A 54,730-nucleotide genomic window follows, 5' to 3' on the forward strand; every position below is an offset into this window, starting at 1 on the left:
CGAAGCTTCGGCCCGTCACCAGCACCGCCGCGATATGCGCGCCGAGCAGCGCCACCGAGCCCGCGAACAATACCACCAACGGCCACAGCCACGCTATCGCACGCGGCACGCCAGACCTGTCGCCGTCGACTTCATTCGGGTTCGTCATCGTGCCCGCTTGCCACCCGGCGCCAGGTTCGGCCAGCCCTCACCGTAAAAACTGCCGACCATACGGGGAAGGATGAACTCACGCCCCTGGCACGCGCTCTGAACCCTGCCCTGCTGCGCCGGAGACAAGCCCGTGATACCGCTCGATCCGTCGCCGCGATCACGGCAGTGTCTGCAATCTGAAGAGATCGGAACTGCATCTACCCTGCAGCGCGCACCGGACGGGAAGGCATACGTCGCTACGCGCTCCGGTCTTCCGCGCGGACGTCAGATCGGCGCGCTAGTCTTCGGGGCAAACCGCAAACTTGGGGTATCAGCCCAGCTCGACCGTCATCAGTACGGAGTCGCCGTATTTCGGGTCGCTCGGCGAAAACAGCGGGTTCGCCTTGAAAGCGCGTGGCGTCAGTCTCAGCGCGGTCAGCCCGGCAAGTTTGAAGGTCCCGAGCTTCAGCTCCTTTGGCGGCCGACCGTCACGCTCCAGCACGACCCCGTCGATAAACAGGTCACCATGACGGGTGTAGATCACGTGCGGCGCGAGTGTCACCTCAGTGCGGTTATAGGTCGCGGAGAGACAGCGCTGGCGCACGATGCCTTCAAAAACAATGGGGACGTCGCCTGCGGGAGAGTTGTTCACGGCATTTTCTTCGATGTAGGATTGGCCGCGCCCTTAGCGCGAAGTTCCGCGATGCAGCAAGTGTCGATGGCGCACGAGTCAGCCATCGGCGTGCGCCTGACGCAATCGCAAAGCGCGTATCGCAAGACGTTGGACAATGTGTCTGCCGGCCCATATCGCCGGTTTCTCGCCTCACGTTCCTTAAGCAACGGACCGTCCATGCCGCACCCGCTCGTCGCCAAACTCGGTCTCGCGCCCCACCCGGAGGGCGGCTGGTATCGTGAAACGATGCGCCTGCCCGCACCGGCCGGCGGCCGAGCGTTGACGACGGCCATATTGTTCCTGCTCGACACCGGCGAGCGGTCGCACTGGCACCGGATCGACGCTGCCGAGCTGTGGCTCTGGCATAGCGGATCACCGCTCGCGCTGCTGATCGATGACCGTGAAATACTTCTCGACGGTGAAACCCCGCAGGGGCTGGTGCCACCCCAGGCATGGCAATCCGCGGAGGCGCGACATGGCTGGGCGTTGGTGAGTTGCGTGGTAACGCCAGGTTTCGACTTCGCCGGCTTCGAATTGGCCGCGCCCGGCTGGTCACCGCGATGAGAGCCATGGCAACCCTGTTCGGCCTGATCGCCTTGGCCGGATGCGGACCGCGTGTCGAACATGACCCGCGTCTCGCCAACGCCCCATTGCCCGAACGGTTGGCGGCGGCGGACCCCCGCGCTGGCAGCGCGATCTTCGCGCAATGCGCTGCTTGCCACAGCATCGCACAGGGCGCGGGCGATCGGGCCGGACCTAACCTGTATGCCGTCCCCGGTCGCGCGATCGCGCAGGGTAGCCCGAACTTCAACTACAGCGCTGCGCTGCGTTCGGTCGGTGGCGTCTGGACGTTCGATCGGCTCGACGCATGGCTGACCAGTCCAGCCCATTTCGCGCCCGGCACCAACATGATGTTCGTAGGCCTGCATGACGGAATGGACCGTGCCGACGTGATCCGCTTCCTCAACGACAACGGGTCGAAGCTACCACTGCCGCCGGTGGTCAGCCAGCGCACCCGACCAGACCGGTGACGGGAAGCACTAGGCCGTCTTTGCCGTCGCGGTCGAGGCGTAGCGATCCATCGGAGACGACCCCGCCCTTTACCAGATCGCCGCGCGTTTCGATGGTGAGGTCGAGCGTGGCGCGCGTACCGGCGACCGCATACTGCGCAGACTGGCTCAGCCCGAAGGCGCTGGCGCCGCTTTGACTGACGCGCGGCAAGTCGACGATCGCGCCGTCCAGCGCGATCCGCAGCCGGCGATCGTCGGCCGAAACCATCGCCACCAATGTGCGGGTCTGCGTCGCACTCCATAGATAGGCCGCGCACCCGGTCGCGGGCAGTGACTGGCGCGGCAGTGCGCCGATCGGCAGGCCGTCGATCTGCGCAGGCGGTGGCGGGGGTGGCGCGGGCTTGATCACGTCGCGCGGCATGGCGACGGCCAACAGAAGCAGGAGCATCATAGCGTCGAGCCTAGCAGGAACAGCCACGCGGGGTAAGCCGCCACCGCGAGCAACGCCCCGAATGGCGCCCGGTCGTCTAGCCGTGCGGATCGCCCGCGCACCATGCCGACGAGCACGAGTGCAAGGCCGGTCAGCGCCGCAAGGAACAGCACCACCGGCAGCATCCGCCAGCCAAGCCACAACCCGATCGCGCCAAACAGTTTGGGGTCGCCCCCGCCAAGCCCCGCGCGCCCCCGAACCAGCCGGTAGCCGAGCGCGATCGCCCACAAAGCCGCAAATCCGGCCGCGCCGCCAATCAACCTGTCGGCAAGCGGCGGGTCAACGCCGATCGCGCCGCTCACCAAACCAGAGAGCGCCAGCGCCAGCGTCAAGGCATTAGGAAGCCAGAACTCCGTCACGTCCAAGGCGGCGAGCGCGAGCAGCAGCCAGCCAAACACCGCGCCCGCCAGCCCGGCCGGCCCGGGCACCACCAGCCCGGCGACCAGACCGATCATGAGCGCGAGCGCCTCGATCCGCCAGTGCAGCGGGTCAATCGCGGCACCACAGCGCCGGCACCGGCCGCGCGACAATGCCGCGCTCAGCAAAGGCACGAGATCACCCGGACCCAACACCCGCGCGCACCCATCGCAATGTGAGCGCCCGTGCAAAACCGATCGCCCCTGCGGCCAGCGGATCACCAGGGTTGCAACAAAACTGCCGATCACCGCGCCGAGCAGCCCGAGCAGCAGCGACCATATGACCGCTTCAGCCATTCGGCTTTTTTCGGATCAGGTAGCGATAGGCGCCGAACACGTCGATCACCAGCAACACCACGTTCTGCGTGCCAAGCGCGAAATCCTTGGTCAACGCCGCACCGCCGATCCAGCACAATGCCGACACCGCGAACAGCACCTGACCCCATCCGGTCAATCGCCGTCCGAGGTCCAGCGACACCATTCCCGCCGCGATGATCCCGCCGCCCGAAGCGGTCCACTTCAGTACGTTGGTGAGTGTGTCCATGCCAGCGGCCTACAGGCGCGCGCCATCATGCACCAGCTTGATACAGGGCAAGTCGGAGGGTCGTCGCGCCCGCTCCCGCGCGATCGGCGCACGTGTCAGGGCACCGCCTCGTTGGGTTCGACACCCCATAGGTGGATCGCCTCGACGTAACCGCCCTGCCCGTGCACGTCGAAATAGCACCAGCCGTTCGCGCATTTGCTGAGTTTCCCGACCACGCCTGCCGCAGCGCGCCAACGCACCCGGCTGCCCGCCTCGGGCTGGTCGAGCATGTCGACCGGGGTTCCCATCACGAAGCCGGTGCGCGTTTCCTTCACCAGCGCACCCATCATCCACCCCTGCGTGCCGGCTGGATCTTCCACCTTCACCCAGGTGCCGTGATCGTAGGTGTCGAGCACCTTCACCGGCAGGTTGGCGCGCTGATACAGCCAGATCGCCGGATAGGTGCGCCCGGGACCGCTCCGCATCCGCGCCTTCGCCGCCGCGATCGACCCGTAATAAGGCGTCTGCTTGCCCGCCGCGAAGCCGGGGGCGGCCATCACCGCCGCCGCCATCACCGCCAAAACCGTTCGATCTCGCCAACGCATACACATTCCTCACTGGTCACGTCCGCTTAGCGCGTGCGGCACGGTGGCTTCAACAGCGTTGACGCGGGCACCGCGCTTCGCCAAGCCGCGACTATGCCCGAAACGAGACGCGTCGCTCACCCGAAGGTCACCGTCACGCGCAAGCTCACCGATGCGGTGATGCAGCGGATGGAGCAGTTGTTCGACGCGACGATCAATCACGAAGACCGCCCGCTGACCCGCGAAGACCTCGCCGCCGCAATGGCGACGTGCGAGGTTCTGGTCCCCTCCGTCACCGATGCGATCGATGCGGAGTTGATCGCTGGCGCGGGCGACGACCTCAAGCTCATCGCCAACTTCGGCGCGGGCGTGAACCATATCGACCTCAAGGCCGCACGCGCGCGCCGCATCATCGTCACCAACACGCCGGGCGTGCTGACCGAGGATACCGCCGATCTGACGATGGCGCTGATCGTCTCCGTCCCGCGTCGCCTCGCCGAAGGGGAGAAGCTGGTCCGCTCCGGCCAGTGGACCGGGTGGAGCCCGGGCGGGATGCTTGGCCACCGGATCGGCGGCAAGGCGCTCGGCATCATCGGCATGGGGCGGATCGGGCAAGCGGTGGCGCGGCGCGCACGCTGCTTCGGGCTCGCCATCCACTACCACAACCGCTCGCGCCTGCCGAAGGTGTTGGAGGGCGAGCTCGGTGCCGAGTGGCACAGCAGCCTCGACGCGATGCTTGAGGCGGTCGACATCCTCACCATCCACACGCCGCTCAACGCCGACAGCAAGGGGATGCTCGACGCGCACCGCCTGTCGCTGCTGCGCCCCCACGTCTACCTCATCAACGCCTCGCGCGGCGGCATCGTCGATGAGGACGCGCTGGTGAGCGCGCTCGAAGCCGGGCGGTTGGCGGGCGCGGGCCTCGACGTGTGGCAACACGAACCCGAAATTGACCCGCGCCTGCTCGCGCTGCCGAACGTGGTGATGACGCCGCACATGGGCTCCGCCACGTTCGAGAGCCGCAGCGCGACCGGTGAGAAGGTGATCCGCAACATCCGCGCCTGGGCGGACGGCCACCGCCCGCCCGATCAGGTGCTGGAGGGCTGGGCTTAAGCCCCGCTCGCCCGATAGCCACCGGCGGGCGCGGGTGCGGCAGGACCGGGTACCGGCGTCGGCATAGGCTTGCCGTTCACCACCACATCCTCGAAACGGAGGTCGTGCATGCCGGACACGGCAAGCTGCGGGTCCTTCAGATCGACATGAACGCGCTGGACGAGGATACCGCCGATATCGGTCTGACCAGGGTTCGGCCGAATGATCCCGAACGCGCCGAACCGTCCAGTCACGTCGCTTAACGACACGTTGCGCACAAGCGACTTGGGCGGGGTCATGCCTTGCAAGTTGGCATATTGCGCCCACGGCTCGATCAACAGCAGCCGCCCGCCATCCGCATCAAGCGTGATGTTGCGCAGATGAATGTCCTCGTAATGCTGTGGTGTGTCGGCGCGTAGCTTGAGCATCAGCAGGTTGATCGCACTGGTCAGGCGGCAATTCTCCACCACCACGTCGCGCACCAAGGTGGCCTCGCTGCCGCAGGTGAACGCCTGATGCCCGCGCCGGAAATGGCAGCCCTGCACGCGGATATGCTCGACCGGCGGGCTGTCCTTGTCCTCCAGCGCGTGCGGCCCCTTCGACCCCTTGGCGGCGATACAATCGTCCGTAACGGAGAAGGTGCAGCCGTCGACCAGCACGTTGCGGCACGAATCGAGATCGATCCCGTCGGTGCTTGGCGCCTGCTTGTAATCGTCGGGCACGTGGAAGTGCGCCTGCCGCACCTCCACGCCGTCACAGCGGTAGAGATGCAGGTTCCAGAATTGCGAGTCCTTGAACGTCACGCCCTCGATCGTCACGTCCTTGCTGTTCTCGATCAGCACGAGCCGGGCGCGCGGCAGGCCGACGTTCTTGAAGGCGCTTGGGTCGGGCGCGGCAGCGCGCATCTTCCAGAACAGGTCCCACACCGGCCGCCCCGATCCGTCGAGCGTCCCCTCGCCGGTGATCTTCAACCCGTGGCAACCATCGGCGTTGATGAGCGCAGGCGTGAAGCTCGGCTCGAAATGCCCCTCGATGCGGGTACGGCGCGGCGGGAAGTTTTCCATCGCATTGGTGCATTTCAGCACCGCGCCCGCTTCCAGATGCAGATCGACGCGCGGTTTGAGGAACAGCGCGCCGCTGACAAACACCCCGCGCGGCACCACCACCGTGCCGCCGCCGCGACCGGCGAGATGATCGATCGCCGCCTGGATCGCCGTGGTGTTGATCGTCGCGCCATCCGCTTTCGCGCCGAATGCCGTAATCAACGCCTGCTTTCCGCCGACCGACTGCGCCCACACGGTGGTGGTCAGGAATGGTGTCGAGAGCGCCGACAGCGTGAAGCTGCGGCGGGTGAGGATCGGGACCGGCATACACTCTCCTGCACGTCTTGTTGCAACCGGTGTCATGCCAGATCGCCCGCGCAGTTCAACCCGCCTCAGCCCAGCATCAAAGCCTCAAGTGCGGTGACCGAAACCGCCTCCGAACACAGGAAGCCCTGATACACTTGGCACCCCTCCTTCGCGAGCAGTTCGAGCTGTTCCTGCGTTTCCACCCCTTCCGCGATCACCGTCAGCCCAAGGGAGCGCGCCATGTCGATCACGCCGCGCACCACGATGCGATCACGCGCCGTGCCGGTAATGTCCTGCGCCAGTTTCTTGTCGATCTTGAGGTAATCGAGCGGCAACGCCTTCAGGTATGCGAGGCTCGAATAGCCCGTCCCGAAATCGTCGATCGCGATCCTGCACCCGGCGTTTCGCAGTGCCGACAACAGCCCGGCGGCGATGCCGAGATCCTCGATCAGCCCGCTCTCGGTGATCTCCAGCGTCAGCCGCCCGCGTGGGAAACCGCTGCTGTCCACGCGGTCGAGGAACAGGTCTGCAAACCCCGGTCGCGCGATATCGCCGGCAGTTAGGTTGAGCGACAGCCGCAGCCCACGCAATGCCGCCGGCCACGTCGCGGCGCGCTCCAGCGTGATGCGCTGGATATGGTCGGACAGCGCGATCTCCAGATCGGCACGAGCGGCGGCGGCGAACAGCGTGTCCGCGCCGATCGTGCCGAGGGTGCCATGCTCCCACCGCGCCAGCGCCTCTACACCAATGATCGCGCCGCTCGACACCGAAACCTGCGGTTGGAACAGGATGTCGATCTCACCGCGTTCGATCGCATGGTGCAGCGCGACCGCTAGCGATTCGATCGGCGCCTCCGCCCCGCTCGGCTCGGCGACACGCACGGTCGCGCTGTCCGAATCGCGCGCGTCCGCCAGCGCTTCGCTGGCGCGGCGCAGCAGCACCGCCGCCTCGTCCCCTGCCTGATCCAGCGCCACGCCGATCCGACAGCCCAGTACCGCGATCGTCTCCCCCGCCACGAACGGCCGCGCCAGTTCCCCCGCGATCCGCTCAGCCGCCAGTTCGATCCGGGTGCGCGGCGCGCGCGCGGCGACCAGGAACGACGATCCACTCAGGCGCGAGATCAACGCCTCACGCCCCAGCACGTCGCGCACCGCATCCTCGATCCGCTTGAGCGCGCCACGGAGCAGCGTATCTCCAGCACTGCGACCATATGCCGTGTTGATCATGTCGAACCGGTTGAGCGCCACCAGCATCGCGTACAGCGGCACCTCGCCACCCTCACGCAGCCGCCGCCCGATCCACCGCCGCGCGCTGCCCGCATCCCGCGCGCCGGCCAAAGCCTCGCGCAGCTCCGCGGTCGGCTCTGGCGTGCTGCCGAGCGGTTCGATCAGCGCGTCGATCCGCCGCGTCACCGCATTGTAATGAAGGTGCTGCACCACCCGCCCGATCCCCGCCACGTCATGCGCGAACGCCGTCGTAGGCCGCGCCGGTGATAAGCGCCGCAGCGCCGCAAGCGCCGATCCGCGTTCGGCCGGCTCGACGTGTCGCAGCAACGCGTTTCGGCCTGGCTGCTCCTCAATATCCAGCAAACGGGCAAACGCCGGGGTCAGCAGCACGCTGCGTTCGGCTAGATCGAACCGCCAACCGAGCGGCTCGACGACGCCGGTCGCGCGCCACTCGCCCGCCATGCGGGCGGCGTGGCGCGCCGCATACCGCAGCGCCTGGATGAACTCGGTCTCGCCAAAGGGGCTGGACAGGAAATGCGTCGCCCCCGCCTCGTACAGCGTCCCGATCGCATCATGGTCACCACGCGACACCAGCACCAGCATCGCGCCACCATTCGCTTCGATCGCACCACCAAGCATCCGCGCGCCCGCGAGGCCATCGGTCAGCGCGCCGCGCGCATCGATCACCGCCACCGCCGCTCCGCTGGCGAGGAACCGTCGCTCGACCCCAGCCGCGCGCCGCGCCGCAACCACCTGCCAGCCGGCGCCACCCGCCAGCGCCGCCAACTCATCACGCTGTCTGAACGACAGGATGAACAATGGCGTAGCTCCGCTGCCAGCGCGCACCCCTTCTTCGCCCACGCAAACTCCCCGTTCGGGCCGCCCCAATCGGCCGCGCGCTCCTTACTGCCTTGTCGATCGTTAAAGAAGAAGTGCAATCGCGACGATTGCCGTTCGCAGCGAACGTTCCGTGTTCATTTGCCGCGCATCCAATATGGAGAGCCGCGCGTTCGCCCCTTGTTCGTTACGGGTGGAAGGCTTAGTTCAGCATTATGGAAGTTGCCCCGCCCCTGATCGATCGGCACGGACGGACAATCAGCTACCTGCGCATTTCCGTGACCGACCGCTGCGACTTGCGCTGCCGATATTGCATGTCGGAGACGATGACGTTCCTCCCCAAGGCGGCTTTGCTAAGTCTCGAGGAAATCGCGGTCATCGCCGAACATTGCATTGCGCGCGGCATCCGCAAAATTCGCCTGAGTGGTGGGGAGCCGCTGGTACGCCGGGATGTCGGCCAGCTGGTACAGCGCCTCGGCCGGCATGTCGGCACCGGTCTCGACGAACTCACCATGACGACCAACGGCACCCGCCTCGCCGAACATGCGTCCGCGCTGATGGATGCCGGTGTCCGTCGCCTCAATGTCAGCCTCGACAGTCGCGATCCCGAGGTGTTCCGTTACATCACGCGGCATGGCGACGTTGCGCAGGTGATCGGCGGCATCATGGCCGCGCGCGACGCTGGGCTCGCGATCAAGATTAACATGGTCGCGCTCAAGGGGTTGAATGAGCACGAAATCGCGCCGATGCTGGCGTGGTGTGTCGCCGAAGGGCTAGACCTCACGCTGATCGAAACGATGCCGCTCGGCGCCATTGACGAGGATCGTACCGACCGTTTTCTTCCTCTTACCGTAGTCTTGGACGATCTTGCCGCTCGCTTCGGGCTCGCTCGGGATTCACATCGCAGCGGTGGTCCGGCCCGCTACTGGCGCGTGGGGGACAGCACCACCAAATTGGGGCTGATCTCGCCGTTGACCGGCAATTTCTGCGATACGTGTAATCGCGTGCGGCTTACGACGGAGGGGCTGCTCTACACGTGCCTAGGCCACGATGACTGCGTCGACCTCAAGCAGGTGCTGCGTAGCGAGGGGATCGCCGGCCTCGATGCAGCATTGGACAGCGCGATGGCGAGCAAGCCCGCGCGGCACGATTTCGATATCACAGCCACAACCCCCGCAGTGAGCCGCCACATGAGTGTGACAGGCGGCTGACATGACCTACGCCGCAGCACCGCAGAAGCGCGCGCTCGTCGCCTCGCCTGCTGCCGCTGCGCAGGCTGCGGCCGAGACGCTCGCCGATGCTTACGATTGGGTTGCGCCGGAGGAGGCCGATTTGATCGTCGCGTTGGGCGGTGATGGCTTCATGCTCCAGACGCTGCATGCGATTCTGGAGCGCCGAAAGCCGCCGATTCCGGTGTTTGGCATGAACCTCGGCACGGTAGGGTTCCTGATGAACGAGTGGCGTCACTTCGATCTTGAAGGCAGACTCGCGCGCACCAAGCCGTTCAAGGTCACCGCCCTGTCCATGAGCGCGACCACGATCGACGGTGCTGTTCACACACTGCCCGCGATCAACGAGGTGTCGATGCTCCGCGAGACGCGGCAGACCGCCAACCTGGAGGTGACCGTCAACGATCGTGTCGTCCTGCCCGAATTGGCCTGTGACGGCATATTGGTCGCGACGCCCGCCGGGTCCACCGCCTACAATCTGTCCGCGCAGGGTCCGATCCTGCCGCTCGGCTCAGCTTTGCTGGCCCTCACGCCGATCAGCCCGTTTCGCCCCCGCCGCTGGCGCGGTGCGATCCTGCCGGACAAGGCGCGTATCGTGGTCCGCGTGCTTGACCCCGGTAAACGCCCGGTCAGCGCCGTCGCCGACCAGCGCGAGGTGCGCGACGTCGCGAGTGTAGAGATCGCGGTCGATCGTTCGCGCGAGTTGATCCTGCTGTTCGATCCCGAGCACGCTCTCGATGATCGCATCACCATGGAGCAATTTATCGCGTGACCAAGAAGAGGGGTTGCATCGTCGTTTCAGGCGGTTATAGACGCCCTCCACGATGTTCCCTGATAGCTCAGCGGTAGAGCTCTCGACTGTTAATCGAGCGGCCGTAGGTTCGAATCCTACTCAGGGAGCCACACCTATAGATCAGAGCCGATCACGGCTGCGCACAGTCCTTGCTTCGGCAAGGAAAGTCTGCAGTTTAGTCGATCATGGCAGACCACCAAAGCGTAGGAATTTGTAGGAACCGCGGGCCACCGCAGGGTCTCTCTATGCTGTCCGATCTGTCCTAAAGCAGGTGCTCAAGTGATTCGAGAACAGCGTTTTCCGGTGCTCGGCACGCTGCCAATTCCGCAGACCTCAGTACCGCTGATGCTATTGATCCGGCGGCGGCGTGCGGCAGTCGCTCGAGAAGGTTGTGGAGGGTCTGCGCCCGACCGCGCTCAAGAGTTTGGCCGCGCGGATCGTGTTGCGCCGCCTAGAAAACGAACAATCGTCTCGGTCGACAAAAAGGCCTCGCGACTGCTGGCATTGCCTTTGGCACAGACGGGGATCGTGCAGCTGGCCGAGCCGCACGAGTTTCAACGTCTTGACGGGCCACAAGCGCCGCCAACGCGAGTACATGGAATGTGCTCTGCCCTTCTTCTAGGATCGAACGAACGCGGAATCTTGTCGCTTAGGCGATCCCCTGCTCCAGTTGTTGATCCCCTAACCTAGACGGCTCACACCACTATCTCGATAGCCAAGACCGGTTGTCGGCGCGAAGCGACGGGTAGGATCACGATCCGTGCCGAACAGGTTCGGCCGGTCGCCACGCGGCAACGTTGATCAATCCAGGCTTGAAATCACGATGTCGCTGATCCGATCGCCGTCAGGCGCTGCCATTCCGCGCGCGCTGCCCAGCAATAGCATGCTCATCGCCAGTCGCTCTGGACCGTCATTTGCCAAGGTCATTCCCCAAGTACCGAAAATTCGCCGATCGTCGGTCACGTCAGTAATGATCTGGATATTGGTATGACGCTGGTCTTTCACGATGCGCCTCATAACTGCGTCGACCGCTTCCGCGTCGCCTTCGAGCACCTGGGCGAAGTGAATGCCATTGAACCAAAGCATGCCGGTGATGCCGGACTCATGATTCCGCAGCGAGGACGTGGATACGAGCGTTTCCATGTGGTCGTCGCAAAGACTTGCGGTGACAAGGCTGATGTAAATGAGGCGTCTCATCGACGGTAAATTGCGGCAACGCCTCCGATGTTCCAAGTGCAAAATGTGACTGTCCGAAAGGGTCGGCAACTGCCGTTCATGCCGCTGGGTGATGAGCACTGCCGCCCGCGACTCGAGCACCACACCGCATACCGCACATGAACTATTACACTCTTAAGCCAAACGGTTACGCGCGCGGCGCCGTGGAGGATCCGGATCCGGGAAGGGTCGGTTCAGTCGTCGGTGGAAACAGACACACTGCGCAGTGCTAGAACGCCATTGCCAGCCGTTCGAGCATCAAACGCGCCGGGCTTTCCACGACCAGTTCACGCGCCTGAGCTTCGTCGAGCAAACCGACACGACGGTACAGTTCCGCGCTGGAGTCGATCAGCGTCCGTGCACGCGCCGGCAGTTCTGCCAGCGCTGCGGCATCGCTGCGCGGTGCCGGACCAAGCCGTCGCGACGGGTCGAGGGCGTCGCGCGGCGCGATCTCGCCGGCGCCCACCGCGCGTTGCGTCAGCAGCCACGCGATCACGTGCATCAGGCGGGTGGTGACCTTCAGCGACTCACAGCTGAACGATACACGGGCGAGCGGCGGCAACGCATCGCGATCACTACGGCCGCCCTCGTCGAAATAGCTGCGGGCCTCGTCCGCCAACACCATGGCGTCGACATACAAGACATCGATCAGCCGACGATGAATCCGCGATTCGGTTGGCAGGCCCCTCATGTCGGCGTCATGACACAAGACATGATCGGCGAGAATCGTAAATCAACGGCGCAATCGTCCCGTTCCGGATCGTGGCACATCACGCAATGATGTCGGGGATCAGTTGATCCTCAAGCATGGATATTTCGTCGCGTAGCCGTAGCTTGCGCTTCTTCAAACGCGCCAATTGCATCTGCTCGGGTGTGCCGGAGCCGATCAACGCCGAAATCGCGGCATCAAGATCACGATGTTCGATCTTCAGCACTTCCAGCCGTTTGGCGATCTGCGAACCGTCCATTCGTTCCCCGTTCTGCCCCGACCCGGTCAGCCGGCCCCGCCCTAAGCCACGCCTAGCAAATCGTAGCCGCGACGCGAACGGCAAAAAGCTGATCGTCGCAGATTCCGCTTCGGTACGTCGTATCCACCGCGGCAAGGGGGCAGACAATTAACCTCGCGCATGCTTACTTCCCCTCCCCGCCACAAATGGGAAAGGAACATTCCTCAATGCAGAACGCGCACTATGCGGCCCTGGAGGCCAAGCACGCGGTCCTCGAAGAGAAGATCAGCGACGAGTCACATCGACCGGTGCCTGATACCGCCATGCTCGCCGAGCTCAAGAAGCAAAAGCTTCGCTTGAAGGAAGAGATGCAGGTTCTTTAGCTGTAGCGCGTCCGGGCGGCACCGCCGCTCGGGCCACCATCCAGGTCGTTCACCGCCGTGACGGAACAGCGACGTTAGGAACCATCTTGGGTTTTACCGCAATGCCTACCGGCTTGCGCGCCATCAACGGGTCGATCTGACGATCGAACGCAATGCCCACCCGGCCGGCCGCCGACCATGCGACCTTCCCGTGCACGATGCCGACACCCCGCAATTCGCAGGTGACTTCGGTGTCCTGATCCAGCCCCTGCGGGAACTCCGCCATCAGACCGCCCGCCGACAGGTTGCGGATACGCACTGTCGTTACCTGTTCGTCGACGCGCAATTCCGCCATGAGGAACAGGCTGTCGCGTGACGCACTGCGATCCTGCGCGTCATCGCTCAGTGCCACTTCATACAGGGGTTCGCTGGAGAACTGGTCCATCGCTCTCGCCGAAAATATATGCTCGATTCGGCGTTAGCCTGAATTCGTGTCGAACTTCTTAACCGCCACGCGGCGAATCAATCTTCGCGCGACACCTTTTCGTGACGCTCGTGGCGTTCTTGCGCCTCGACCGTCATCGTGGCGATCGGACGCGCTTCCAGCCGGCCGAGTGAGATGGGTTCGCCCGTAACCTCGCAATAGCCGTATTCGCCGTCCTCGATCCGGCGCAATGCCGCATCGATTTTGGAGATCAGCTTGCGCTGCCGGTCACGCGTGCGCAGTTCGATCGACCAGTCGGTTTCACTCGATGCGCGATCGGTGAGATCCGCTTCACGCAGCGAGTCGATCTGGAGCTGAGACAGCGTACCAGCCGATTCGCGCAGGATCGCCTCTTTCCACGCTTGCAGCTTTTCACGAAAATATGCCTGCTGCCGCGGGTTCATGAACGGTTCGTCAGCGCTGGGCCGATAGCCGTCAAAGGAATCGATTACGCTTGGTGGCGTATCGAGTTTCGCGGATTCTTCTAATCGATTCAAGACAGTGGCTATCCAATCGCTGCCCATGGTGCGGCGCTGCGTGCGCACGTCTCATAGAGGGCCAATCCCGTAATGAGCGGGCCTATAACCATGCCCTTCGTCCACCACAAGCAACCCGAGGTCGGTCACACCGTGATAGACGCGAATTACCAAAATCGCCGCCACCGATCGATCGTGGCGGAGGTGGCATTAGTAATCTGTACCGTCGCGGTACGTTAACCATATTGTCGCTGCCTTCACGAGGTAAAATCGGCTGCACGACGCTGTTAGGATGGTTAACGAGCTTGAACTTAACGCTTTGTTCGGCACTTTGGGGGAAGAGCAGCTAACCCGCTGCGTGGTACATATCCGGTAGCAACCCTGTCGGGAACGAAAGAGCAAGATCATGTCGGTGCGGATGGCCTTGGCTAAATTGTGTGCCTGCGCATGCGGCGGCGCGATTGTTGGTGGAGGCGCCGTGCACGTCGCTGAAGCATCTAAGACACGTCACACGTATGTGCAGAAAACCAAACGCGTCGTGCGACGTACCGTGCACCAGCCCACCAGCCGGATCCGGCGTGTTGTAACGCAGACGCGCGCGGTCTGTCCGCCGGCGGTCGTCACAATGACGACCCAAGGGGCGCCGATCCCGCTTCCGCCGGCTGATGTCCCGGCGATGGGCGGCGGCGGCGGTGGACTCGCCGTGGTCGGTGGCGGTGGCGGCTTCTTTGGCGGCGGCGGGTTTTCCGGCGGGGGCTTCTTCGGCGGTGGCGGCGGCAGTTCGGGCGGCGCTATCGTGATCTCGTCGACTTCCAGTGGAGGGTCGACTTCTACGAGTGGCGGTTCGACGTCGACGGGCGGCTCCTCGACGGGCGGGTCTTCCACTGGTGGATCGTCGACCGGGGGATCGTCTACGTCCACGGGCGGTTCATCCACGGGTGGCTCCTCCACCGGTGGCTCATCCACGTCCACCGGTGGTTCTTCGACCGGCGGCTCCTCCACCTCGACGGGCGGTTCGTCCACGTCGACGGGCGGCTCCTCGACCTCCACCGGCGGGTCGTCGACCTCCACCGGAGGGTCTTCGACTTCGACCAGCACCGGTGGATCGTCATCCTCCACGTCTGGCTCCAGCTCTACCTCGGGATCGTCTTCGACATCGACATCGGGTTCCACTTCCACTTCGACGTCAAGCGCCTCGAGCGGATCGAGTAGCTATGCCTCGAGCAGCCACGGCTTCCCGTCGAGCAGCAGCCACGGCGGCTGGGGTGGCCACGGCGGCTGGGGCGGCCATGGAGGTGATCATCCCGCCCCGGTGCCTGCGCCACCGATGGTGCTGCTGTTCGGTGCGGCAGCGGCCGCGCTGGTCGCACGCAAGCGCTTCGCCAAGCGGCCAATCGCCGAGGATTGACGACTCGTCGAAGCAGTTTTCGCGACCTTCACCTCAGATCGTGGCGCAAGCTCAGATGTTCGGAGCGTTGTTGAGGTCCGACCCCGCCGACCACGCACTGTGGTTCGGATGCGATCTGCCTGACATTTCGCGTTTCGCTAGAGACCGGACGGGCATCGTTGCGGCGTTTTGGAACACGTTAGCCTGAGTCCGCGACGCGCTTGCCCGGCAGTCTCTTTGGGCCACCAGCCAGGTTCGGCACCCGTGCAGGTTTACACCAGCCGGGGTGACTTGCGCGAGCGTGGACGGCTCGGCATAGCCTCGCCATGCATGATATCCGCCTGATCCGCGACGATCCCGCCGCCTTCGACGCCGCACTTGCCCGACGTGGCATTGCTCCCGCCGCCGCCGGCCTGATCGCGCTCGACGAGAAGCGCCGCGCGCTGATCACCGAAGCTCAGGCTGGACAGGCGCGCCGCAACGAAGCGTCGAAGGCGATCGGCGCGGCCAAGGCGCGGCGCGACGATCCGACAGATCTGATGGCAGAGGTCGCCGCGCTGAAAGAGCGGCTGCCCGCAATCGCAGCCGAGGAGAAGGCGGCCGGTGATGCGCTGAACGCAGCGCTTTCCGCAATCCCCAATCTGCCGCTCGCCGACGTGCCATTCGGCCGTGACGAGGAGGACAACGCGCTCTTGGCGACGCACGGCGAGCAGCCGGTATTCGCCTTCCCGCCCAAGGAACACGACGCGATCGGCCCGACGCTGGGCCTCGATTTCGAGACGGGTGCGGCCATGTCGGGCGCACGCTTCACGCTGGTGCGCGGAGCCGCCGCCAAGCTGCACCGCGCACTCGGCCAGTTCATGCTGGACACGCTCAGCGGCGAACACGGCTATGAAGAAGTCGCGCCGCCGCTGCTGGTGCGCGATGAGGCGCTGTTCGGGACCGGCCAGTTGCCGAAGTTCGCCGAGGACCAGTTCAGGACCACCGACGGTCGCTGGCTCATCCCCACCGCCGAGGTGCCGCTCACCAACATCGTTGCCGGCAAGATCCTCGGCGAGGCGGAATTGCCGTTGCGCTTCGCCGCGCTCACCGCGTGCTTCCGGTCCGAAGCGGGCGCGGCCGGACGCGACACGCGTGGTTTCATCCGCCAGCACCAGTTCGAAAAGGTCGAGATGGTCTCGATCGTCGCGCCCGGACGGTCGGAGGAGGAACACGAGCGGATGACCGCCTGTGCCGAGAGCATCCTGACGGCGCTCGGACTGCCGTTCCGTCGCATGAAATTGTGCAGCGGCGACATGGGGTTCACCGCCGCGCGTACTTATGATCTCGAAGTGTGGCTGCCCGGCCAGGCTCGCTACCGAGAGATTTCCAGTTGCTCGACCTGCACCGATTTCCAGGCGCGGCGCATGAATGCGCGCTATCGCCCGGCCGAGGACAAGGGTACGCGGTTCGTCCATACCCTCAACGGTTCGGGCCTCGCCGTCGGGCGGACACTCGTGGCGGTGCTGGAAAACTACCAGCAGGAAGACGGATCGGTTGCCGTTCCCGAGGCTTTGCAGCCCTATCTCAAGGGGCTGAACCGGCTCGAGCCAAAGTGATGCAGCTGGTGGCGCTAGCGCGCTGATGCGCATCCTGCTCACCAATGACGACGGCATCCACGCGCCCGGTCTGGCCGTGCTGGAAAAGCTCGCCCGCACTCTATCTGACGACATCACCGTCGTCGCCCCAATCTCGGAGCAATCCGGCAAGGGCCGCTCGCTGACGCTGACCGAGCCGGTTCGGCTGCGACAGTTCGGCGAAAAACGCTGGGCGGTGACGGGTACGCCAACCGATGCGGTGATGATCGCGCTGGCCGAGATCATGAATGACGCGAAGCCCGATCTGATCCTATCCGGAGTCAATCGTGGCGCCAATCTGGCCGAGGATGTCAGCTATTCGGGCACGGTCGCCGCGGCGATGGAAGGCGCGCACGCCGGCATCCGCTCAATCGCGCTGAGCCAGCGTTATGCCAAGGGCGGTCAGGGCGATGCGGTCACGTTCGATGCCGCCGAGGTCTGGGGCGAGCGCGTGTTGCGCAAGCTGGTGAACGCGCCCCTCGCGGCCAACACGCTCGTAAACGTCAACTTTCCGCCGATCGCGGGCGCTGCGGTTTCGGGCATTCGCGCGGTGGCGCAGGGCATGCGCGATTACGGGCGGTTGCAGCTCGATCGCCGCACCGATCCGCGCGGCTACGATTATTTCTGGCTGCGGCTCGGCCAGATCGCGCACATCCCGGGCGCGGCCACCGATCTAGAGGCTATCGAGCAGGGTTATATCACCGTTACGCCGCTGCATCTCGACCTGACACATCGCGCATCGCTCGGTATGCTTACCGACGTCTTCCGATAAGGGTAGGTGATGGGAGTTCGTAACATCGCGCTGCGCAACATGGCGCCGCTGGTTGTTCTGTTGCCGGCACTTGCCGCGTGCATCCCGCAGGTCGACGCGCCAGCATCATATCCCTCGCGCTACCGTCCGCGTCAGGAAGCACACCAGCGGTACGATAACCCCCCGCCGCCCGACGATCAGCGGTACCAGCCGCACCGCATTGACGAGGGTGTCGCAGCCCTGCCCGCACCGCCGCCCGCATGGCAGGCCCGTCCGGTCACCGCACAGGCCCGCTACGTCGATGCGAGTACCTACGTCGTGCAACCCGGCGATACGCTCCGCGCCGTTGCCGATCGGACCGGTGCGGGATCCGAGGCGATCGCGCGCGCCAACGGCCTGACCGCGCCCTTCGTGATCCGCAGCGGACAGCGGCTGACGATCCCCGGCGGACGCTACCACCCGGTTCGCCCGGGCGAGACCGGCATTGCGATCGCGCGCGCTTACGGTGTGGACTGGTCGCGCATCGTCACCGCCAACGGGCTGAGCGAACCGTACACGTTGCGCGTCGGGATGCGTGTGCTGATCCCTGATCCCGCGCCGGGCAGGAGCAGCGCGGCCGAGCGTGCCGCCGCGTTCCGCCTCGACGTGGACGATATCGTGACCGGCAGCGAGCCGGCGCTGGCGAGCAACCAGCGCACCGCCCCGCCCTCCCGCTCGCCGCGCCGCGTGCTTGCGCCTACCCAGGCGATCACCGAACCGGGGCGCCTGCGTGGCGGGTTCGACTGGCCGTTGCAGATGCATAGCCGGATCGTCGCGAAGTTCGGCCCGAGCGGCGCGAGCGGCGAACGCTACAATGGCATCAAGATCGCGGTGCCGACCGGAACGCCGGTGCTCGCCGCAGCCGACGGCGTGGTCGCTTATGCCGGCAGCGAAGTGCCGACGCTCGGCGGACTCGTCATCATCAAGCACGGCGACGGCTGGACCACGGTCTACGGCTACGCCAGTCGCCTGCTCGTGCAGCGCGGGCAGTCGGTCAAACGCGGCCAGACCATCGCCATGTCGGGCGATACGGGCCTTGCCGATCGCCCCGAATTGCATTTCGAGATGCGTAAGGGCCGCACCCCCGTCGATACAATGGCGCAACTACCGAGGCTCTAGGCAGCTACTCCAGCTGCGAAAAGGCACCGTAACCGCCCTGGAAAAACAGCAATGGCGCACCCGGCCCTTCCACCTCAAGCGCGACGACGCGCCCGAGTACGATGAAGTGATCGCCCGCTTCGTGCACTACGTCGAGGTCACAGTCGATCCACGCCACCACCCCGTCGAGGATGGGCGAGCCGTTTGCCGAGGTGCGGTGCGTTACGCCGGCGAACTTGTCGACGCCGGGTGTGGCGAAACGGCGGCACAGATCCTGCTGATCGGCGGCAAGCACGTTGACGCAGAATTTGCCGACTTTTTGGATGCGCGGCCAGCTTGAGGATTTGCGATCCGGAAAGAAGGCGACCAGCGGCGGATCGAGCGAGACCGACGTGAAGGAGCCGACCACCATCCCCGTCGGCGCGCCCTCCGGATCGGCGGTCGTCACAACGCACACCCCGGTCGGGTAATGGCCGAGTACGCGGCGAAAGGTGGCATTATCGAAACTGGTGCTCACCACGTCGGCTCCCCTGAACGTCATCTCCGCCCGGCCATGCGCATCCGCGCCGCCCCGATCAATCCTTTTCGCGCCATTGCGGGTAATCGTTGCGGACACGGCACCAACTCCGATGGTCGCGCGTTGGCGAACGAGACTATGATAAAGATCGCCAGCTACAACATGCACAAGGGCGTCGGTCTCGACCGGCAGCGCGACCCGCGTCGCATCCTGGATGTGCTGTCCGAAATCGACGCCGATGTCATCGCATTGCAGGAATGTGACCGGCGGTACGGCGCGCGTGCGCGGGTAATCCCGCAACATCTGCTTGAGGAGCATAGCGGCTGGCAGGCGGTACCGTTCGGGCGGAACACCGCCAGCATGGGATGGCATGGCAACGCGATCCTCGTGCGCAAGGCGGCGCAGGTGATCGATCACGAGACCATTCACCTGCCTGCGCTGGAGCCGCGTGGTGCGGTATCGGCGGATCTTCGCATCGACGGCACGCCGATCCGCGTCGTCGGCATGCATCTCGACCTTTCCGGCCTGTGGCGGCGACGGCAGGCGCACGCGATCATCGCGCATGTCGAATCGAGCACCCACGCCATGCCGGCGGTGCTGATGGGCGACCTGAACGAATGGACGCCGAACGGCGGCTGCCTGCGCGATTTCGGCAATTATTATCCGAGCGCGGCGACCGGCGCGAGTTTCCACGCGCGCCGACCGATCGGGCGGCTTGATCGCATCATGGTTTCTCGGGATCTTCGCGTGATGGAGTGCGGCGTGCATTGCAGTGCCACCGCGCGCCGCGCATCCGACCATCTGCCGATCTGGGCCGTGGTGGAGCCGGCCTGAACGCTGACCACTGGCAAAGCGCGGCAAAGCGGTCTAGTCGTTACGGCTATGCAGTTCCTCAAGACGCTGTTCTGGTGCCTCCTCGCGTTTGTCGCGGCGATGTTCACACGCAACAACTGGACGACCGTTCCGGTCAATCTGTGGGGAGGGTTGATCGCGGAGATCAACCTGCCGCTGCTGCTGCTGATCGTGTTCCTGTGCGGTCTGCTGCCGATGCTCGCCTACCACCATGCGGTCCGTTGGCGCCTGCGCAGCCGGTTGGCGACGTCCGAGCGGACCATCGGAACCCTTCGCGACGTGATCGCACCCGCGCCGATGATTGGAACGCCGCTTGCGGCTGACGCGGCACCGGTCGCCATCGCCATCGCCATCGCCGCGGAAACGCCGGAGACGCAAGCATGACCAACCGGATCTTCGTTGCGCTCGACACTCCCGACATGGCGCGCGCCAAGGCCATTGCGCAGCGGGTGCGCCATCATGTCGGCGGTATCAAACTGGGCCTTGAATTCTTCATGGCGAACGGCCGCCACGGCGTCATGGAGATGCATGATCTCGGCCTGCCGATCTTTCTCGATCTGAAGCTGCACGACATCCCCAACACCGTCGCCAAGGCAATACAGGCGTTGCGCGGGCTCGACCCCGCGATCCTGACCGTGCATGCGGCCGGCGGACGCGCGATGCTGGAGGACGCAAAGGCTGCGGCGCCACTCGGTACCAAAGTCGTCGCGGTAACGACGCTGACCAGCCTCGATGCCGGCGATCTGAACGCGATCGGCTGCGCGAACGAACCACGCGCGCAGGTGCTGCGACTGACCGAACTCGCCTGCGAGGCCGGGGTCGACGGGGTGGTGTGTTCGGGCGAAGAAGTCGCGGCCGTGCACAAGCTGTGGCCGAAAGGGTTTGTCGTCGTGCCGGGGGTGCGGCTCGCCAACGGCGAAGCCGGCGACCAGAAGCGCGTCGTTACACCGCGTGCCGCACTTGACGCCGGTGCTTCGATCCTGGTGGTTGGTCGACCGATCACCAATGCGGACGACCCCGACGCCGCCGCCCGCGCGATCGGCGCAACGCTCTGATGCGTAGAATGACATGGTGAACATCGAAATCCGTGCGGGTCGTGCGGACGATCTGACCCGTCTGCACCCTATTATCGAGCGCGCTTATCGTGGTGAAGAGGCGCGCGTCGGCTGGACGCACGAAGCCGATCTGCTCGACGGCCAACGCACCGACCTGCCCACGTTACAGGCGATCGTCGCCGACCGGGCAATGAAGCTACTGATCGCATTTGATGAGGATGCACCGATCGGCTGCGTTCAGGTCAGCGATCATGGCGGCGGCACCGCATATCTGGGCCTGCTGTGCATCGAGCCGCGTTTGCAGGCTGCTGGCCTGGGCAGGCAATTGATCGCAGCCGCCGAAGGCCATGCACGCGACGCCTTCGGTGCGGTTCGGATAGAGATGACCGTTATCGAAAACCGTGCCGAGCTTATCGGCTATTATGAGCGGCGCGGCTATGCGCGGACCGGCGAGCGCCGTGACTTTCCGATTGCGGTGGAGCCGCCGTTGTTCATGGCAGTATTGGCGAAGCCGCTCTGAGCGGCGTTGCTTTTGTATAGCTGGCGATGGTGCCGCTTGGGCGACCGAAATCGTCCTTCCACCGTCGCTTTTGATGCCACTCGAGATAGGCTGTACTCATGCCGGTAACCGCCAAGATTTGCGGCCTTTCGACTGCTGATACGCTGAACGCCGCGATCGCTGGCGGCGCGAGCCATGTCGGTTTCGTATTCTTCGCACCCTCACCGCGCAACCTGATGCGCGAGCGTGCTGCCGAACTGGCAGCGCGTGTGCCACCGCACGTCGCGCGTGTCGGCGTCTTCGTCGATCCCGACGACGCCTTGGTCGAGTCCGCGCTCCACGCCGGACAACTCGACGTGCTGCAACTCCACAAGGTCGCGCCCGCCCGCGCCGCCGCGATCCGGGCGAAAACAGCTCGTGAGGTCTGGGCCGCAGTTGCGGTTCGCACCCGCGCCGATCTCGACAGCGCCGCCAGCTACACAGGGGCAGCGCACCGTATCCTGTATGATGCGAAGACCCCGCCGGGCGCGGCGCTGCCCGGCGGCATGGGGGTGCGTTTCGACTGGACGCTGCTCGACGGCTTCCGTCACCCGTTGCCCTGGGCTCTGTCGGGAGGCCTCGACTCCGCCAACGTTCGCGAGGCGATCACGAGAACGGGCGCGACGTTGGTGGACGTGTCGTCCGGAGTGGAAAATGCGCCCGGGGTCAAAGACCCGGCGAAGATCGCAGCGTTTCTGAAGGCCGTCGGCATACGCTGACCCGGCGATGTGCGATGTTGGTGGCAGTGCTGCTGGCAGCATGCCACGATGAGCCGTTCTGCTCGTCTCAGGTCGTACACGTTGTCCGCGAGGCTGGAACCGACCGATACGCCGTCGTCGAAGTGCGAAACTGTGGAGCGACAACCGATTTCGTCACGACGCTCAGAGTGGGTCACGCACGACAGGCGCAGAGTGCTGCTCAAGAAGTGTTCGTCGCCGACTCGAACCACGGTACCGCTGCCCCCGGGACGGGTGATGCGATCTGGATCAACGTTGCTTGGATAGACCGCGGCCGGCTGAACGTCGCCTATGCATCGGGCGCGCGCGTGTTCAAGATGCGCCGCTCGACCGATGGCGTGGCGGTGTCTTACCGCGCGATCAGTCCGGTGCGGCAGTGGCGACGGCCCGTCGAGGCTTGGCACCCCCGCCCAGCCTGCTAAACACCGCGCATGAACGCCCCCAACTCCTTCCGCACCCAGCCTGACGAGCGTGGGCATTTCGGCGCTTTCGGTGGACGCTACGTCGCCGAAACGCTGATGCCGCTGATCCTGGAACTGGACACCGCCTATCGCGCGGCCAAAGCCGACCCGGCGTTTCAGGCACAGTTCGACGATCTGCTGGAGCATTACGTCGGCCGCCCCTCGCCATTATATTTTGCCGAGCGGCTGACCGAAGCACTACGCGAATCGGCTCCTGACGGTAACGGCGCGCAGGTCTGGTTCAAGCGCGACGAACTCAACCATACCGGCGCGCACAAGATCAACAACTGCATCGGCCAGATCCTGCTGGCGATGCGGATGGGCAAGAGCCGCATCATCGCGGAAACCGGCGCGGGTCAGCACGGCGTCGCCACTGCGACGGTGTGCGCGCGTTTCGGCTTGCCATGCGTGATCTACATGGGCGCCAAGGATATCGAGCGGCAGGCGCCGAACGTGTTCCGCATGAAACTACTCGGTGCGGAGGTGCGCCCCGTCACCAGCGGTTCGGCCTCGCTGAAGGACGCGATGAACGAGGGGCTGCGCGACTGGGTCGCTAACGTCCACGACACGTTCTACATCATCGGCACCGCCGCCGGTCCGCACCCCTATCCAGAACTGGTGCGCGATTTCCAGAGCGTGATCGGCACCGAGGCGCGTGCGCAGATGCTGTCGCGGATCAACCGGCTACCCGATCTGCTCGTCGCGGCGATCGGTGGCGGGTCGAACGCGATCGGATTGTTCCACCCGTTCCTCGATGATGCCGATGTGGCGATGCTTGGCGTCGAGGCGGCCGGGCGTGGCCTCGACAAGGAGCATGCCGCTTCGCTGGCCGGCGGCGCGCCCGGCATCCTGCATGGCAACAAGACCTATCTGTTGCAGGACGAGGACGGCCAGATCACCGAGGCGCATTCGATCTCCGCCGGGCTCGACTATCCCGGCATCGGGCCGGAGCATAGCTGGCTGCATTCGATCGGCCGTGTGGAATACACCTCGATCACCGACACCGAAGCACTCGACGCGTTCCAGTTGCTGTGCCGGACCGAGGGCATCATCCCCGCGCTGGAACCGAGCCACGCGATCGCGGCGGTAGCAAAGCGCGCACGCGAGATGCCGCGCGACAGCATCATCCTCGCCAACCTGTGCGGTCGTGGCGACAAAGACATCTTCACTGTCGCCGAAGCGCTTGGCGTGGCGATCTGACACGAAACCGGGACGAGCCGTTAAACACGCCTGGAGAAGCGCGCTATAAAGCACTGGAAAGCCGTTGGTTCCCATGCCGGACGGATATTCTTCAGAGCTTGAACGCAGGTGACGGTATGAAGGTGTTGGGTTGGATCGTGGTAGCATGTTTCGCGCTGACGGCGGCGGCTGCGGTGATGATGGTGACGCGGTGGCTCGGCGCGCCAGATCAGCTGCGTTCGTTCCTGATTGCCGTGATAGGTGCAGTCGCCACCTGCTATGGCCCGCGTGCACTTGAGAGCATGGCAGCAGCGCCAGGAGCACGCTGAACCGCCTTTGCAACGCCGACGCCGCGCGAGCTCGTTTGACCAACCGTCGGCTTGCACTCGGCTGGCGTTCGTGGTGAAGCGCGCGACATGACTCCGCGTGACACTATCCTCTCCGCCGCCTTCGCCAAAGGACGCGCCGCGCTCGTCGCGTTCGTCACGGCGGGCGATCCGACGCCGGCCGACACGCCCGCTATTCTGGACGCACTGGTCGCTGGCGGTGCGGACGTGATCGAACTCGGCATGCCGTTTACCGATCCGATGGCCGATGGCGCGGCGATCCAGTCGGCCAACATCCGCAGCTTTGCAGCCGGCACCAAGACCGCCGACGTACTCGCCATCGCAACCGGTTTTCGCGCGCGCCACCCGCATGTCCCGCTGGTGCTGATGGGTTATGCCAACCCGATGACGGTGCGCGGCGCAGACTGGTTCGCGCAGGCTGCGAAGGCGGCCGGCGTTAGCGGCGTGATCTGCGTCGACATCCCACCCGAGGAAGATGCCGAACTCGGCCCCGCGCTGCGTGCGGCGGGCATCGATCTGATCCGCCTCGCCACCCCGACCACCGACGCTGCCCGCCTGCCACAGGTGTTGGATGGAGCGTCCGGCTTCCTGTATTATGTTTCCGTCGCCGGCATCACCGGCAAGCAACAGGCCGCGCAGGCTTCCATCGAACAGGCCGTCGCACGGTTGAAGGCGGCAACAGACATACCGGTGGCCGTCGGCTTCGGCGTGCGTACACCCGAACAGGCGGCCGCCATCGCGCGGGTCGCAGATGCGGTCGTGGTCGGCTCCGCGATCGTAGAGATCGTGGCGCAACACGGTGCCCATGCACCCGAATCGGTTCGCGCCTATATCGCCTCCCTCGCCGACGCCATCGCCTCGGCCCGTCAGGAAATCGCAGCATGAGTTGGCTCAGCAACGTTCGTAACGCCCTGTCGCTCGTCGTCACGAAAAAGGAAGATACGAGCACCGACAACCTCTGGCACAAGTGCAAGGGCTGTGGGCAGATGGTATTCGTGAAGGAACTGGAGGAAAATCTCCACGTCTGCCCGCATTGCGATTTCCACGAGCGGATCGGCCCAAACTTGCGGTTCGAGTACACGCTCGACACAGGCTACACGATGCTACCGATGCCCAAGGTGCCGGAGGATCCACTCAAGTTCCGCGATACCAAACGCTATTCGGACCGCATCAAGGCCGCGCGTGCGGCGACCGATGAAACCGACGCGCTTGCCACCGCGCGCGGCAAGATCGAAGGGCTGAAGGTCGTCGTTGGCGTGCAGGATTTTGCCTTCATGGGCGGCTCGATGGGGTTAGCGGTCGGCGAAGCCTTCATCCGCGGTGTGGAGGCGGCGATCGCGGACAAATGCCCGTACATCATCTTCACCGCCGCCGGCGGCGCCCGCATGCAGGAAGGCATCCTCAGCCTTATGCAAATGCCACGTGCGACCGTCGCGATCCAGATGCTGCACGATGCGGGCCTGCCCTATATCGCGGTACTGACCGATCCCACCACCGGCGGCGTGACGGCGAGTTACGCGATGCTCGGCGACGTACAGATCGCGGAACCCGGCGCGTTGATCGGGTTCGCCGGCCAGCGTGTGATCGAACAGACCATCCGCGAGAAGCTGCCCGAGGGGTTCCAGCGGGCGGAGTATCTGCTCGAACATGGCATGATCGACATGGTAAAGCACCGCAAGGACATGCGCGCAACGCTGGCGAGCGTAGTGGATTACCTGGGTGCGAGGGCCGCGGCCTAGCCTGCGCCTGTGCAGGCCAGCGGCGCTCCGACGCGAATCACAGAAACGATCAGGAGTGGATCGATGCCGGATAACGCCACCTCCACTTCGGTCGCCGTTCAGGCGCAACTCGACCGGTTGTGGGCGCTGTCTCCGGGCACGGACATCCTCGGGCTCGAACGCATCACGGCGCTGCTCGCACGGCTCGGCGATCCGCACCTGCGGCTGCCGCCGGTGTTCCACGTCGCGGGCACCAACGGCAAAGGCTCGACCTGTGCATTCCTGCGATCGGCGATCGAGGCGGCTGGCTTTACCGCGCACGTCTATACCAGCCCCCATCTCGTCCGCTTCAACGAACGGATTCGAGTTGCCGGCAGACTGATCGCGGACGACGCGCTTGCCGCCCTGCTCGCCGAAGTGCTCGACGCCGCGGGTGATGGTCCGGACGGCATCGGCGCGAGTTTCTTCGAAGTGACCACCGCGTGCGCGTTCCTTGCCTTTGCACGGACACCGGCCGATGCCTGCATCATCGAGGTTGGGTTGGGCGGGCGGCTCGACGCCACCAACGTGATCCCGGCGCCGGTGGTGACCGGCATCGCGCAACTCGGCATCGATCATCAGGCGTTTCTCGGCGACACCGCCGAGGACATCGCCGCCGAAAAGGCCGGGATCGCCAAACCTGATGTTGCGCTGGTGACGATGGCCTATGCGCCAAGCGTGACAGAAAGAATTGCGAGCGTCGCGGCGGCGGCTCGCGGTACGATCATCGCGCTTGGGCGGGAATGGCGGTACAAGGCGGGCGATCAGATCGTCTACGAAGATGCCGACGGCATCCTCGCGCTGCCATTGCCGAAAATGGCAGGACCGCACCAACCCGGCAATCTCGCGCTCGCCACTGCGATGCTGCGCCACCAGCACGCGCTTGCGGTACCGAGTGAGGCGATCCATGCCGCCGCCACCGGCACGACGTGGCCCGCGCGGATGCAGCGACTCTCGCCCGGTCCGCTCGTCGATCTTTTGCCGCCGGGCAGCCAGGTTTGGCTCGACGGGGGGCACAATCCGGCCGCCGCCGGTGCGATCGCCGCCACGCTGGAGAGGATTGCGCACCCGGGCGCCGGGCGAGGCGATGTCCACCTCATACTAGGGATGCTGTCGAACAAGGATCCGGCCGGATTGCTCGCGCCGTTCGTCGGACTGGCGACAACGCTGCACGCGGTGCCGGTGGCCGATCACGACCACCACGCGCCGATGGCGCTTGCCGGCGTCGCCCGTTCACTCGGCATCCCGGCCCACGCCGTAAGCGACGTTCCGCAGGCGCTGGCCGATATCGCGCAGATCGGCGACCCTGCGGAACCGCCGATCGTGTTGATCCTCGGCTCGCTTTACCTCGCCGGCACGGTGCTCGCCGCCAATCTGGAGCATCTCGACTAATTGCGATTGACTCGCAATAGCTGGTCGGTCAGTCTGCTTCCATTGTAGGAGAGCAGTTGATGACGATCGCCACGACCACCAGCGCGCTGACCCTTCACGACATGCCCGAATGCGATAATGCTCGACTGTTCCTGTTCGTGTTTCGTCGCATGGGCGCGCACGGCCTGAACGATGCGATCGCCGCACATGCGATGCTGCGGGTCTTTGGAAAGGCGTATCGACGCCCACTCATGCTGATGCGCGCGATGATGGCGGATGTGGCGACTCAGACCAACGTCACGATCGCGATTGCGCCGTGCTGCTTCACCCGCATCACCCATGCCGAAGTGGCGATGCTGACGGTAATCGCCCGCGCCGAGCGCCAGCCCGCAGCCGCGGCGCTGTTGCTGTCGGACCTGCTCGGCGTCCGCCACATCGATGGATTGCTGGCCAGCGCAACCGCCGTGGCCGGCGCGTTCGCGGATGCGGGACATCCCGTCGCCGAGGGATGATCGCGCGTGTTAGCCGTTACGAATCACGGTAATCGCCAAGCGGCGGCCGGACCGGCCGCTGTGACAGGACGCTGTCCTGCGCAGCCCGGTGGACACGGCGGCGCCGCAGGATCATCCGGCCAAGCGCAAACGACACCGCGACGGCGACACCGATGAAGTGCTGCCACATCACGCCGGACCCATCCCACTCATCCGCTTGTCGCTAGGCAATCGCCAAGCGACAAGCGGACCAGGAAATACACCCAGTCCATCACGCCGCGTCGCCGGTGCCGCCCAGTTCCGCCGTTGCGCTCACGCGCGACGCACGCCACCATTCCAACAACACGAACACGATCGCCAGCAGCCCCACCGCCGCCACGTAGCGGAACACCGTCGCATAGCCGAGCGTGTCAAACATCTCGCCAGCGACGCCGCGGCCGAGCGATCCGATCAGGAAGGTGAGCGATGACAGCACCGCATATTGCACGGCGGCGAACTGCTTGCTGACGATGCTGGAGAGGTAGGCGACGAATACGGCGAGCGCGAGACCCGTCGAGATATTCTCGTAACAGATCGTCAGCAACAGCCGCGCCATCCGCGCGTCGCTGCCAAGCGCAATGGCGAGATGATCCAGCCGCAGCGTGCCCAGCACCAGATCGATATATGGGGCGCCGTCGGCAAGATCCGCATACAGGAAGTTGCCGAAGATCGGCAGGATCGCACCGATCAACACGGTCGGGAAGCGTCCGATCCTGACGAAGAGATAGCCGCCCAGGCTGACGCCGAGGATCGACATGATGATGCCGAACAGCTTCGACGCGAACGCGACCTCATCCTTGGTATAGTGCATATAGTCTAGGTAGAACGGATAGGCGAACGAGGCCCAGACGTTGTAGCACAAGGCATAGGTGAGGATCAGTCCGATCACGATCAGCACACCCCAGCCGAGCCGCTGCGCCAAGTCGGCAAGCGGTGCGATCAGCGCGCCGTACAGGTGATTCCCCGCAGTCCGCATCGCCGAGGTACCGGTATCCGCGACGGTCTGCACGCCACGTCCGCGCGCCTTCAGCCAATTGATCCAGCCCGCCACGGCCAGGGGCACAAGCACCGTCGCCACGACGATCGCCGGACCATAATATTTGAGGAAGTCGCCGGGTGATGGCCTCGGCGCGCCGGGCGGTGTCTCCGCCAGCATCGACACCATGAACCTGACCAGAGTCACGATCGCCCACGTCCAGCTTGCGCCGACGATTGCTAACGCGACGGCGCGCAGGCCCGGCCGCACTTCACCCGGCGCGGCAAGCGCACTCACCGCGATATCGGGCGGACGCTGCGTGTCGGGTGCGGCGAGTGCGAACAGTATCAACACCGCCATTACCCCTGCCATCACGGCATAGACGGTCGGCCACGACATCCGCGACGCCATGTAGAGCGCAACCGCGCCGCCGACGATGCTCGCCACCCGGTAACCTAGCTGGTTGATCGCTGACAGCAGCTCGACCGGTGTGTCATCATCGGCAACGTCGATCCGCCAGCCGTCGATCGCGATATCCTGCGTCGCGAAACTGACCGCGCCCAAAAACGCGAAGGCGGCAAAGCGGCCGATGTCGAGGGTCGGATCGGTCACCACCAGCCCGATCAACGCGACGACGATCAGCGCCTGACACAGCACGATCCAGCCCTTGCGCCGGCCAAGTCGGCCGAGCAACGGCAAGCGCACGCGGTCAACCAGCGGCGACCACAGGAACTTGAACGCGGTGGCGAGGCCGATCCACGACAGCACGCCGATCGTCGCCAGCGCGATGCCGACCTCGCCCAGCCATGCGTTCAGCGTTCCGATCAGAAGCGCGAACGGCAATCCCGAGGAGAAGCCCAGCGCCAGCATCGACGCCGATTTGCGTGTGCGTAATGCAGCGACGAACAGCCGCATGCCCTTGGGTCGTGTAACCGCCAACCTTCACCCCCTGGCGCGAATGTGCGCCGATGCGGCAGGTCTAGGCGGCAGCGGCGATCAGGGCAACGGGCGACTGGGTGGGGAGCAGAACGCAGCTTTACGCCGGCCGTGCGAACAGCGTGAAACCGGCTGGCGTACGCTTGGGTGGCTTGCCGTCCAGCATTGCCTCGACCACGCTGATCGCGGCAAGCAGATCACGTGGCGAATACGGCTTGGCAAGACAGCCGGCGGCGACTTCGCGCCCGCCGGCGGGGCACTGCCCGGTGACGAACATCGCGGGCACACCCGCATCATGCGCCGCGCGCGCCACGTCGATGCCGCTACCATCGGATAGCCGAACATCGACCAGCACCAGATCGACCCCCTCTGGCCGGCGTAACACTGCCAGAGCGTCAGCGACCCGGTCGACCGTCGCGACGATCTCATATTCCGCCTCGCGCAGGAAATGTTCGGTATCGAACGCGACCAGCGGCTCGTCCTCGACGATGAGCAACCGACAGATCCGCCGCTTCTTCTTTCCGAACAGCATGATCGGTCCACCCGCTTTCCTGGCTGCATCGCCGCCCACGATGCGCGCCCTCGTTACGCATCCGTCTCTTAACGCGCGGCAACAGAAAGGGTCTCACGAAATTTTACGCGCGGATGATGCGAAATTCGCTATGGGGTCGCGGTGCAACGCCCTACCCCCACCTCAGCCGCCGGCGCGCCGCAGCGCATCGCCAAACTGCTCGCCCGCGCCGGCATCGCCTCGCGCCGCGAGATCGAACGCATGATCGCCGATGGTCGGGTCGCGCTCGACGGCACCGTGATCGACACGCCCGCCACCATCCTTGCCTCGCTGGACGGTGTCACCGTCGACGGCGCTCCGGTTGAGGCGGCGGCACCCGCGCGGCTGTTCCTGTATCACAAGCCGCCGGGCCTGCTCGTGACCGAGCGCGATCCTGCCGGGCGGCTGACGATCTACGACCGCCTGCCGCAGAGCCTGCCGCGTGTCATGCCGGTCGGGCGGCTCGATCTCGCCACCGAAGGCCTGCTGCTGCTGACCACTGACGGCGAGCTGAAGCGTCAGCTCGAACTGCCGGCAACCGGCGTACAGCGCGCCTATCGTGCGCGGGCATACGGCCCGATCACGCAACAGCAGCTTGAGGATCTGATCCACGGCGTCGAGATCGAAGGCGTTCGCTACGGCTCGATCGACGCCAATCTGGAGCGGCGCACGGGCGCCAACGTCTGGATCGAGATGATCCTGACTGAAGGCAAGAACCGTGAAGTGCGCCGCGTGCTCGATTATCTTGGCCTGCGTGTCTCGCGGCTGATCCGCACCCGCTACGGTCCGTTCGTGCTGGGCGACCTTGCGCCGGGGGCGGTGGGCGAGGTTCGCGGGCACGACGTCGCGTCGTTCCGCAAAAATCCGACCCGCCTCGATCTGCCGCAGCCGGCACGGGCGCGCGCGTCCGAACCGCTTCGTATCGAACGGGACGACAGCCGCGACACGCCGCGCGTCGTCCGCGATGATCGCCCCGCGCCAGCCAGACCGCGTGCGGCCGCTGCGCCGCGCATCACCCGCGAAACCGCCGCCAAGGCTGACCGTGCTGCCTTTGCCGATGCGCGGCCTTCCCGCGATGCGAGAAAACCTCGGGCCGGGGCCGCATCCGACGTGCCACGCAACGCACATAAACCCGCGCTGCGACGGGCCGCCTCGCCGACGCGTGAAGAGGGCTGGTCGCCGCGGGATAGCCGACCGGCCGAGGATCGCGCCGCGACTGCGGCACCGGTCAAGCCGAAGCGGTTCTACGACGCCAAGCCGAAGGCGGGCGCGGCAGCACCCGCGCGCGGCGAAGGCACGTCGCGTGCACGCCGCACCGCGACCGATCCACGTCCGAAGCGAGACGGTGCACCCGCCGATCGCTCCGACCCACCGCGCGGCCCTGCCCGCCCGTCCAAACCCCGCCCGCCACGGACCCGTAAATAATGCGCATCATCGCTGGAGAATGGCGCGGCCGCGCGCTCATCGCCCCCAAGGGGGAAGCCACCCGCCCCACTGCCGACCGCGTTCGCGAGGCGTTGTTCTCGATGCTGACGAGTCGCCTCGGCAGTTTCGAGGGGCTGGCAGTCGCAGATCTGTTCGCGGGGTCGGGCGCGCTCGGGCTGGAGGCGCTATCGCGTGGCGCGGCCTCGTGCCTGTTCGTCGAGCAGGACAAGCCAGCACTGGACGCGCTGCGCACCAACATCGCGAAACTCGGTGCGAAGGCGGACGTGCGAGCGCAGTCGGTGCTTGCGCTCGGGCCGGCGGCGGTGCCGCTCGACGTGATCCTGATGGACCCGCCTTACGATAGCGGCGCAGGCGCGGTGGCGCTCGACAAGCTCGCGCGGCTCGGCTGGGTCAGCGATGCGACGATCATCAGCGTGGAAACCGCCAAACGCGAGCCGCTTGAGGTTGCCGGTTTTGTCGAGGATGCGGCACGGGTATACGGCAAGGGACGCATCACGCTGCTGCGGCGCGGTCAGGCTTGACGAAGCGCTTGCCGGACAGCCTGCTGTCGCCGCAATTGTGCATAGCAGCCGGCGATGTCTGACATCCGACCGGCAGTCCGAGACCTCGCTTCGCTGTTATCAGAGCACCCGGCGCGACATCGCCAGGCCGATCAGGCTCAGTACTCCGGCCGCGACCAGCAGAATTCCCACGGCCCACAAACCATCTGCCCTCGCCAGCGCAGACGCTCCCATCGGCGTAAGCGCCCCCCCGATGATGCCGCCCATGCTGAACGCAAGGCTTACGCCGGTATAGCGCACCCCGGCGGGAAACAGATCGGGAATGAACCCGCCAAGTGGCCCGTAGGTGAAGCCCATCACGAACAATGATGCGGCCAGCCACAGCCACACGCCAAACAGAGAGGCCGCGCCCAGCCCGGGAGCCATCGTCAATCCGGCGACGATGCAGCCAAGGAAGCCGAAGCCCATCATCCGCCGCACACCGTACCAGTCGGACAGCACGCCCGCCACGATCACGCCGATGGCGAGGAACAGTACCGCCGCCATCTCGATTGCGAGATATTCCTGCCGGCCATGTCCCTGCACACTGGTACCATAGCCAAGCGCGAAGGCGGTGCCGAGATAGAAGAGCGCGTAGCACGCCACCACGCAGAAGGTCGCCGCCAGCACCGGCCAGAGATGATCGCTCAGCAGTTCCGCGAACGGCACCGGCGGTATGGCATCGTGCGCCTCCGCCTCCAGAAACGCGGGCGTCTCGGTCAGCTTGAGGCGGACCCACAGCCCCAGCAGCACCAGCACCGCACTGGTCAGGAACGGAAGGCGCCAACCCCAGGCGAGGAACTGCTCATCGCTCAAGACACTTCCGAGGATCAGGTAAAAGCCGTTCGCAGCCACAAATCCGACCGGCGCGCCCAGCGGCGGGAACATGCCATAGCGCATCTCCCAACCCTTCGGCGCATTCTCCACCGCGAGCAAGGACGCCCCGCCCCATTCGCCCCCAAGCCCGAGCCCCTGCCCGAACCGCAATACGCACAGGATCGCGGGCGCGGTCCAGCCGATCTGTGCATAGGTCGGCAGGAACGCGATCGCCACGGTCGATCCGCCCATCAGCATCAGGCTGGCGACCAGAGTCGACTTGCGCCCGATCCGGTCTCCGAAGTGTCCGAACAGCGCCGCCCCGACCGGTCGTGCGATGAACGCGACCCCGAACACCGCATAGGAGGACAACAATTGAACCGACTTGTCCGCCGCCGGGAAAAACAGCGGCCCGAACACCAGCGAAGCGGCGGTCGCATAGATGTAGAAATCGTAGAACTCGACCGTGGTGCCGGTCAGGCTGGCGAGCAACACGCGGCTGTGCTGGGTCATGGAATGGCGAGGCATGCCACTTGATCGCGCGGGTCCAACCGGCGGTCAAGCGCGCGGCTTTGTCAGATCACGCCGGACGCGCTATCGGCTCCGCATGACACACGACATTCACATCATCGGCGGCGGCCTCGCCGGTTCTGAAGCGGCATGGCAACTCGCCGAGGCAGGCTTCCGGGTCAAGCTTTCGGAAATGCGCGGCACCGGCGAGGCAACGCCTGCCCACCACACCGACGGTCTGGCCGAACTGGTCTGCTCCAACAGCTTCCGTTCGGACGATGCGGAGAGCAATGCCGTCGGGCTGCTCCACGCCGAAATGCGCGGGCTCGGCTCGGTGATCCTGCGGGAGGCGGACGTCCACAAGGTGCCTGCCGGTTCGGCGCTCGCGGTCGATCGCGATCGCTTCTCCGCAGGCGTTACCGCTGCGCTGACGCAACACCCCAACATCACGATCGTGCGCGAACGGGTCGATGCCCTGCCGGCGGATGGCCCCACGATCATTGCAACGGGTCCGCTCACGGCGTCCGGCCTGGCCACCAACATCGCCGGCGCAACGGGCGCGGACGCACTCGCGTTCTTCGACGCGATCGCGCCGATCGTCCACTTCGACAGCGTCGATATGGAGACCGCCTGGTTCCAATCGCGCTGGAACAAAGGTGAGGGCAAGGATTACATCAATTGCGCGATGAACCGCGAGCAGTACGAGGCTTTCCATGCCGGGCTGATCGGTGGCGAAAAAACCGAGTTCAAGGACTGGGAGCGCGACACCCCCTATTTCGAAGGCTGCATGCCAATCGAGGTAATGGCCGAGCGGGGGCTCGACACGTTGCGGTTCGGGCCGATGAAGCCGGTCGGGCTTGACGATCCGCGTACCGGGCGCTGGCCGCATGCGGTGGTGCAGCTTCGACAGGACAATGCGCAGGGCACTTTGTGGAACATCGTCGGCTTTCAGACCAAGCTGAAACATGCCGAGCAGGTGCGGCTGTTCCGCACCATTCCAGGTCTGGAAAATGCCGAGTTCGCGCGGCTGGGCGGGCTGCACCGCAACACCTTCCTGCGCTCGCCCGAACTGCTCGATCCGACGCTGCGGCTGAAAAACCGCCCGAATATCCGCTTCGCCGGGCAGATCACCGGCTGCGAGGGCTATGTCGAGAGCGCGGCGGTCGGGCTGATGGCCGGGCGCTTCGCAATCGCGGAACTCCGTGGAGAAACGCTTGAGGCGCCGCCGATCGAGACCGCACTCGGCGCGCTGCTTCACCACATCACCGGCGCGGCGGTGGCGGAGACCTATCAGCCGATGAACGTCAATTTCGGGCTGATGCCGCCGATCCCCGGTCGAACCAAGAAGGCCGACCGCAAGAAAATGTACACCGACCGTGCGCGTACGGCGATGCAGGGCTGGCTCGCGACGGCCGGTTGAAGCCTGAACGATGAACCCAGGACGGTCCGCCGCCAGCGCACCGTTCCTTAGCTCTCCTCATCCTTGGCGGGCGCGGTCTGCTGGTTTTCCGGGCAACGCGCGCGCACTTTGGACTTGCGCTTCGGTGCGGTGGTGGCGAACTCCGCCGCGTTCATCGCGCCGGACTTGTCGATATCGGCGGCGGCGAACTTGGCTTCGGTCTTCGCCGCCCATTCGTCGAACGACAACTGACCGTCATGGTTCACGTCGAGCTTGGCGAACGCCTTACGCCGCGATGCGAGATACTCCTCGCGCGTGACGCTGCCGTCATGATCCTTGTCGTAGCGCGACAGGCGCTTCTGCTCGCGCGTCTTCTCGCTTGCCTCGGGCACGGTGTCGGGCAGCGGCGCATCGGCCTGGCTTGCCGGTGCCGCCTGAACCGCCGCCAGCGGTAGCCCCGCAACACCGCCGCGCCCGGTGAAATAAATGAACCCCGCCGCCAGCAGTAATAATGCTGCCAGCCCACCCGCCACAGATCTCCACATGTTGCCCGAATCCCCCTCTGCCTTGTCGAAGCGACGCTATCCCGGTCTCAGCCCCGGCGAAAGGCTCAGCGACCAGTCAATCGATGCAACATCAAGCGGGCGACGCGGCGCGGCGCACCGGCGGGGATCGGCATGTTATCCGACACCGCAAGGTTCATCCGCGCGATCAGCGCCAGTGCGCCGAGCGAACGCAGCGTTGCCGGCCACGCTCCCACAAGCGCCTCGTCCAACGCGGCCGCTGCCAGCATTCGGGCCTGCGTTGCCGCCTCGCGTGAGCGGAGATGCCGCGACAGATCGGCCAGCGCCCAACCCCGCCCCGCCGCCGCGACGCGTCCGTCCGACCGGTCAAGCAGCAACGCGGCCGCCGTGAACAATGCCGCCCCACGCCCTTCGGCATGCGCCGACATCGCCGCCGCGTCCACGGCGTCGACCTCGATCAGCGCCTCCCAACCGATGACCAGTTCGGCGAGCGTATGCCCCGCGACGCCGCGCGGCACCACCGCGTCCGCAAGCGCCTGTAGCACCGGCTGCGCGGGTGGCGCGGCAGCGTCCAGCCGTTGCAGCGCATCATGCCACCAGGCCAGGCGCATCTGGCCGATGATCGGCTCGGTGGTGGTGCGGAGAACATGCGCAAACGTGTCGTCAAGCGCGAACAGCGCGTGCAGTCCATCGCGAGCCCCCGTTGGGGCATAGTTCAGCGCGAGCGCGCGCTCCGGGTCGTCCTGCATCTGCAGCGCCCTACCCGGCGGTATGCGGCCCGGTCCATAGGCTATCGGCCCGTTTATGTCGCTCGACGTTATTGGCCTGCCGTTGAACGCTGGCTTTGCCGGTAATGAAGACGGTCGCGGTTACGCGCACTTCCCTTGCGGGCACCTGCCAACCGCGTCACGACGTGGCGGATACAGACGCAATGTTCGTAGTCGATACGGCCGGTCTGCTGGGCTGCCTGCTGTTCGATGATAAGCGGAACAGCGGGCCGCTCGATACTTCGGGTGGGCTGGCGTTATGTACCTGGCGATCAACTATCGCACCAAGCCCTCGGTCGGCGCGTGGCTGAGTACGCCGCAGGACAGCAACTACAGTGCGTGTTTCGTCGTGCGCGACCATGCCTCCCTTGTCCTTCAGGAGTGAAGCGGTCAACGTCCAACCAGCACAAGGTCTGGCAGCGACGTCTACGTCTTGAGGAACGAGGCGGACGTACTGGCAAACGCCACCTTTACCGCACGTTGGCGGCGAAAGGGCGGAGCCTCACGGCCCCGCCCTCTCCCGATCAGCGGTAGGTCACCTTCTTCACCGCAGTGACGATCTTGTCAGCGGTGATGAGCGCGAGCTTTTCGAGATTGGCCGCATAGGGCAGCGGCACGTCTTCGTTGGCGACGCGGATGACGGGAGCGTCGAGATCATCGAAGCCCTGCTCCATCACCACTGCGCTGATTTCCGACGCGATCGAGCAGGTTGCCCAGCCCTCTTCCACCACGACGAGGCGGTTGGTCTTGGCGACGCTCTTCAGCACCGTCTGCGTGTCGAGCGGGCGCAACGTACGCAGATCGATCACTTCGGCATCGATGCCCTCGCCCGCCAACGTCTCGGCGGCTTCGAGCGCGAGGCCCACGCCGATCGAGTAGCTGACGATGGTGACGTCCTTGCCAGGCTTCATGATGCGTGCCTTGCCGATCGGCAGCACGTAATCGTCGAGCTTGGGTACGTCGAACGAACGGCCGTAGAGCAGTTCGTTCTCGAGGAACACGACCGGATCCTCGGTACGGATCGCCGCCTTGAGCAGGCCCTTCGCGTCCGCCGCGTCATACGGCGCGATCACGATCAGGCCGGGGACGCTTGCGTACCACGGGCCATAGTTCTGCGAGTGCTGCGCGCCGACGCGACTGGCCGCACCGTTGGGACCACGGAACACGATCGGGCAGCGCATCTGGCCGCCGGACATGTAGTTGGTTTTCGCCGCCGAGTTGATGATGTGGTCGATCGCCTGCATCGCGAAGTTGAACGTCATGAACTCGACGATCGGCTTCAAACCACCCATCGCCGCGCCGGTGCCGATACCGGCAAAGCCGTATTCGGTGATCGGCGTGTCGATCACGCGACGCTCGCCGAACTCGTCGAGCAGCCCCTGCGTGACCTTGTACGCGCCCTGATATTGCGCGACTTCCTCACCCATCACGAACACGCGGTCGTCGCTGCGCATCTCCTCGGCCATCGCGTCGCGCAAGGCTTCGCGAACGGTGGTGCGGACCATTTCGGTGCCTTCGGGGATCGCCGGATCGGCGACCTGCGCGTCGTTCTTCGCCGCCTCGAACATCTGGCGCGCGCCGGTATCGACCTTGTCCTGGGCCGGGCTGGCGCCGACCTCGGCCTCGCCCTTGGGCGCGTCGGGGGCGGCGCTTTCGGCGGCTTCCTCGGTCTTGGCGGGGGCGGGTTCCGCGCCGGCTTCCTCGCCCTCGGCGAGCAGCGTGGCGATGACGGTGCCGACCTTCACGCCTTCGGACCCTTCCGCGACCACGATCTTGCCGACGGTGCCTTCATCGACCGCCTCGAACTCCATCGTCGCCTTGTCGGTCTCGATCTCGGCCATGATGTCGCCGGACTTGACGGTGTCGCCTTCCTTGATGAGCCACTTGGCGAGCGTGCCTTCCTCCATCGTCGGGGAAAGCGCGGGCATCTTGATCTCGATCGGCATCTCAGTAGCGCTCCACCAGCACGTCGGTGTACAATTCGGCCGGATCCGGCTCGGGCGTCTGTTCGGCGAAGTCGGCGGCTTCGTTGACCGTCTTGCGGATCGCCTGTTCGATCGTCTTCAGCTCGTCCTCGACCACGCCCTGCTCCTCGAGCAGCTTTTTGACGTGCTCGATCGGGTCGGACTTGTCCCGCACCGCCTGCACTTCGTCACGGCTGCGGTATTTGGCCGGATCGGACATTGAGTGGCCACGGTAGCGATAGGTCTTCATCTCGAGGATGATCGGACCCTTGCCAGCGCGGACCCACGCCAGCGCTTCCTCCGCGGCGCCGCGGCAGGCCAGCACGTCCATGCCGTCGACCTGGATGCCGGGGATGCGGAAGCTTTCTCCGCGCTTGTAGAACTGGTCTTCCGACGATGAGCGACCGACGCTGGTGCCCATCGCATACTGATTGTTCTCGATCACGAAGATGATCGGGAGCTTCCACAGCTCGGCCATGTTGAACGATTCGTAGACCTGGCCCTGGTTGGCAGCACCATCGCCGAAGTACGACACCGCCACGCCACCGTCGCCGCTGTACTTGTGCTTGAAGGCGAGGCCCGCGCCGAGCGATACCTGCGCGCCGACGATGCCATGCCCGCCGTAGAACTTCTTCTCGGTCGAGAACATGTGCATCGAGCCGCCCTTGCCCTTCGAGATGCCGGCGGCGCGGCCGGTCAGCTCGGCCATGATGACCTTGGGATCAATACCGTAAGCGAGCATGTGGCCGTGATCGCGATACCCGGTGATGACCGAGTCCTTCTCGCCGTCCAGCGCGGACTGGAGGCCGACCGCGACCGCTTCCTGGCCGATATACAGATGGCAGAAGCCGCCGATGAAACCGAGGCCGTACAACTGCCCCGCCTTTTCCTCGAAGCGGCGAATGAGCAGCATCTGCTTGTAGAAATCGAGCAGTTCTTCCTTCGATGCCGCAAACGGCGTCGGCTCGTTGGGGCGCTCGCGATTGGATGCGGGCGGCTCGGCTGTTCTGGTCGCTGGGGCTTTGGCCACGTGATCGAAACCTCTTTGTCCTCGGGTACGCTGCGGGCCGCTATAGGCGGGTTGCGGGGAAAACATCAACGGTCCCGCGCCCGGTGTCAGCATTCGTTTTCGGTACGATCGCTTGCGCAGGGTGCGTGCGCGGTCTTGTCGGCGTGTTTTCCACGTGGCGGTAAATCGTCGATTGCCCGGAACGGGCGGCCGGGCCTAAAGCCACACCCGATGGCCCAATCGCCCCCCGCAACCGCCCCTTCCATCCACCCGCTGCGCATCGCCAATTTCCGAGCGTACTGGGCGGCACGCTTCTGCATGACGCTAGCGCAGAACGGCATGATCGTGGTGATCGGCTGGCAGACCTATACGATCGCGCGGGCAACCATGACGCCAAGCGCGTCGGCGGCGCAGCTCGGGCTGATCGGGTTGCTGCAGTTCCTGCCGCTGTTCATCTCCACGCCAATCACCGGGCTGGTGGCGGACCGGTTCGACCGGCGGATGATCACCCGCGTCACCTTGTCGCTCCAGGTGCTGTGCGCGGCGATCCTCGCGATCTCGACCGTGGAGGGGTGGATTTCGCTGCCGGTGATCTTCTCGGTCGCGGTGCTGCTCGGCATCGGTCGTGCGTTTGCCGGGCCGGCGTTCGGCGCGCTCGCGCCCAATCTGGTACCACGCGAATCGCTGCCGACCGCCATCGCGCTGTCCTCGACGTCATGGCAGGTCGGTGCGATCATCGGCCCGGCGATCGGTGGGTTCGCCTATTCACTTGCGCCGTCGGGCGCGTACTTCCTTTCGACTGCGCTGTTCGGGCTGGCACTGGTCTGCATGCTGCTGATCGGCAAGGTGCCGCGCACCATCGCGATCAGCAAGGATCATCCGATCAAGCAGATTATCGATGGTTTGGCCTATGTCGGGCAGAACAAGCTCGTGCTCGGCGCGATCACGCTCGACCTGTTCGCGGTGTTCCTCGCCGGCACCAGCGCGCTGATGCCGATCTACGCGCACGATATCCTAAAGGTCGGGCCGCAGGGGCTGAGCATGCTGGTCGGCGCGCCGGCGATCGGCGCAATGGTGGTGGCGGTGTTCTTCTCGTTCCGGCCGATCAAGGCTAACGTCGGCGTCAAGATGCTTGGCGCGGTGTTGGTGTATGGCACCGCGACCGTGATCTTTGGCCTGTCGACCTGGATGCCGCTCAGCCTCGGTGCGCTGGTACTGGCGGGTGCGTCTGACATGTTCTCGGTCTATATCCGCTCCTCGCTCATCCAGCTCTACACGCCGGACGACAAGCGCGGTCGGGTGGGCGCGGTGTCGCAGCTTACCATATCCGCCTCGAACGAACTGGGCGAGGCCGAGTCGGGCTTCCTCGCCGCCGCGCTAGGACCTGTTGGCGCGGTGCTGATCGGCGGCGGCGGTGCGATTGTAGTGACGATCCTGTGGACCTATCTCTTCCCCAGCATTCGCAACGCCAAGACATTCGAACCGCCCAAGTCGCTTCAGGACGCGGCAGACCTTGAGATGGAGGCCAAAGCATGAAAGCCAACACGATCCTCGAAACGATCGGCAACACCCCGCACATCCGGTTGCAGCGGCTGTTTCCGGGGCAGGAAGTATGGATCAAGTCCGAGCGTTCGAACCCCGGCGGATCGATCAAGGACCGGATCGCGCTCGCCATGATCGAGGCGGCCGAGCGAGACGGCCTGCTCACGCCCGGCGGCACCATCGTCGAGCCGACCAGCGGCAACACCGGCGTCGGCCTTGCCATGGTCGCGGCGGTGAAAGGTTACAAACTGATCCTCGTCATGCCGGAAAGCATGTCGATCGAACGCAGACGGCTGATGCTGGCCTACGGCGCGAGCTTCGACCTGACGCCGCGTGAGAAGGGCATGAAGGGTGCGATCGAACGCGCGCTCGAGATCGTGTCGCAGACGCCCGGCGCATGGATGCCGCAGCAGTTCGAGAATGCCGCCAACATCGACGTCCATGTCCGCACGACATCGCAGGAGATTCTCAACGATTTCGCCGATTCGCCGATCGACGTCATCATCACCGGGGTCGGCACCGGTGGCCATATCACCGGCGTGGCGGAAACGCTGAAGAAGGTGTGGCCGAACCTCAAGGTGTTCGCGGTCGAGCCGGATGCGTCACCGGTCATTTCGGGCGGGCAGCCCGGGCCGCACCCGATCCAGGGCATCGGCGCGGGCTTCGTACCGGCCAATCTCCATACGCAGGCGATTGATGGCGCAATCAAGGTCGATGCCGCCGTCGCCAAGGACATGGCACGCCGTTCGGCGACAGAAGAAGGCATGTTGGTCGGCATTTCATCGGGTGCGACATTGGCCGCGATCCTGCAGAAACTGCCTGATCTGCCCGACGACGTGCGCGTGCTCGGCTTCAACTACGACACTGGCGAGCGTTACCTGTCCGTGCCGGACTTCCTTCCCGAATCGTAAACCAACTTAGCTTGCGCAGGCGGCCGACCCGATCGGGACGGTCGCCCGGCCTTCTACGGTTCCCGTCGCGGGGCACGCGAAAGGTTGACCGAAGGCGGTCGGTTGGCGCATCGGGCGCCATGCGCCTCCTCGTTCGCCTCCTGCCCGCTTTTTAATCCGCCGTGCCCCTAAATTTCCTTTTGCGCCCTGTTCGGCGTTTCCTTGGCGGGACGGTATCAGCAGTGCATCGGCCTAACGATCTCGCGTTGCGCATCATCCTGCTCGTCATCGCAATCGTGGCGATTGCCGCGCCGGCTTTGCTGGTTCATTTCGGGCCGCGAGTCGTCGTCGTGCACGGACATATCGTTCGCGCGCCGCACCGCCATGTCGTGCCAAAGGCGGAGCTGCCGCCGGTCGAGCCAGTCACCTTTCAGGATCTCGCCCCAAGCGACGCGCGCGCGTACAACGCGGGGGTTCCGTTCTCGACCGATCCAAACCCTGCGGCTCGACCCTTCCACCTGTCCGGCACGCTCGACGAGCAGGCTCGCGCGACCGACTGCATGGCCGCCGCGATGCTGTACGAAGCGGGTGACGATAACGAAGGCCAGCGCGCGGTCGGTCAGGTCATCATCAACCGCGTTCGTCACCCCGCGTTTCCCAAGACGATCTGCGGCGTGGTGTTCCAAGGCTCGGAGCGGTCCACCGGCTGTCAGTTCACCTTCACCTGTGACGGCGCGCTGACACGCCACGGCTGGCGACCGGAGCAATGGGCGCGCGCCCGCGCGCAGGCGGCGAAGTCCTTGGGCGGTCAGGTGTATGGCGCGGTCGGCTATGCCACGCATTATCACACGGATTGGGTGGTGCCGTACTGGCAATCCAGCCTCGACAAGGTCGCCGCCGTCCACACCCATCTATTCTTTCGGTGGAGCGGATGGTGGGGCACGCCGCCCGCGTTCAACCGCACGGTGTCTCCCGACGAGCCGGTGATCCCCGCGCTGGCGTATTACTCGGACGCCCACAAAGGTGGTGGCGTGTTCGGGCCGCCGTTGACGGTTGAGGCTGTCGTTGCCGCGCTTGCGCCAGAAGCGCTGCCCTCGCCGCTCCCGGGCGATCCGGAGACCTTCCTTGTCACCATCGACCCGCACCTCCCGCCGGATTCCTACCCGCTGTTCGCGACCAGAGCGTGCGGCGACCGGCCACGTTGCAAGGTGATGGCTTGGACCGACAAGGCACGCACGCCGGGCGCAATGCCGCTGGATGCCGGTCAGATTGACACGATGGCGTTCAGCTACATGCGCGATCGAACCTATCATTACGACAAGGCGCTGTGGAATTGCGCAACGTTCAAGCGCCCAGATTCGAGCGAGTGCATGAAGACCCAGGTTTTGCTTCCCCCCAAGGAGGTTGTTAACAAAGCGCCGGCGGCAACCACAATCCCGGCGGCTACGAACAACCTTACCGGCGTCCGCCGCAAGCCTGTGTCAATACCGACGCCAACCGCGCCGGCCACACCCGCCACGCCGGAATCACACCTTCCGCAGGAGAGCCACTGAGCCACGAGCGGCGCGCTATCATTGCGTCGCGGCCGATCCGGCGTCAGCGCGCCGCCAGCCTCACCCGCTCGGGCACAGCAAACGCCCGCGCGCATCGCGCAAGGTCGCGGCTTCGGCGGCGGAGTTGCTCAACTGATCGACCGTCAGCCCGGCGATCGATGCGCGTTGCGAACACAGCTTGCGGCATGGCTCCGGTACCGTGCCCGGAAAAACGACACGGTCACCTTCGAAACGAGCATCGAAGCTGCAACCATCGGCATCGCTAAACCCGACGTGCAGCGTCTCGCCTACCCGCGACACGGTACCAAGGCCGCTGCAATGCTGATCGTCGCCGTAATCGACGAACACGCCGATCTGGTATGCGCTCGCGGATGGCACGATGCAGACCCGGTCGGTATCGCGGGTATAGAGTCCGGTGATATCAGCATTCTGCGGATCGGGGATCACGCCCGCCTCGATCGCAGCCGCCTCAAGCCCGGTCGGCGCGGCAACGTTGCTCGATCTCGGCGTGACCGCGCGTGAGCAACCAGCGGCCAACAACAGCAACAGCGGCAACGCCCGTCTCATTCGACCGGGATCAGCCGATCGCCGTCGATGCGACGATAGAAGCAGCTAGGCGCGCCGGTATGGCAAGCCGGGCCAGCCGGATCGACGATCAGCCACACCGCGTCCTGATCGCAGTCGATGCGGATATCGCGGACGGTGAGGACGTGGCCCGATGTCTCGCCCTTTTTCCAGAGCTTCGCCCGGCTACGCGACCAGAAGTGCGCCTGCCCGCTCCCGATCGTCGCGGCGAGCGCGGCTGCGTTCATATGCGCCACCATCAGCAGCGCCCCGGTGGCACGATCGGTCGCGACTGCGGTGATAAGCCCATTGGCATCATACTTTGGGTCCAGAGCAAGCGTGCTATCGCGAAGATCGGTCATAAGACCGTCCATAGCGGTGTCGCCGGGAGAGCGGAAGCACGGCGAATCAGCGTGGTACAGATGACGCCCACACCTTTCTACTACCGTGCTCAGCAACGCAGCAATCGCTCCTAAGTATATGCGGAAACGAAGCTTTTCCGCCTGTGCGCTCAATGACCTGCGTTTCGATATGACAAAAGCGCGACAAACCCGTCCGATGCCTCTATAGGGCAACGCACACGCACACCCCCTCCGAAGGGCGCCATGCTTACAACCAATCCGTTCGATGTCGTCGATGGCGACAAACTCCGTGAGGAGTGTGGAGTCTTTGGCGTCGCCGGGGCACCCGATGGCGCGCGACTCGTCGCGCTCGGCCTGCATGCGCTACAGCATCGCGGGCAGGAGGCGGCCGGCATCACCAGCTTCGATGGTGTCGACTTCCACACGCACCGCGCGATGGGACACGTCGCCGGCAATTTCGACCGCGAGGATGTGATGGTCCCGCTACGCGGCCATGTCGCCTGCGGGCACGTCCGCTACTCGACCACCGGAGAGACGGCGCTGCGCAACGTGCAGCCGCTCTACGCCGACCTCGCCTCTGGCGGGTTCGCGATCGCACACAATGGCAACATTTCGAACGCGATGCGGCTGCGCCGGGATCTCGTCCGCAATGGCTCGATCTTCCAGTCGACTTCGGACACCGAGACGATCATCCACCTCGTCGCGATGTCCAAGTATCGGACCTTCCTCGACAAGTTCATCGATGCGTTGAAGCAGGTCGAGGGCGCCTATTCGCTGATCGTGATGACGCCCGAGGGCATGATCGCCTGCCGCGATCCGCTCGGCATTCGTCCGTTGGTGATGGGCAAGGTTGGTGAGGCGATCATCTTCGCCTCGGAAACCGTCGCTCTCGACGTCGTCGGTGCGACGTTCGTGCGCGAGATCGAGCCGGGTGAACTGGTGATCGTCAAGGGTGGCGAAATCAGTTCGCATCGCCCGTTCGCGCCGGTTTCACCGCGCCCGTGCATCTTCGAGCATGTCTATTTCTCGCGCCCCGATTCGATTTCGGCGGGGCAGAGCATCTATTCGGTGCGCAAGGCGATTGGCGCGCAACTCGCGATCGAAAGCCCGGTCGACGCCGATCTCATCATCCCGGTTCCCGATTCGGGCACGCCGGCCGCGATCGGCTATGCCCAGCAGTCGGGTATCCCGTTCGAGCTTGGCATCATCCGCTCGCACTATGTCGGCCGCACCTTCATCCAGCCGACCAACGAGGTCCGCCACCTCGGCGTGAAGCTCAAGCACAACGCCAATCGGGCGCTGATCGAGGGCAAGCGTGTCATCCTGATCGACGATTCGATCGTGCGTGGCACCACCTCGCTCAAGATCGTCCAGATGATGCGCGACGCTGGCGCAGCCGAAGTGCACATGCGCATCGCTAGCCCGCCGACGCGCCACAGCTGCTATTACGGCGTCGATACGCCCGAACGCGCCAAGCTGCTCGCACACAGCAAGAACGTGGCCGAGATGAACGCGTACATCCACGCCGACAGCCTCGCCTTCGTGTCAATCGACGGGCTCTACAAGGCGCTCGGCGAACCGTGCCGCGCCGACATCCGCCCAAGCCACTGCGACGCCTGCTTCACCGGCGATTATCCCACGACGCTGACCGACCAGGACGAAGTCGCTTCGGTCGACCAGTTCGCGCTGCTGGCGGAACGCGTGGTCTGAGGGTTGTTCTGGTCGCTCCGGTGGTGCAATCGCTCTGGCGATAGCCCGGAGTGAAACGATGACCGACAAGCCGCTCGCCGATCAACTCGCACTTGTCACGGGTGCGAGCCGGGGCATCGGTGCCGCCACCGCGATGGCTTTGGCGGCGGCGGGCGCGCATGTCGTGCTGACCGCCCGTACCGGCGCGGCTCTGGAGAAGGTCGAGGACGCGATCTTCGCCGCCGGTGGTTCCGCGACGATTGCTCCGCTCGATCTGACTGAGACCGACAGTATCGCCCGCCTGGCGGTCGCGATCGGCGAACGCTGGCAGGCGCTCGACGTGTTGGTGCTGAACGCCGCGATGCTCGGCACGCTCGGCGCGGTGCCAGCGATCGACCCGAAGGAACTCGCGCGCGTCCTGACGCTCAACGTCAGTGCGCAAGCCGCGCTGATCGGTGCGTTCGACCCGATGCTGCGCCGCTCGAGGCGAGCACGCGTGATCGGCGTTACATCCAGTGTAGCCCGCAAACCCCGCGCCTACTGGGGGCTATACGGTGCGTCCAAGGCCGCTTTCGAGACGCTCGTCGGCGCTTATGGTGACGAAATGGAGCAGATCAGCACCATCCGAACCGCGATCATCAATCCCGGCGCGACCCGTACCGCAATGCGTGCGCGCGCCTATCCAGGCGAGAACCCGGAGTCCGTCAAGGCGCCGGAGGTGGTCGGCAGCCGCATCGCCGCACTGGTGACGGACGATTTCCAAACCGGTCACTTCGAAACGGTAGAGGCGTAACCGCTTGGTGCGACGAGCACGGAGCCGCTGGATTACGGAGTCTTGACCAGCGTCACCTGCGCGACATCGATCCCGCCGCCGCGAAAGCCACCTTCGCAGTACATCAGATAGTAGCGCCACAAGTCGATGAATTCACGATCGAATCTGGCGGGTAGCAGCCCGTCGGCCACCACAGCATCGAACGCCACCCGCCAGCGCCGGAGGGTTTCGGCATAGTCTAGCCCAAAGCCGCGTCGATCGCGCCATGCCAACCCATGTTCCGCCGCGATCGCTTGAAAACGGCTCTCCGAGATCAACATGCCGCCCGGAAACACGTAACGTTGGATGAAGTCGACGTTGCCGGCATACGCCTCGAAAATTGCATCATCGATCGCGATATATTGCAGTGCCGCTCGACCACCCGGCTTTAGCGCGCGCGAGATCGACGCGAGATATGTCGGCCAGAACGCCTGCCCCACCGCCTCGACCATCTCGATGCTGGCGACCGCATCGTAAACGCCGGTGACGTCACGGTAGTCGGTCAGGGAAACCGTTACATCCTGAAGACCGTCCTGCACGGCGCGTGTCTCGACTGCGCGTTTTTGCTCCGGCGAAAGCGTGATGCCATGCACCTTGCGTCCGCCACGCGCCGCAACCGCGACGAAGGAGCCCCACCCGCACCCGATCTCCAGTATCGTTTCGCCAGGTAAAGTTTCCGTCCGCGCGAGGATCGCCTCCAGCTTGGACTGTTGTGCGACCTCCAACGACTCTGCTTCCGACATTGGTCGCGCGAAGAGTGCGCTTGAATAGCTCATGGTCGGATCCAGCCATAAGCTGTAGAAATCGTTGCCGAGATCATAGTGAAATTCGATGTTCCGCCGCGCCCCGGCACGATTATTTTCACGCAGCCTGTGCCACACGCGTTGCAGCCGCCGCCACAGTCCGGATGCCCGCCCTGCATTGCCGAGCGTGTTGCGGTTGAGGACGAACAGCTCGAATAGCGCGACCGGATCGGGACTCGACCACTCGCCCCGTGACCAGCCGATATACCAACCCACGGAGCCACGCGTCGCCAGCCGTAGCAGCGCACGCCAGCTTATCAGTTTCACCACCGCAGCCGGCCCGGGCGCGCGCCCGCCCAGCAAGCGCACGCGACCGTCCGGCAAGGTCGTTTCGATCGACCCGGCGGCAAGCCCGTGGTCGATGCGATCGAGGATTTTTTGGAAAAGCGGCGCGAACCGGGCGAGCAGGGCATCGAGCGTGGTTCGGTTGCGGGTAGCGGCGCCGTGCTGGCGCCCGGACGACGGCGCGGGTGCATTCATGGCGTCAGCCCATGCACCGCCGCCACCGCTCTCGCCAAGTCCTCATTTCGTGCGGCGGTACGCCGCCAGCGCACGCTCGCGCGCCTCGCGGTGGCCGATCAGCTTGGCCGGATAGGCTGCAGGCCGCGCACCCTTTTGTTCGGGATCATGGATCGCCTCGTCACCGACCTTTGCAAGTTCGGGCACCCAGCGGCGAATGTAGTCGGCCGCGTCGAACTTCGCCGACTGTGTCAGTGGTGCCATGATGCGCGGGAACATGTTCGAATCCACGCCGCTACCGGCGGTCCACTGCCAGTTCACCGCGTTGCTGCCATAGTCGGCATCGACGAGACAGTCCCAGAACCAGCGCTCCCCCTCGCGCCAGTCGATCAGCAAATGCTTGATGAGGAACGAGGCGGTAATCATCCGCACCCGATTGTGCATCCACCCGGTCACCCAGAGTTGCCGCATCCCGGCGTCGACGATCGGATAGCCGGTCCGCCCCTGTTGCCATGCACGCAGATCGGCACGTGCAGCCGCGCCGCTACGCCACGGCAACCGGTCGAACGCCGGCCGTGCGTTCACGGTACCGTAGTCGGGGTATTGCAGGATTACCGTCTGCGCATAGTCGCGCCAGCCAATCTCGCCAAGGAAGGTATCAACCGACCCTCCCTCCTCGGCGAGTGCGTGCCAGACCTGCGCGGGCGACAACTCGCCGAAGTGCAGGTGCGGCGACAGGCGCGAACTACCGTCGACCGACGGCAGGTTACGCGTATCGGCATAGTCGGCTGCCGCGTCGCGAAAGGCCACGAGTTGCCGGTGCGCTGCCGCTTCGCCCGGCTCCCACTCGCTGAAACCGGTCGCCCAGTCGGGCTTGGTCGGCAACAGCGCCCAGTCCGACAGCCGTTCGCCATGTGGCCAGTGCGATGGCGCGGGGATCACATCGGGTGCCGGCTGTGGCTCGGGCGGGGGCATGCGCTGCTGGAGCGCGCGCCAGAACGGCGTGTAGATCTTGTACAGTCCGCCGCTGCCGGTCGTAAGCGAGCCCGGCGGCCCGAGGTAGTTGCCGTCGTGACAGACGAGCTCGATCTGTCCGGTGACGGCCTCCTCCGCCTTGCGCCACCACGGCTCATAATGTCGCAGACAGTGGACCCGAGTGGCACCGGTTTCGACGGCAAGCGCGGCCAACACCGCCGCCGCATCGCCCCGGCGCAGGATCAGCCGTGAGCCGTGCTTGCGCAACGCCGTGTCGAGAGCGGCGAGGCTGTGGTGCAGCCACCACCGTGAGGCGCCGCCCATCGCGTGATCGCCAGCCGCGGCATCGTCGAGCACGTAGACGGGGATCACCGGCCCTTCTGCTATAGCAGCGGTAAGCGCGGGCTGATCGGCCAGCCGCAAGTCGCGCCGGAGCCAAAGGATCGTGGGTGTGGTCATGGCCGTTACAACGCCGACCGTGCGCTCACGGCTTCGCGGCGGCGAGATATTTGTCGAGGATCGCCAGACGCACGGCGATCGCCGCGCGATAAGACACGTTCGGCGGGGTCAGCGCCAGCGCACGCGCCCAGTACGGCCGGGCAGCCGCGAAGTCACCACTCTGGATGAGTGCGACGCCTAAAAAGAACGGTGGCCCGGGTTGAGTCGGCGCAAGCTGCATCGCGCGCGTGAAAGCGAGCCGGGCGGCGGGCGAAACCATGCCGCCATCGTGTTGCGCGTAGGCCATGCCCAGCCACGTCCACAGAACGAAGTTGGTCCGTGCATAGGCGACCCCGCCGAGCATCACCTGCACCGCCGCCTTCGGGTTGCCGGCGCGCGTCATGCCGTCGGCCAGCGTCAGATATGCAGCCTCCCCTGAGAAGCGGCCGAGCATGTCGCCGCGCAGTTCGATCAGGCCCTGATCCAGTTCGATCGGTCGCGCGAATGCGGCCACCGGATGCGCCGGTACGTCCGGGCGCCCCTGCAAAGCGTAACCGGTCGCCCCCAGCATCAGCCCGGCACCGATGAAGCTCCACAGCGGCCGGGCCACGCCGAGCAGCCACAACGCCGCCGCGGCTGCAACGCCGATCAGGCCAAGTACAATCCACCCCATTAGCCGCGCCGCCTCCGAAAACTGCCGCGCGCGAACCAGACGCCGAACCCGATCAAGACCAGCGGCGCGATCCACAACGGCGCGGTGAGCAGCCCGAACGGCGGATCGTAGGTCACATAGTCGCCGTAACGCGCGACCAGCCAGTCGCGGATCGCAGCGGGCTGCTCACCGGCGCGGATGCGCTCCCGTACAAGTGCGCGCATATCTCCCGCCATTTCCGCGTCGCTGTCGGCGATCGACTGCCCTTGGCAGACGAGGCAGCGCAGCGTCACCATCAGCGCCTGCGCTTTTGCCTCCTGCGCGGGATCGGACAGTTGCGTGTTGGCAAGCGGCGCGGGTGGCAGGTTGCTGTCGGCAAAAGCCGGCGTGGTGGCGAGCAAAAGCGCGGAAAGCACGACCCGCCTCATTTCGACGCCTTTAGCTTGGCGAGGATTGCCGGCACATCGTCGGAACGGATATCGCCGACATGCTGGAGCAGGATGGTGCCGTCCCCGGCGATCAGGAAGCTCTCCGGCACACCCGAAGAGCCGATCGCGAGTTGCACCGCGCTCGTCTTGTCGTCGCCAATCGTCATATAGGGATCACCGCCGCGTGCCAGGAAGTCGCGCATCGCCTCCGGTGTATCGCGGATCGCAACACCTTCGATCGGTACGCCCGCAGCCTTCAGCGTCATCAGCTGCGGCGCCTCGGCCGCGCACGGCACGCACCAGCTGGCGAAGATGTTGAGCAGCTTGGGCTTGCCATCGGCGAACGCCGCGCTGGCAAGGCCGGGCTTGCCGGGCAGCAGCGCCGGCACGGTGAAGTCGGGCAGACGCTTGCCGACCATCGCGGAATAGACCGTGCGATCGGACGGGCGATACAGCGCGACGGCGATAATCGCGAGCACCGCGACGAACACGGCGAGCGGCAACCACAGCCTCATGCCCATGCCTCCTCTTCGCCCGTGCGACGCCGCGCCCGCCGCTCGCGCCGCAGCCGGCCGATCAGCGACAGCGCACCGCCGATCGCCACCAAAGCACCGCCAAGCCAGATCAGCGTAACGAACGGCTTCCACCATAATCGCAACTGCACGCGCCCCTGCCCATCCGCCTGCCCGAGCACCGTGTAAAGCTGGCCGTCGAGCACGGTCGCGATCGCGGATTCGCTCGTCACCGTGGCGGGACTGGTGAAAAAACGCGACTGCGGCCGCAACTGGATCACCGTGTCGCTACCGCGCCGGGCGGAGAGATGCGCTTCCAGCGCCGACCAGTTCGGCCCTATCGTCGGGGCGATGCCGTCAAGTGTAACCGTATAGGGCCCGACCCGCTGCGGTTCACCGACGCGCGCCGCCACCAGCGTGGCGCGCGTGAACGCGCTCTCCGACGCCATGCCGGCAAGACTCACCGCGATGCCGAGATGCGCGATCACCATGCCCCAGGTGAACAGCGGGACGCGCAGCAGATTACGATGCCACAGCGGCGCGACACTCGCCACCGCCAGCGCCGCCGCCAACGCGATACCGAGCAGCGGCAGCAGCGCTACACCGCCCCCGAGCAGCAGCACCGCGACGAGTGCGACGCAGAAAGCTGCGATCGGCGGCGCCATGCGAACCACCAGCACGCGCGCATCGTCGCGCCGCCAGCGCAGCAGCGGTCCCGCCGCCATGGCCACCACCAGCAGCAACGCAACCGGTCCCGCCGCCTTGTCGAAGAACGGCGGCCCGACCGATAGCTGCACACCGAAGCCAGCCGCCACGATCGGGTATAGCGTGCCGATCAGCACCACGCCAAGGATGACGGAAAGCAGCAGGTTGTTGGCGACGAGCGCGCCCTCGCGGCTGACCGGATCGAAGGTGTTGCCCGCACGCACCGTCCCGATGCGCGCGGCGAACAAGGCCAGCGCACCGCCGATATACAGCACCAGCAGCGCAAGAATGAACGTACCGCGCGACGGATCGACCGCAAAGGCATGCACACTGGTGAGAATGCCCGATCGCACCAGAAACGTGCCGATCATCGACATCGAAAATGCGACCACCGCCAGCATCACCGTCCACGCCCGCAGCCCGTCGCGCGTGGCCAGCACGGTCACCGAATGGAGCAGCGCCGTCGCCGCGAGCCACGGCATCAGCGAGGCATTCTCGACTGGATCCCAAAACCACCAGCCACCCCAGCCGAGTTCATAATATGCCCAGTAGCTGCCGGCGGTGATGCCGAGCGTCAGGAATATCCATGCGCCCAGCACCCATGGTCGCATCGCCCGAGCGAACGCAGGCCCGACATCGCGCGCGATCAGCGCACCGACCGCGAACGAGAAAGCCACCGAAATGCCGACATAGCCGATGTAAAGCGTCGGCGGGTGGAACGCCAAACCCGGATCCTGCAGCAGCGGGTTGAGGCCCTGCCCGTCAAGTGGCGCCGGATCGATCCGTGCGAACGGGTTGGAGACGAACAGCAGGAAGGCATAAAATCCAAGCGCGATCGCCGCTTGCGCGCCCAAGGTCGCGATCAGCGTGACGCGCGGCAGCGTGCGTTCGAAGATCGCAACAGCCCCGCCGGCGAGCCCCAGGATCGTCACCCACAGCAACATCGAGCCTTCGTGGTTACCCCATGCGCCGGCAAATTTGTACAGCAGCGGCTTTTCGGAATGGCTGTTCTCGGCGACGAGCAGCACCGACATGTCGCTGCGCACGAACACCGCGATCAGCAACGCCATCGCGACCGCCGCGAGCGCACCCTGCACGATCGCGATCGGTCGCACCGCGCCGAGCAGATCGGCGGTTAATCCGCGCGCCTCCTGCGCGGCGAGCAGACGCCGCACGCCGAGCGCGGCGAGCGCTAGCTGCATCGCCGCAAGCGTGGCCGCGAACCACAACGCGGCAAGGCCCGCATCAGCCGTCATGATAGCGCAGCCATGAGAAGAACCGTATCCCCGCTTTGCTGATCCACCGCCACGAACGCTCTCTGGAAGTTTCGATCGCCGCTCATTACCGCAATGTCTTCGTCTCGTGCATCTTGCCCGCCATCTGCGGCGGCATATACTTTTCGTCGTGCTTGGCGAGCAGATTGGTGGCGGTGAAGCTGCCGTCCGGACTGAACCGACCCTCCGCCACCACGCCGGAGCCTTCGCGGAACAGATCGGGTGTGATGCCGCTGAAGGCCACCGGCACCGTCGCCACGCCATCCGTCACGACGAAGCGGATCGAGACGCCGTCCGCCTGCCGTTTAATCGAGCCGTCCTCCACCATGCCACCAAGCCGAACCGCCCGGCCGAGCGGCAAGCCGGTGCGCTTCACATCGCCAGGCGCATAAAAGAACGCGGCCTGATCCTTCAGCGCGGACAGCGCCAGCAGCGCCGCCGCCGCAACCGCGCCAAGCCCAAGCAGCACCAGCATCAGGCGTTGCTGCTTCGGCTTCATCGCCGTTCGCTACGCCGCATCGCAAGGTAGCTCCACGCCGCCAGCGCAGTCGCGCCGGCCCCGGTGATCGCGTACGCCGCAAACACGAATGGCCATGGGTTCATGCCGACACGCTCATCGTGCCATCCGCCGCATCCGTGCTTCGGATTTGTTGACGGCAAGGATCGTCCGCATCCGCATCAGCACCACCCCCGTGAAGAAGCAGGAGAAACCGGTCAGCGTGAACCACAACGGCCACAGCATAGAAGCATCGATGCTCGACCGGGTCAGGCCGATGCTCTCCCCTTGATGCAGCGTGTTCCACCACACCACCGAGTAGCGGATGATCGGCAACAACACCGAGCCAGCGACACCGAACAGCGCCGGAATACGCCCGTCACCGCCGCGATCCGCATCGGCACGCAGCAGCGCCATGAAGCCGAGGTACACGAAAAACAGCAGCAGCATCGATGTCAGCCGCCCGTCCCACTCCCACCACGTCCCCCAGGTCGGCCGGCCCCAGATCGAGCCGGTGACAAGGCACAGGCCCGCGAACACCGCACCCGGCACCGCGATCGCACGCGCCGCGATCATCGCTAGCGGGTGCCGCCATATCAGGAAAGTGATCGCGCACGCTGCGATCCCGCTCCACCCGCCCATGCCAAGCCAGGCGGCGGGCACGTGGATGTACAGGATACGCACCGTCTCACCCTGTAGGTAATCCGCAGGCGTCTGCGTCAGCCCGGCCCAGCCGCCGATTGCGATCAACACGACGCCCACCCAGAACAACACGGGCGTAAGCGGCCGCGCCAGCTTCGAAAAGCGCGCGGGATTGGCAAGGGCATGAAGGGACGCCACGATGTTTCAGCGTCTAGGCGCTTGCGCGCCGACACTCAACGCCCAACCACGCTGTCACGCCGATGCGTGACCGGCCGTTTGCGTCACCGCCAGTTCGTGGCCATCGGGATCGCGAAAGTGGAAGCGCTGCCCGCCAGGAAAGCTGAAGATCGGCGCGGTAATCTCACCGCCTGCCGCTTGCACCGCCGCCAGCGTGATGGCGATGTTCTCGACATCGATGACGGGGAGTGC

63 protein-coding genes and 1 tRNA gene (2 of these 64 cut by a window edge) are annotated in these 54,730 nt (G+C 65.4%); 30 read left to right on the forward strand and 34 right to left on the reverse strand.

Annotation, left to right across the window (positions count from 1 at the left end; all coding sequences use genetic code 11):
* Positions 1-148 carry the beginning of a phosphatase PAP2 family protein gene (locus L8F97_RS02675; RefSeq protein WP_242146442.1) on the reverse strand. It extends 566 nt beyond the left edge of the window, so only the first 148 of its 714 coding nucleotides appear in the window; its start codon is at positions 146-148; its stop codon lies beyond the left edge, outside the window.
* A gap of 312 nt (positions 149-460) precedes the next feature.
* Positions 461-781, reverse strand: coding sequence for a hypothetical protein (locus L8F97_RS02680; protein ID WP_242146443.1), 321 nt, complete (start codon positions 779-781; stop codon positions 461-463).
* Between the two features lie 198 nt (positions 782-979).
* Between L8F97_RS02680 and L8F97_RS02685 the strand changes: the two genes are divergently transcribed.
* A complete protein-coding gene (locus tag L8F97_RS02685; protein WP_242146444.1) occupies positions 980-1,366 on the forward strand; it encodes a cupin domain-containing protein in 387 nt (128 codons plus the stop codon).
* A gap of 5 nt (positions 1,367-1,371) precedes the next feature.
* A complete protein-coding gene (locus L8F97_RS02690; RefSeq protein WP_242146445.1) occupies positions 1,372-1,833 on the forward strand; it encodes a c-type cytochrome in 462 nt (153 codons plus the stop codon).
* Here the strand turns inward: L8F97_RS02690 and L8F97_RS02695 are convergent.
* From L8F97_RS02695 to L8F97_RS02710, 4 genes are all read right to left on the reverse strand, one after another.
* Positions 1,805-2,263: a hypothetical protein gene (locus L8F97_RS02695; RefSeq protein WP_242146446.1), complete on the reverse strand. Its 459-nt coding sequence runs from the start codon at positions 2,261-2,263 to the stop codon at positions 1,805-1,807. The genes L8F97_RS02690 and L8F97_RS02695 overlap by 29 nt on opposite strands.
* Positions 2,260-3,015, reverse strand: coding sequence for a prepilin peptidase (locus L8F97_RS02700; RefSeq protein WP_242146447.1), 756 nt, complete (start codon positions 3,013-3,015; stop codon positions 2,260-2,262). Before L8F97_RS02700 ends, L8F97_RS02695 begins: the two co-directional genes overlap by 4 nt.
* Positions 3,008-3,262, reverse strand: coding sequence for a hypothetical protein (locus tag L8F97_RS02705; protein ID WP_242146448.1), 255 nt, complete (start codon positions 3,260-3,262; stop codon positions 3,008-3,010). The genes L8F97_RS02700 and L8F97_RS02705 overlap by 8 nt, the downstream gene beginning before the upstream one ends.
* Positions 3,263-3,357: 95 nt before the next feature.
* Entirely contained in the window at positions 3,358-3,846 is a 489-nt protein-coding gene (locus tag L8F97_RS02710) for an SH3 domain-containing protein (RefSeq protein WP_242146449.1), read from the reverse strand.
* Positions 3,847-3,939: 93 nt separating this feature from the next.
* Between L8F97_RS02710 and L8F97_RS02715 the strand changes: the two genes are divergently transcribed.
* Positions 3,940-4,938, forward strand: a complete 999-nt coding sequence (locus L8F97_RS02715; RefSeq protein ID WP_242146450.1) for a 2-hydroxyacid dehydrogenase — start codon at positions 3,940-3,942, stop codon at positions 4,936-4,938.
* On the opposite strand, the gene L8F97_RS02720 is transcribed toward L8F97_RS02715, so the two are convergent.
* Positions 4,935-6,287: a glycoside hydrolase family 28 protein gene (locus tag L8F97_RS02720; RefSeq protein ID WP_242146451.1), complete on the reverse strand. Its 1,353-nt coding sequence runs from the start codon at positions 6,285-6,287 to the stop codon at positions 4,935-4,937. The two genes, L8F97_RS02715 and L8F97_RS02720, sit on opposite strands and share 4 nt — an antisense overlap.
* Before the next feature lie 65 nt (positions 6,288-6,352).
* Entirely contained in the window at positions 6,353-8,353 is a 2,001-nt protein-coding gene (locus L8F97_RS02725) for a putative bifunctional diguanylate cyclase/phosphodiesterase (RefSeq protein ID WP_242146452.1), read from the reverse strand.
* Positions 8,354-8,544: 191 nt separating this feature from the next.
* Between L8F97_RS02725 and moaA the strand changes: the two genes are divergently transcribed.
* The 3 genes from moaA to L8F97_RS02740 all read left to right on the forward strand — a co-directional run bounded on the left by moaA (position 8,545) and on the right by L8F97_RS02740 (position 10,461).
* Positions 8,545-9,540: a GTP 3',8-cyclase MoaA gene (gene moaA / locus L8F97_RS02730; protein ID WP_242146453.1), complete on the forward strand. Its 996-nt coding sequence runs from the start codon at positions 8,545-8,547 to the stop codon at positions 9,538-9,540.
* A 1-nt stretch (position 9,541) separates the two neighbouring features.
* Positions 9,542-10,330: an NAD kinase gene (locus L8F97_RS02735; RefSeq protein ID WP_242146454.1), complete on the forward strand. Its 789-nt coding sequence runs from the start codon at positions 9,542-9,544 to the stop codon at positions 10,328-10,330.
* Positions 10,331-10,386: 56 nt separating this feature from the next.
* Positions 10,387-10,461 (forward strand) — tRNA-Asn (locus L8F97_RS02740).
* 691 nt (positions 10,462-11,152) lie between these two features.
* Here L8F97_RS02740 and L8F97_RS02745 read toward each other — a convergent pair.
* The 3 genes from L8F97_RS02745 to L8F97_RS02755 form a co-directional block, all read right to left on the reverse strand.
* Complete coding sequence (locus L8F97_RS02745) at positions 11,153-11,548, reverse strand: BLUF domain-containing protein (protein ID WP_277924685.1); 396 nt, start codon at positions 11,546-11,548, stop codon at positions 11,153-11,155.
* Positions 11,549-11,795: 247 nt separating this feature from the next.
* Positions 11,796-12,257 (reverse strand): DUF1465 family protein, encoded by a 462-nt coding sequence (locus tag L8F97_RS02750; protein WP_242146456.1) that lies wholly within the window; start codon positions 12,255-12,257, stop codon positions 11,796-11,798.
* A gap of 79 nt (positions 12,258-12,336) precedes the next feature.
* Positions 12,337-12,534: a YdcH family protein gene (locus L8F97_RS02755; protein ID WP_242146457.1), complete on the reverse strand. Its 198-nt coding sequence runs from the start codon at positions 12,532-12,534 to the stop codon at positions 12,337-12,339.
* Positions 12,535-12,740: 206 nt separating this feature from the next.
* Between L8F97_RS02755 and L8F97_RS02760 the strand changes: the two genes are divergently transcribed.
* Positions 12,741-12,896, forward strand: coding sequence for a YdcH family protein (locus L8F97_RS02760; protein ID WP_242146458.1), 156 nt, complete (start codon positions 12,741-12,743; stop codon positions 12,894-12,896).
* Between the two features lie 49 nt (positions 12,897-12,945).
* Here the strand turns inward: L8F97_RS02760 and L8F97_RS02765 are convergent, their stop codons facing one another.
* The 3 genes from L8F97_RS02765 to L8F97_RS02775 form a co-directional block, all read right to left on the reverse strand.
* On the reverse strand, positions 12,946-13,320 hold the full coding sequence (locus tag L8F97_RS02765) for a PilZ domain-containing protein (RefSeq protein ID WP_242146459.1): 375 nt from the start codon (positions 13,318-13,320) through the stop codon (positions 12,946-12,948).
* A gap of 77 nt (positions 13,321-13,397) precedes the next feature.
* Complete coding sequence (gene dksA / locus L8F97_RS02770; protein ID WP_242146460.1) at positions 13,398-13,883, reverse strand: RNA polymerase-binding protein DksA; 486 nt, start codon at positions 13,881-13,883, stop codon at positions 13,398-13,400.
* Positions 13,884-14,342: 459 nt separating this feature from the next.
* Complete coding sequence (locus tag L8F97_RS02775) at positions 14,343-15,008, reverse strand: hypothetical protein (RefSeq protein ID WP_242146461.1); 666 nt, start codon at positions 15,006-15,008, stop codon at positions 14,343-14,345.
* A gap of 540 nt (positions 15,009-15,548) precedes the next feature.
* On the opposite strand from L8F97_RS02775, the gene serS reads away from it, so the two are divergent.
* Genes serS through L8F97_RS02790 form a run of 3 tightly spaced genes read left to right on the forward strand, consistent with a single transcriptional unit; the run spans position 15,549 to position 18,747 of the window.
* Positions 15,549-16,820, forward strand: coding sequence for a serine--tRNA ligase (gene serS / locus L8F97_RS02780; protein ID WP_242146462.1), 1,272 nt, complete (start codon positions 15,549-15,551; stop codon positions 16,818-16,820).
* Positions 16,821-16,845: 25 nt separating this feature from the next.
* Positions 16,846-17,610 carry a 5'/3'-nucleotidase SurE gene (surE, locus tag L8F97_RS02785; RefSeq protein WP_242146463.1) on the forward strand — a complete coding sequence of 255 codons (765 nt, stop codon included), beginning with the start codon at positions 16,846-16,848 and terminating at the stop codon, positions 17,608-17,610.
* A gap of 39 nt (positions 17,611-17,649) precedes the next feature.
* Positions 17,650-18,747 (forward strand): M23 family metallopeptidase, encoded by a 1,098-nt coding sequence (locus tag L8F97_RS02790; protein WP_242147119.1) that lies wholly within the window; start codon positions 17,650-17,652, stop codon positions 18,745-18,747.
* A gap of 4 nt (positions 18,748-18,751) precedes the next feature.
* Here L8F97_RS02790 and L8F97_RS02795 read toward each other — a convergent pair whose 3' ends face one another.
* Positions 18,752-19,267: a flavin reductase family protein gene (locus tag L8F97_RS02795; RefSeq protein WP_242147121.1), complete on the reverse strand. Its 516-nt coding sequence runs from the start codon at positions 19,265-19,267 to the stop codon at positions 18,752-18,754.
* Positions 19,268-19,381: 114 nt separating this feature from the next.
* On the opposite strand from L8F97_RS02795, the gene L8F97_RS02800 reads away from it, so the two are divergent.
* From L8F97_RS02800 to L8F97_RS02850, 11 genes are all read left to right on the forward strand, one after another.
* Positions 19,382-20,077: an endonuclease/exonuclease/phosphatase family protein gene (locus L8F97_RS02800; RefSeq protein ID WP_242146464.1), complete on the forward strand. Its 696-nt coding sequence runs from the start codon at positions 19,382-19,384 to the stop codon at positions 20,075-20,077.
* 48 nt (positions 20,078-20,125) lie between these two features.
* Positions 20,126-20,479, forward strand: a complete 354-nt coding sequence (locus L8F97_RS02805; RefSeq protein ID WP_242146465.1) for a hypothetical protein — start codon at positions 20,126-20,128, stop codon at positions 20,477-20,479.
* Complete coding sequence (pyrF, locus tag L8F97_RS02810) at positions 20,476-21,150, forward strand: orotidine-5'-phosphate decarboxylase (protein WP_242146466.1); 675 nt, start codon at positions 20,476-20,478, stop codon at positions 21,148-21,150. The genes L8F97_RS02805 and pyrF overlap by 4 nt, the downstream gene beginning before the upstream one ends.
* Before the next feature lie 13 nt (positions 21,151-21,163).
* Positions 21,164-21,670, forward strand: coding sequence for a GNAT family N-acetyltransferase (locus tag L8F97_RS02815; protein WP_242146467.1), 507 nt, complete (start codon positions 21,164-21,166; stop codon positions 21,668-21,670).
* A gap of 98 nt (positions 21,671-21,768) precedes the next feature.
* Positions 21,769-22,407 carry a phosphoribosylanthranilate isomerase gene (locus L8F97_RS02820; RefSeq protein WP_242146468.1) on the forward strand — a complete coding sequence of 213 codons (639 nt, stop codon included), beginning with the start codon at positions 21,769-21,771 and terminating at the stop codon, positions 22,405-22,407.
* Between the two features lie 167 nt (positions 22,408-22,574).
* Complete coding sequence (locus L8F97_RS02825) at positions 22,575-22,847, forward strand: hypothetical protein (RefSeq protein WP_242146469.1); 273 nt, start codon at positions 22,575-22,577, stop codon at positions 22,845-22,847.
* A 9-nt stretch (positions 22,848-22,856) separates the two neighbouring features.
* Positions 22,857-24,086: a tryptophan synthase subunit beta gene (gene trpB / locus L8F97_RS02830; protein WP_242146470.1), complete on the forward strand. Its 1,230-nt coding sequence runs from the start codon at positions 22,857-22,859 to the stop codon at positions 24,084-24,086.
* A gap of 395 nt (positions 24,087-24,481) precedes the next feature.
* Entirely contained in the window at positions 24,482-25,297 is an 816-nt protein-coding gene (trpA, locus tag L8F97_RS02835; RefSeq protein ID WP_242146471.1) for a tryptophan synthase subunit alpha, read from the forward strand.
* Positions 25,294-26,151 carry an acetyl-CoA carboxylase, carboxyltransferase subunit beta gene (gene accD, locus L8F97_RS02840; protein WP_242146472.1) on the forward strand — a complete coding sequence of 286 codons (858 nt, stop codon included), beginning with the start codon at positions 25,294-25,296 and terminating at the stop codon, positions 26,149-26,151. Before trpA ends, accD begins: the two co-directional genes overlap by 4 nt.
* Before the next feature lie 63 nt (positions 26,152-26,214).
* Positions 26,215-27,561, forward strand: a complete 1,347-nt coding sequence (locus tag L8F97_RS02845) for a bifunctional folylpolyglutamate synthase/dihydrofolate synthase (protein ID WP_242146473.1) — start codon at positions 26,215-26,217, stop codon at positions 27,559-27,561.
* A 59-nt stretch (positions 27,562-27,620) separates the two neighbouring features.
* Positions 27,621-28,052: a DUF6628 family protein gene (locus L8F97_RS02850; RefSeq protein ID WP_242146474.1), complete on the forward strand. Its 432-nt coding sequence runs from the start codon at positions 27,621-27,623 to the stop codon at positions 28,050-28,052.
* A gap of 16 nt (positions 28,053-28,068) precedes the next feature.
* Here the strand turns inward: L8F97_RS02850 and L8F97_RS02855 are convergent, their stop codons facing one another.
* The 3 genes from L8F97_RS02855 to L8F97_RS02865 all read right to left on the reverse strand — a co-directional run bounded on the left by L8F97_RS02855 (position 28,069) and on the right by L8F97_RS02865 (position 30,514).
* A complete protein-coding gene (locus tag L8F97_RS02855; protein ID WP_242146475.1) occupies positions 28,069-28,224 on the reverse strand; it encodes a hypothetical protein in 156 nt (51 codons plus the stop codon).
* 78 nt (positions 28,225-28,302) lie between these two features.
* Entirely contained in the window at positions 28,303-29,985 is a 1,683-nt protein-coding gene (locus tag L8F97_RS02860) for an AmpG family muropeptide MFS transporter (RefSeq protein ID WP_242146476.1), read from the reverse strand.
* Between the two features lie 97 nt (positions 29,986-30,082).
* The gene (locus L8F97_RS02865) at positions 30,083-30,514 is read right to left on the reverse strand and encodes a response regulator (protein WP_242147123.1); all 432 of its coding nucleotides are present in this window, start codon (positions 30,512-30,514) and stop codon (positions 30,083-30,085) included.
* A gap of 141 nt (positions 30,515-30,655) precedes the next feature.
* Here L8F97_RS02865 and L8F97_RS02870 point away from each other — a divergent pair, with 141 nt between their 5' ends.
* Complete coding sequence (locus L8F97_RS02870) at positions 30,656-31,957, forward strand: pseudouridine synthase (RefSeq protein WP_242146477.1); 1,302 nt, start codon at positions 30,656-30,658, stop codon at positions 31,955-31,957.
* Complete coding sequence (gene rsmD / locus L8F97_RS02875; RefSeq protein WP_242146478.1) at positions 31,957-32,499, forward strand: 16S rRNA (guanine(966)-N(2))-methyltransferase RsmD; 543 nt, start codon at positions 31,957-31,959, stop codon at positions 32,497-32,499. The genes L8F97_RS02870 and rsmD overlap by 1 nt, the downstream gene beginning before the upstream one ends.
* Before the next feature lie 99 nt (positions 32,500-32,598).
* Here rsmD and L8F97_RS02880 read toward each other — a convergent pair whose 3' ends face one another.
* Entirely contained in the window at positions 32,599-33,861 is a 1,263-nt protein-coding gene (locus L8F97_RS02880; RefSeq protein ID WP_242146479.1) for an MFS transporter, read from the reverse strand.
* A gap of 79 nt (positions 33,862-33,940) precedes the next feature.
* On the opposite strand from L8F97_RS02880, the gene trmFO reads away from it, so the two are divergent.
* Positions 33,941-35,263: a methylenetetrahydrofolate--tRNA-(uracil(54)-C(5))-methyltransferase (FADH(2)-oxidizing) TrmFO gene (gene trmFO / locus L8F97_RS02885; RefSeq protein WP_242146480.1), complete on the forward strand. Its 1,323-nt coding sequence runs from the start codon at positions 33,941-33,943 to the stop codon at positions 35,261-35,263.
* A 47-nt stretch (positions 35,264-35,310) separates the two neighbouring features.
* Here trmFO and L8F97_RS02890 read toward each other — a convergent pair whose 3' ends face one another.
* Entirely contained in the window at positions 35,311-35,787 is a 477-nt protein-coding gene (locus L8F97_RS02890; RefSeq protein WP_242146481.1) for an EF-hand domain-containing protein, read from the reverse strand.
* A gap of 65 nt (positions 35,788-35,852) precedes the next feature.
* Entirely contained in the window at positions 35,853-36,515 is a 663-nt protein-coding gene (locus L8F97_RS02895; protein ID WP_242146482.1) for a squalene/phytoene synthase family protein, read from the reverse strand.
* A 277-nt stretch (positions 36,516-36,792) separates the two neighbouring features.
* Here L8F97_RS02895 and L8F97_RS22560 point away from each other — a divergent pair, with 277 nt between their 5' ends.
* Positions 36,793-36,918, forward strand: a complete 126-nt coding sequence (locus L8F97_RS22560; RefSeq protein WP_277924686.1) for a hypothetical protein — start codon at positions 36,793-36,795, stop codon at positions 36,916-36,918.
* 139 nt (positions 36,919-37,057) lie between these two features.
* On the opposite strand, the gene L8F97_RS02900 is transcribed toward L8F97_RS22560, so the two are convergent.
* Both L8F97_RS02900 and pdhA read right to left on the reverse strand, forming a co-directional pair.
* Positions 37,058-38,479 (reverse strand): pyruvate dehydrogenase complex E1 component subunit beta, encoded by a 1,422-nt coding sequence (locus tag L8F97_RS02900; RefSeq protein ID WP_242146483.1) that lies wholly within the window; start codon positions 38,477-38,479, stop codon positions 37,058-37,060.
* Position 38,480: 1 nt separating this feature from the next.
* Positions 38,481-39,527, reverse strand: a complete 1,047-nt coding sequence (gene pdhA / locus L8F97_RS02905; protein WP_242146484.1) for a pyruvate dehydrogenase (acetyl-transferring) E1 component subunit alpha — start codon at positions 39,525-39,527, stop codon at positions 38,481-38,483.
* 210 nt (positions 39,528-39,737) lie between these two features.
* Between pdhA and L8F97_RS02910 the strand changes: the two genes are divergently transcribed.
* From L8F97_RS02910 to L8F97_RS02920, 3 genes are all read left to right on the forward strand, one after another.
* Entirely contained in the window at positions 39,738-41,042 is a 1,305-nt protein-coding gene (locus L8F97_RS02910) for an MFS transporter (protein WP_242146485.1), read from the forward strand.
* Entirely contained in the window at positions 41,039-41,959 is a 921-nt protein-coding gene (cysK, locus tag L8F97_RS02915; protein ID WP_242146486.1) for a cysteine synthase A, read from the forward strand. Before L8F97_RS02910 ends, cysK begins: the two co-directional genes overlap by 4 nt.
* Before the next feature lie 254 nt (positions 41,960-42,213).
* On the forward strand, positions 42,214-43,491 hold the full coding sequence (locus tag L8F97_RS02920; protein ID WP_242147125.1) for a cell wall hydrolase: 1,278 nt from the start codon (positions 42,214-42,216) through the stop codon (positions 43,489-43,491).
* Positions 43,492-43,551: 60 nt separating this feature from the next.
* Here the strand turns inward: L8F97_RS02920 and L8F97_RS02925 are convergent, their stop codons facing one another.
* Both L8F97_RS02925 and hisI read right to left on the reverse strand, forming a co-directional pair.
* On the reverse strand, positions 43,552-44,046 hold the full coding sequence (locus tag L8F97_RS02925; RefSeq protein WP_242146487.1) for a hypothetical protein: 495 nt from the start codon (positions 44,044-44,046) through the stop codon (positions 43,552-43,554).
* A gap of 8 nt (positions 44,047-44,054) precedes the next feature.
* Entirely contained in the window at positions 44,055-44,417 is a 363-nt protein-coding gene (hisI, locus tag L8F97_RS02930; protein WP_242146488.1) for a phosphoribosyl-AMP cyclohydrolase, read from the reverse strand.
* Positions 44,418-44,660: 243 nt separating this feature from the next.
* Here hisI and purF point away from each other — a divergent pair, with 243 nt between their 5' ends.
* Complete coding sequence (gene purF, locus L8F97_RS02935) at positions 44,661-46,127, forward strand: amidophosphoribosyltransferase (RefSeq protein ID WP_242146489.1); 1,467 nt, start codon at positions 44,661-44,663, stop codon at positions 46,125-46,127.
* 58 nt (positions 46,128-46,185) lie between these two features.
* Positions 46,186-46,899: an SDR family NAD(P)-dependent oxidoreductase gene (locus tag L8F97_RS02940; protein ID WP_242146490.1), complete on the forward strand. Its 714-nt coding sequence runs from the start codon at positions 46,186-46,188 to the stop codon at positions 46,897-46,899.
* Positions 46,900-46,931: 32 nt separating this feature from the next.
* On the opposite strand, the gene L8F97_RS02945 is transcribed toward L8F97_RS02940, so the two are convergent.
* From L8F97_RS02945 to L8F97_RS02985, 9 genes are all read right to left on the reverse strand, one after another.
* Positions 46,932-48,200, reverse strand: coding sequence for an SAM-dependent methyltransferase (locus L8F97_RS02945; protein ID WP_242146491.1), 1,269 nt, complete (start codon positions 48,198-48,200; stop codon positions 46,932-46,934).
* 42 nt (positions 48,201-48,242) lie between these two features.
* Complete coding sequence (locus L8F97_RS02950) at positions 48,243-49,613, reverse strand: cryptochrome/photolyase family protein (protein ID WP_242146492.1); 1,371 nt, start codon at positions 49,611-49,613, stop codon at positions 48,243-48,245.
* 25 nt (positions 49,614-49,638) lie between these two features.
* Complete coding sequence (locus tag L8F97_RS02955) at positions 49,639-50,265, reverse strand: tetratricopeptide repeat protein (RefSeq protein ID WP_242146493.1); 627 nt, start codon at positions 50,263-50,265, stop codon at positions 49,639-49,641.
* Entirely contained in the window at positions 50,265-50,672 is a 408-nt protein-coding gene (locus L8F97_RS02960) for a cytochrome c-type biogenesis protein CcmH (protein ID WP_242146494.1), read from the reverse strand. The genes L8F97_RS02955 and L8F97_RS02960 overlap by 1 nt, the downstream gene beginning before the upstream one ends.
* Entirely contained in the window at positions 50,669-51,187 is a 519-nt protein-coding gene (locus tag L8F97_RS02965) for a redoxin family protein (protein ID WP_242146495.1), read from the reverse strand. The genes L8F97_RS02960 and L8F97_RS02965 overlap by 4 nt, the downstream gene beginning before the upstream one ends.
* Positions 51,184-53,145 (reverse strand): heme lyase CcmF/NrfE family subunit, encoded by a 1,962-nt coding sequence (locus L8F97_RS02970; RefSeq protein WP_242146496.1) that lies wholly within the window; start codon positions 53,143-53,145, stop codon positions 51,184-51,186. Before L8F97_RS02970 ends, L8F97_RS02965 begins: the two co-directional genes overlap by 4 nt.
* 85 nt (positions 53,146-53,230) lie before the next feature.
* Entirely contained in the window at positions 53,231-53,662 is a 432-nt protein-coding gene (gene ccmE / locus L8F97_RS02975; RefSeq protein ID WP_242146497.1) for a cytochrome c maturation protein CcmE, read from the reverse strand.
* Between the two features lie 114 nt (positions 53,663-53,776).
* Complete coding sequence (ccmC, locus tag L8F97_RS02980) at positions 53,777-54,499, reverse strand: heme ABC transporter permease CcmC (RefSeq protein ID WP_242146498.1); 723 nt, start codon at positions 54,497-54,499, stop codon at positions 53,777-53,779.
* 54 nt (positions 54,500-54,553) lie between these two features.
* Positions 54,554-54,730, reverse strand: the 3' portion of a protein-coding gene (locus L8F97_RS02985) for a VOC family protein (RefSeq protein WP_242146499.1). The gene runs 174 nt beyond the window's last position; 177 of the gene's 351 nt are visible here — the last part of the coding sequence; the start codon falls outside the window, past its right edge; the stop codon is at positions 54,554-54,556.

Origin of the sequence: Sphingomonas sp. BAUL-RG-20F-R05-02 (assembly GCF_022662305.1) — a bacterium.
Lineage (GTDB): Bacteria > Pseudomonadota > Alphaproteobacteria > Sphingomonadales > Sphingomonadaceae > Sphingomonas.

Coding starts and splice junctions, on each gene's coding strand:
- L8F97_RS02685 (WP_242146444.1), top strand. CDS start 980: ATGCCGCACCCGCTCGTCGCCAAACTCGGTCTCGCGCCCCACCCGGAG.
- L8F97_RS02690 (WP_242146445.1), top strand. CDS start 1,372: ATGGCAACCCTGTTCGGCCTGATCGCCTTGGCCGGATGCGGACCGCGT.
- L8F97_RS02695 (WP_242146446.1), bottom strand. CDS start 2,263: ATGATGCTCCTGCTTCTGTTGGCCGTCGCCATGCCGCGCGACGTGATC.
- L8F97_RS02700 (WP_242146447.1), bottom strand. CDS start 3,015: ATGGCTGAAGCGGTCATATGGTCGCTGCTGCTCGGGCTGCTCGGCGCG.
- L8F97_RS02705 (WP_242146448.1), bottom strand. CDS start 3,262: ATGGACACACTCACCAACGTACTGAAGTGGACCGCTTCGGGCGGCGGG.
- L8F97_RS02710 (WP_242146449.1), bottom strand. CDS start 3,846: ATGCGTTGGCGAGATCGAACGGTTTTGGCGGTGATGGCGGCGGCGGTG.
- L8F97_RS02715 (WP_242146450.1), top strand. CDS start 3,940: ATGCCCGAAACGAGACGCGTCGCTCACCCGAAGGTCACCGTCACGCGC.
- L8F97_RS02720 (WP_242146451.1), bottom strand. CDS start 6,287: ATGCCGGTCCCGATCCTCACCCGCCGCAGCTTCACGCTGTCGGCGCTC.
- moaA (WP_242146453.1), top strand. CDS start 8,545: ATGGAAGTTGCCCCGCCCCTGATCGATCGGCACGGACGGACAATCAGC.
- L8F97_RS02735 (WP_242146454.1), top strand. CDS start 9,542: ATGACCTACGCCGCAGCACCGCAGAAGCGCGCGCTCGTCGCCTCGCCT.
- L8F97_RS02745 (WP_277924685.1), bottom strand. CDS start 11,548: ATGAGACGCCTCATTTACATCAGCCTTGTCACCGCAAGTCTTTGCGAC.
- L8F97_RS02750 (WP_242146456.1), bottom strand. CDS start 12,257: ATGAGGGGCCTGCCAACCGAATCGCGGATTCATCGTCGGCTGATCGAT.
- L8F97_RS02755 (WP_242146457.1), bottom strand. CDS start 12,534: ATGGACGGTTCGCAGATCGCCAAACGGCTGGAAGTGCTGAAGATCGAA.
- L8F97_RS02760 (WP_242146458.1), top strand. CDS start 12,741: ATGCAGAACGCGCACTATGCGGCCCTGGAGGCCAAGCACGCGGTCCTC.
- L8F97_RS02765 (WP_242146459.1), bottom strand. CDS start 13,320: ATGGACCAGTTCTCCAGCGAACCCCTGTATGAAGTGGCACTGAGCGAT.
- dksA (WP_242146460.1), bottom strand. CDS start 13,883: ATGGGCAGCGATTGGATAGCCACTGTCTTGAATCGATTAGAAGAATCC.
- serS (WP_242146462.1), top strand. CDS start 15,549: ATGCATGATATCCGCCTGATCCGCGACGATCCCGCCGCCTTCGACGCC.
- surE (WP_242146463.1), top strand. CDS start 16,846: ATGCGCATCCTGCTCACCAATGACGACGGCATCCACGCGCCCGGTCTG.
- L8F97_RS02790 (WP_242147119.1), top strand. CDS start 17,650: ATGGCGCCGCTGGTTGTTCTGTTGCCGGCACTTGCCGCGTGCATCCCG.
- L8F97_RS02795 (WP_242147121.1), bottom strand. CDS start 19,267: ATGACGTTCAGGGGAGCCGACGTGGTGAGCACCAGTTTCGATAATGCC.
- L8F97_RS02800 (WP_242146464.1), top strand. CDS start 19,382: ATGATAAAGATCGCCAGCTACAACATGCACAAGGGCGTCGGTCTCGAC.
- L8F97_RS02805 (WP_242146465.1), top strand. CDS start 20,126: ATGCAGTTCCTCAAGACGCTGTTCTGGTGCCTCCTCGCGTTTGTCGCG.
- pyrF (WP_242146466.1), top strand. CDS start 20,476: ATGACCAACCGGATCTTCGTTGCGCTCGACACTCCCGACATGGCGCGC.
- L8F97_RS02815 (WP_242146467.1), top strand. CDS start 21,164: ATGGTGAACATCGAAATCCGTGCGGGTCGTGCGGACGATCTGACCCGT.
- L8F97_RS02820 (WP_242146468.1), top strand. CDS start 21,769: ATGCCGGTAACCGCCAAGATTTGCGGCCTTTCGACTGCTGATACGCTG.
- trpB (WP_242146470.1), top strand. CDS start 22,857: ATGAACGCCCCCAACTCCTTCCGCACCCAGCCTGACGAGCGTGGGCAT.
- trpA (WP_242146471.1), top strand. CDS start 24,482: ATGACTCCGCGTGACACTATCCTCTCCGCCGCCTTCGCCAAAGGACGC.
- accD (WP_242146472.1), top strand. CDS start 25,294: ATGAGTTGGCTCAGCAACGTTCGTAACGCCCTGTCGCTCGTCGTCACG.
- L8F97_RS02845 (WP_242146473.1), top strand. CDS start 26,215: ATGCCGGATAACGCCACCTCCACTTCGGTCGCCGTTCAGGCGCAACTC.
- L8F97_RS02850 (WP_242146474.1), top strand. CDS start 27,621: ATGACGATCGCCACGACCACCAGCGCGCTGACCCTTCACGACATGCCC.
- L8F97_RS02865 (WP_242147123.1), bottom strand. CDS start 30,514: ATGCTGTTCGGAAAGAAGAAGCGGCGGATCTGTCGGTTGCTCATCGTC.
- rsmD (WP_242146478.1), top strand. CDS start 31,957: ATGCGCATCATCGCTGGAGAATGGCGCGGCCGCGCGCTCATCGCCCCC.
- L8F97_RS02880 (WP_242146479.1), bottom strand. CDS start 33,861: ATGCCTCGCCATTCCATGACCCAGCACAGCCGCGTGTTGCTCGCCAGC.
- trmFO (WP_242146480.1), top strand. CDS start 33,941: ATGACACACGACATTCACATCATCGGCGGCGGCCTCGCCGGTTCTGAA.
- L8F97_RS02890 (WP_242146481.1), bottom strand. CDS start 35,787: ATGTGGAGATCTGTGGCGGGTGGGCTGGCAGCATTATTACTGCTGGCG.
- L8F97_RS02895 (WP_242146482.1), bottom strand. CDS start 36,515: ATGCAGGACGACCCGGAGCGCGCGCTCGCGCTGAACTATGCCCCAACG.
- L8F97_RS22560 (WP_277924686.1), top strand. CDS start 36,793: ATGTACCTGGCGATCAACTATCGCACCAAGCCCTCGGTCGGCGCGTGG.
- L8F97_RS02900 (WP_242146483.1), bottom strand. CDS start 38,479: ATGCCGATCGAGATCAAGATGCCCGCGCTTTCCCCGACGATGGAGGAA.
- L8F97_RS02910 (WP_242146485.1), top strand. CDS start 39,738: ATGGCCCAATCGCCCCCCGCAACCGCCCCTTCCATCCACCCGCTGCGC.
- cysK (WP_242146486.1), top strand. CDS start 41,039: ATGAAAGCCAACACGATCCTCGAAACGATCGGCAACACCCCGCACATC.
- hisI (WP_242146488.1), bottom strand. CDS start 44,417: ATGACCGATCTTCGCGATAGCACGCTTGCTCTGGACCCAAAGTATGAT.
- purF (WP_242146489.1), top strand. CDS start 44,661: ATGCTTACAACCAATCCGTTCGATGTCGTCGATGGCGACAAACTCCGT.
- L8F97_RS02940 (WP_242146490.1), top strand. CDS start 46,186: ATGACCGACAAGCCGCTCGCCGATCAACTCGCACTTGTCACGGGTGCG.
- L8F97_RS02945 (WP_242146491.1), bottom strand. CDS start 48,200: ATGAATGCACCCGCGCCGTCGTCCGGGCGCCAGCACGGCGCCGCTACC.
- L8F97_RS02950 (WP_242146492.1), bottom strand. CDS start 49,613: ATGACCACACCCACGATCCTTTGGCTCCGGCGCGACTTGCGGCTGGCC.
- L8F97_RS02955 (WP_242146493.1), bottom strand. CDS start 50,265: ATGGGGTGGATTGTACTTGGCCTGATCGGCGTTGCAGCCGCGGCGGCG.
- L8F97_RS02960 (WP_242146494.1), bottom strand. CDS start 50,672: ATGAGGCGGGTCGTGCTTTCCGCGCTTTTGCTCGCCACCACGCCGGCT.
- L8F97_RS02965 (WP_242146495.1), bottom strand. CDS start 51,187: ATGAGGCTGTGGTTGCCGCTCGCCGTGTTCGTCGCGGTGCTCGCGATT.
- L8F97_RS02970 (WP_242146496.1), bottom strand. CDS start 53,145: ATGACGGCTGATGCGGGCCTTGCCGCGTTGTGGTTCGCGGCCACGCTT.
- ccmE (WP_242146497.1), bottom strand. CDS start 53,662: ATGAAGCCGAAGCAGCAACGCCTGATGCTGGTGCTGCTTGGGCTTGGC.